The sequence below is a fragment of the Aeromonas rivuli genome, assembly GCF_000820045.1.
In the GTDB taxonomy this organism is placed as follows: Bacteria; Pseudomonadota; Gammaproteobacteria; order Enterobacterales; family Aeromonadaceae; genus Aeromonas; species Aeromonas rivuli.
This window is the reverse complement of the sequence record NZ_CDBJ01000054.1, coordinates 1-54,183: the sequence shown is the minus strand read 5'-3', so window position 1 is coordinate 54,183 and position 54,183 is coordinate 1. Positions and strand designations below refer to the sequence as shown.

Sequence of the window (54,183 nt, the reverse complement as noted above, 5' to 3'; positions counted from 1 at the left end):
GCTGACCCGTCTCGCTCCCACCCTGGCAGAAATGAAGGGACTGCTGGCCGACAGCCAGACCCTCACCGATGCCCATCCCCTGCCAGTTGCCTGCTCCGAGACCCTGCTGGCCGGCTACCTGGCCCCCTTCATGGCCGACTACCTGCGCCAGGATCCCTACTTGCAGATCTCCACCCACCACACCCCGGTGATCCTGGCACGGGTGCGGGCCGGGGAGGCCCTGCTCGGGATCTGCGCCGGACGCCTGCCTCCCGGACACGGTTTGCACGCCGAGCTGCTGAGGGATGAACCCTTCTATCTGGTGGGGAATGAGGAGGAGAGAGGCCCGGCTGCCAGCCTGTTCACCATGGACCTGGACAACCCGGTCAACCGCTATCTGGTGGCCCCCCTGGCCGAGCTGGGGCTGACGCCGCGCATGCAGCTCGACTCCTATCTGGCGCTGATCGAACTGGCCAAGGCGGGCATGGGGCCGGTGATGTTGCCAGAAGGGCTGCTCGCGCTGGTCGGCGAGCAGGGCAAGCAAGCCCGCCCCCTGCCCGGTATCAGTCGCCCCATCCACCTCATTTACCGGCCCAGCAGCCTGAAACGAGACAGAGCCAGCCGCCTGATCCAGGCCCTGACGCGCCACTTCGCCCGACTAAGGCCCCTGAGCGGCTGATGAGGCCCTCTATCTCAATGCCCCATGTGGTTGTCTGACAACAGTGCAAAGATGAGAAGCCGCGCCCGTGCAGGCGCGGCCTCCTGATGGCGCTGTGCCAGTGAAACGAGGGTCGAGGGACGCAGACCTGCACCTGACCTCAGTGCAGCCAGCTAAACAGTGCGGGATACTGGCTCCAGATAAGCTTGGCCGACATTAGCAGGGAGATGGTGACCAGCAAGGGTTTGATAAGCTTTACCCCTTTGATCAGCACCAGCTTTGAGCCAAAGCGGGCGCCGATAAACTGCCCAAGCGCCATGGAGAAACCGACGCTCCACACCACCTTGCCTCCGAGGGCAAAGAAGATCAGCGAGGCGATGTTGGAGGTGAAATTGAGCAACTTGGTGTGGGCGGTGGCCCGCGCCATACCAAACCCCGCCAGGGCGACGAAGCCGATGGCAAAGAAGGAGCCGGTGCCGGGGCCGAAGAAGCCATCATAGAAACCGACCCCGCCGCCAACCAGCAAGGCAAACAGCATGGGGGTAAGACGACGGGTGCTTTCCGCATCGCTCACCCTGGGGGAGAAGTAGAAGTAACAGGCAAAGGCCACCAGCAGGAAGGGCAACAGCCGCTCCAGAATAGCGGCGTCTATGGTCTGCACCGCCAGGGAGCCCAGCGCCGCCCCGATAAAGGTGAAGATGACCGCTGGCCAGATGATATGCCACTCAATCAAGCCCCGGCGGGCATAGAACCAGGTGGCGGAGAAGGAGCCGAAGCTGCTCTGTAACTTGTTGGTGCCCAGTACCAGGGCGGGCGGCATGCCGGTGGCCAGCAGGGCGGGCACCGTCAGCAGACCGCCGCCCCCGGCGATGGCATCGATGAAACCGGCAGCCAGGGCGACGCCGAACAGCAGGATCAGGGTAGTAAGCTCAAACTCCATTTGCACCTCAGTCAGACAAGACAGGGCTCCTATCCTGCCAAGAGGAGGCGTGCAGGAGCCGGTTGCGCCTATCCTAAGCGCGGCTCACTCATTCACATAACGAAACAATGGCAGCCAATCAATTCCTTATTTTCATCTTTTATTTGGCGGGCATTGGCCGCCTCTCGGGTCGAATCATCCCAGTGCTCATGACTCAAGCGGGGGTTGATTCCCGATTTTCATCATTTTCCTCCATCGGACTCAAGAAAGGGTGCAGCGCCTGCTGCAGGGCGGCATCCTCCTCCCCCGGCCAGCGATTGACCCGCCCGGCCATGTAGCGGCTGCTGAACAGGTTGAACCAGAGTTGCAGGCCAAGCCCGGCCCGCACCTCCCCCGCGACTTCCAGCACGCAGGCCGCCACCTCGGCGGTGCAGAGCTGATGCTCCTTGGGGGCCACCCTCATGCCATAGGTGGAGAGGCTCTCTGGACGCACGCTCAGCACAGGCAGCGCATCGAGATAGGGGCTCTTGTTGAACATCTTGCGTGCCTCTGGCCAGGTGCCATCGAGCAAGATAAACAGCGGCCGCTTGCCGGGCGTGGGCAGTACCTGCTCGGTCAGGCGCGCTGGCGCCTTTTCGCTCGCCGGAAACACCACATACGGCTGCCACTCGGGATCCCCGAGCAGCGCCAGCAACGCGGGATGGGGCTCGGTGCGCGACCAGAGGAAGGCCCAGGTGGTGTCAGGCAAGACATCGGCGATAAGACGACCCGTGTTGGAGGGTTTCATCGGCTCGCTGTCATACATCAACAGGCAGAAACCCGCCTCGGCCTTGAGCTCGGGACGCCAGTCACAGGCGCACCAGTCCCGGCGCAATTGACAGGCCTCGCAGCGTGGCACGCTCCCGCCCCGGGCCAGGAAAGGACGGGTAGAGACACTCTTGCGCCAGGTTCGCAGGCGATTGACGGCATGATCGGGGACTGGCTTCATGAAGGAGACTCGGCACAAAAGAGGACAAAAAGGGGCGGAATTGTAGCGAGGGTGTCCCTGGGCGGCAAGGCCTCTCCCATAAAGCCAGCAGACAGGGGGACCCTTTCTATACTCAACACCGCACGGTCACGCCACTCGGGAGTGACCTCTAAAGGAGAGAGCGATATGACGGAGCAAAGCAATGACCAGGCCCGGGAGCACGCCCTGGCCGAAGGCAGTACCTTTACCTGGCACGAACTCTATGTGCCCGATAGCGAGGCGGGGATCCGCTTCTATACCGAGGTGCTCGGCTGGCAGGTGCAGCAGACGGCGATGGAGGGGTTTGATTACCCCATGCTGGTCGCCAACGGTCGGCCCATCGCCGGGGTACAGGCCACTCGCGGCAATCCGCAGATGGAAGGGGTGCCACCTCATTGGGCGACCTACATCGCAGTCGATGATGTGGATGCCCGAGTCGCCAGGGTGACCCAGCATGGCGGCAGCCTGGTGGTCCCTGCCATGGATATTCCCAGCGTCGGGCGCATGGCCCTGATAGCCGACCCCCAAGGGGCGCATATCTGGCTGTTTACCCCGGCAGCCGGGGAGTGTTCACAGACATAAACCGCCATCAACAAGCGAGGGGCCCTGGGGCCCCTCGCTTGTTGTGTCTCCGCACCCTGCCCTTATGCGGGTTTGCGCACTATGCCTTCGAGGAACTGCGCAAAGCTGTGGCCATGATGCTCCAGCAATTTCGGGAACATGGAGATGGGAGTCATGCCCGGGAAGGTGTTGATCTCGTTGAGCAGGATCTCGCCATCGATGGTCAGGAAGAAGTCGATACGCGACAGATGGGTCAGTTTCAGTTGACGGAACGCCTTGAGGGCATAGGCCTGGATGGCATCAGACTGGGCCTGGGTCAGCCCTTCTGCATGCAGGGCGGTTTCGGTGTGGCTGGCGCTGCTGTACTTCTCTTCGTAGGTATAGAACTTGTCGGTCGGCACGCAGATCTCGCCCGGATAGGTCGCCACCAGCTCATCGCCGTACTGATAGACGGCCACTTCCAGCTCCCGGGGCTTGACCGCTTTTTCGATCAGGACCTGCTCGGAGTAACCGAAGGCGTCCTTGATGCCCTGCACCAGTTCGGCTTCATTGCTGGCTGAGTAGCAACCCACCGAGGAGCCTTGGCAAGCGGCCTTGATAAAGACCCTGCCCCAGTTGGCCAAAGCGGCTTTGGCCTCATTCAGGCTGGTCTCATCCTGCTCGGTCAGGAACAGATAAGGGGTGTTGGGAATATCCAGGGCGGAGAGCCACAGCTTGGTGCTGATCTTGTTGAAGCAGAGCTTGCTCGCCTCGGCATCGCAGCCCAGGTAGGGCAGACCGGCCAGCTCGAGGAAAGATTGCAGATCGCCGGTCTCGCCCGGGTAGCCGTGGATACAGGGCACCACGAAATCCACCGGTCGCGCCACGCTGTCAAAAGAGAGCAGCCTGTCGAGCCCCAGCTTGCACTCGCGGCCGTCGGCGCTGAGCCAGCGATCGGCAAACATCTCGACCCGGGTCACGTCGACGCCGGGCAGGAGGCCGAGTTGTTGCTCGATGAAATTGGCACTGCGCAGAGAGACTTCGTGCTCGGAGCCACCGCCGCCGCACAGCAGCAAGACATGCATCTTCTTCATTGATTGGGATCCCTTGGGAGAAGCGGCCGCGTCATCCTCGGCGGCGAACAGGAAACCAGCCACCGGACGTAAGCCAAGTGCGGCCAGTGTAGCAAGCAAGAATACGCCTTGTCAGCTGATGGCAGCGCCCGGACGCTAAGACCGGGCACAAAGCCGCGCTACTGGCCAACAAAGCGCCAATTTCTGTCAACCTCAGGCCCGCGGCCACACGGCCCTGCAAGGCGGAGATCAACGGGGCGGGTCGACTCGGCCAGGGGCGGTACCATTGACCCTGAACCATCCCGCGATGCTGTAACGCTCCTGACGGGCGGCCAGCACCTCGTGGGGAAACTCCTCGGACAGAAACAACACCAGTCGCCCCCCCTTGGGAGAGATATCCATCAGATGCTGTTCACTGTCGTCATAGACTCGCAGCACGCCGCCATCGTCCGGCTGCCAACCATTATTGAGATAGAAGACGGAGGTGAGGCGGCGGTTGGAGCGCCCGGCGAAGGCATCCCTGTGGGTCGCGTAGAAATCACCGGGTCGATAACGGGCAAAATGGGCCTCGTAATCAAAGAGTCCCAGCATCAGCATGCGGTTGACTGCGATGCGCAAGGATTCCATGCGCGCCAGATAGGCCGCCACCGGGGCCCCCAGCTCCCCATCCAACCAGTGGATCTGATCCCGGCGGATCTCGGGATTGCCCTGATGCTGCCCTTCACGACCAATGCCGGCCTGTTGCCACTCATCGGGCAGGCAGGCACGCAGCAGATCCACCTCGGCGGCGGAGAGAAAATCGTCCACTATCACCCAACCCTGGGTGTAAATGGCATCCATGACGGCGTTGTAATCCAAGGGATAGGCTCAAAAAGTAGCAGTGGCGCTTTTTATCGGCTTTTGGGGCGGCTCACAAACCGGATTGCAACTCGATACGAGCCTCAGCATCAATATGAAGGCCCTTTCCGCCGCCCCCCTTGCTCTGCACCACCGGCTCAGCTAGCGTTGCCTCAGGATCCTGGGCGATTAACCACAGACGACGAGCATCAATATGACCCTGAGCAAGCTAACACTCACCCGCCTCGATGGCAGCGAATACCCCCAGCGCGAGTTGCAAAATAGGGTGATCCTGGTGGTCAACGTCGCCAGCCACTGCGGTTTTACGCCCCAATACACAGGCCTGGAAGCCCTCTATCGTCAGTTCTCCCCCCTGGGGTTGACCATACTCGGCTTTCCCTGCAACCAGTTTGGCGGCCAGGAACCCGGTGAGGCCGACGAGATAGCCCGCTTCTGCGCGCTGGATTACCCGGTCAGCTTCCCCATCATGAGCAAGTGCGAGGTCAATGGTCCCCGCACTCACCCCCTCTATCGCTGGCTCAAGGCCGAGCAACCGGGCCTGCTGGGTTCGGAGGCGGTCAAATGGAACTTCACCAAGTTTCTCATCAACCGTGATGGCCAGGTGGTGGCTCGCTATGCCCCCCAGACAACCCCGGAATCCCTGGCCACCGACATCGCAGCCCAGCTCTGAGCCCGTTCAGCCCGAGTCATTAACCGCCCGTTATCACGCTGCGCGTTGCCTCAGATAGGCTTTGAGTCGCAACGCCCCACCCGTACACTCCTGGGTCAGGAGTCTTGTCACCGATGGCGGCTGCCCTTGGCCGCGATCTCTGCTATATTATGCGCCCATGCTGATCGGCTGGTGCGCCCCAAGGTGCCACCGCAATGTGTGTTTCCGGTGGTTCCTCTCACGACGCCACCGCTATCGCAGTTTCTTCGGGGTTGGTGGCGCCAATGGCGCGCGTCGATCCCAGCTGAGCCAATGCTCAATGTCAGGAGTCTCTCTCTAAGATGTCATTTAACGAACTGGGCCTGTCGCCGCACATATTGCGTGCCGTCAAGGAGTTGGGTTACGCACAGCCAACCCCTATCCAGCAACAGGCTATTCCGGCCATTCTGGCAGGCCAGGATGTGCTGGGCGGCGCCCAGACCGGGACCGGCAAGACAGCCGGTTTCACCCTGCCCATGCTGCACCGTCTGCTGGCCAATCATGGCCGTGGCGGACGGCGTCAGGTCCGCGCCCTGATCCTGACTCCGACTCGCGAGCTGGCCGCCCAGGTCGGTGAGAGCATCATCAAGTACGCCAATCATCTGCCGTTCCGGACCTTGATAGCCTACGGTGGCGTCAGCATCAAACCCAATCTCGAGGCCATCAAGCTCGGGGTCGACATTCTGGTCGCCACCCCCGGTCGCCTGCTGGATCTGCTGACCCAGCGCGCCCTCACCCTGACCGAGCTGGAAGTGCTGGTGCTGGATGAAGCGGATCGCATGCTCGACATGGGCTTTATCACCGACATTCGCCGCATCATGAAGGCATTGCCGGAAGAGCGGCAGACCCTGCTGTTCTCCGCCACCTTCTCGGACGAAATCAAGGCGCTGGCCGATGACTTGCTCAAGAGCCCGACCCTCATCGAGGTGAGCCCGAGCAACAGCACCGCCGAACAAGTCAACCAGCGTGTCATCAAGGTGGATCGTGAGCGCAAGCGCGAGCTGCTCTCCCACATGATTGGCCGGGGCAACTGGCAAAGAGTGCTGGTATTCGTGCGCACCAAGCTTATCGCCGACCGCCTCGCCCAGCAGATGGTCAAAGACGGCCTCAATACCGTCGCCATCCATGGTGACAAGACCCAGGGCGCCCGCAACCGGGCCCTTGCCGATTTTCGCGAGGGCAAGGTGCGGGTACTGGTTGCCACCGATATCGCCGCCCGCGGTCTCGACATCGATCTGCTGCCGCACGTGATCAACTTCGAGCTGCCGCAAGTGGCCGAGGATTACATTCACCGGATCGGTCGTACCGGCCGGGCCGGTCGGGGTGGCGAAGCCATCTCCCTGGTCAGTCTGGATGAGCTGGATCAGCTCAAGGCCATAGAGTCCTTGATAGGCCAAAGCATCCCGAGCGAAATTCAGGAAGGGTACGAGCCTAGCGGCAAAGTGACGCGCCAGAGCCTGCCCAGTAACAAGCCGATACAAAACCGCGACCGTGGTGGCCACGTCAATGCCAAGCACAACGTCAAGGCCAGAGAAAAAGCCGCCAAGGAGCAGCCTGCTGCCAGGGGAAAACCCGCCACCAAGCCGAAACCCAAAGCAGTTGGCAGTAAAGCGGCGGCGCCGGCACGTCAGAAAGAGCGTGGCGGTGAAGACACCGGCTTCGCCCCGATGCGCCGCCTGCCCAAGACCCAGCGCGATGGCTATCAGGACAACTCCAACGAGGAGTAAGAGAGCCTCTGTGCGGCGACTCTGTACCGCCAGGCCTGAAATATAAAAAAACCGCACTCGTGCGGTTTTTTTATTGATGCCATTTATCCTGCGAAAAGACCGTGTCGCAGCGCTCCAGCATCCGCTCCGACTGTTCGCCAAAGCCCACGCCCGACCCTGCCCCATCGCGGTTGGCAAAATCGAGATTGGGCTGCGTGCCCTCCCCTTTGGTCGCGGCACATTCAGAGCGCCTTCACTCCTGGGCGGTCAGCACCATGTGCAACAACGGATAGGGCTTGCCCTGGCCATCCAGGGGAGAGCGCCCCACCACGGCAAAGCCCATGCGCCTATAAAAGCCGAGGGCCTGGGCATTCTGCTCGTTGACGTCCACCCGGGTCGCCCCCAGACAATGGATAGCGTGGTCCACCAGCTGGCGGCCGACCCCGCTCCCTCTCGCCTCGGGGGCCACGAACAGCATCTCGATATTGCCGTCGTGCACCCCACAAAAACCATCGATCTCGCCATCATCCTGTTTGCCGCAGACCAGCGCCACCGCGGCGAAATAGTGCTCAAGAATGAGGGGTCTGAGCGCGGCGATCTCCTCTTCTGGCAAGAAGTGATGGGTGGCGCGCACCGAGGCCTCCCAGATGGCGATAAGCGTCATGTGATCGCCGCTTTCTGCCGGTTCAATCTTCATATGCTAGTTCTCCTGTTGATCTCTATGGCTGGCCCATCAGGCCCCTATCGAGCTGCCATGGCGTCGGTGCGCTTGATGACAAAGCCCTTCTCGATACCCCCCTTGAAGCCCAGCTTCTCATAGAGTCGGTGGGCCCCCTCACGCCCCTCCCCCGACAGCAGCATCACCTTGTAACACTCCATCTCCCAGGCGATGGCGAGCGCCCGGGCTATCACCTGCTGGCTCAGGCCCTGGCGGCGAAAGGCCGCTGCGGTGATCACATGCTCTATGATGGCAAAGGGTTTGCCGCCATTGGTGAGGGTGGGGATCACCCCCAACTGACAGCTGGCGGCCAGCTGGCCCTCCACCTCGGCCACCAGGAGTCGCACCCCGGGCTCGGCCAGCAGTCGCCTCAGCGCCTCCCTCGCCACCGACGGCGTCAACACGGGATCATTGGGCCTGAGTTCGGCGTAAAGAGTGAGCAGGCCCGCCAGATCCTGCTCCCTGCACTCTCTGATCACCACAATGGCAACCCTCCTGATCTTCTATGTTCCCCAGCGCCCTATGCGGATCTGGGGGCAAACATGATGATGGCCATGCCCGTCAGGGCGACCCCGGCACCGACCAGATCCCACAGCGTCGGCCTGATGCCATCCACCGCCCAGAGCCAGAGGATGGCCACGAAGATATAGACGCCCCCATAGGCGGCATAGACTCGTCCGGCGGCGGTCGGATGCAGTGACAACAACCAGGCAAACAGGGCCAGACTCAGGGCCGCGGGCAGCAGCAACCAGATGCTCTTGCCCTGGGTCAGCCACAGATAGGGCAGGTAGCAGCCGAGGATCTCGGCGACCGCCGTCACCAGAAACAGGGCCATGGTTTTGAGTTCAATCATGTGCGGTTCAATCATCCTTGCCGATAAGCGCGCTTCTCTTGGCAAATCATACTGTTATATCGGCGCGCTTCAATCGGCTTCTGATTTCGGCCCACTAAAGAGCCAACAAGATGGCGGCAAGGCCCTGAGGGATAGCCAGGTGGTTGAGTGCGGGGCAGCCATATCGGGCCCTCTCCCGGGAAGGGAGAGGGCCGAGGGGATCAGTGGGTCTTGACCGCCTGCAGCAGCGCCGACACATCAGGGCCGAACTGGCGGCTGCGGATCGCGGTGCGGATGTCACTTTCGCTGTAGCGGCTGGCCGGGTAGACCAGCACGCAGGAGGTGTCGCCGGGTTGGAGGAAATGGGTCTCGCCGAACGGGGTGTAGCGGGTGGCGCCTATGCTGATGAGGGCGTGGGCCGGGCGCCCCGCCTGGGCCAGCAGCCCCTGGATATGCTCGGCCGGGCCTTCATCCTGCTGATGGTTGAACTTGTCGATGGCCCAGTCGAGCAGTTGCTGATGGAAGTAGCTGTAATCCACAGCCGCGCTGTCAACCCCATAGGGATGCAGCTCGCCATCGCGCTCCAGATAGCAGGCGATGCGATAGTCGTCGAGCTCGCAACCCGGGGCAAAATGGTTAAGGGGCAACAAATGGGCGGCCAGCCCCTTGCTCTCCGGGCCCCAGTTCTTCTTCTCGCTGATTTTTTTGGCATTGGGACGGCGGATGGAACAGTCGTTATAGGCGCCAAACGCCTTGGGATGGATGGCAACCACCTGCTCCCCCGCATATTCCAGCTCGCACCAGAGCGCCACTTCCGGCTCTATCTGCACCTTCTCATCGCCGCTCACCGCCGCCTCTGGCAGGAAGATGGCCGCTTCACTTAACGGGAAGACGCCGAGCTGGCCCGGATGGGACGGCACATAGAAGGGGAACAGCGCCTTGGGGGCCACCTTGTCCACCACCTGCACGGCAACAAAGTCCGCCGCCTCGCCCGCCTGCTCCAGATGACCGGCGAAGTTGCCCGCCACCCCGAGTCCGATAAAATTGCGCTGTGCTGTGACTCGCATCTCTCTACATCCTCTTTTGTCGCACCCGGGAAATTCGCGCCTATGGCGCCGGGTAACTACCGCTAAAGTGGCAGGAATTAAAACACAGCAGCCGAGTCCCGCCCAGCCCCGGCGCGCCATCCTGTGCGCCAGGGCGAACTTTTGGGCGCCATCTGACGGCGTCTCGCGGCAAAGCATCCTCCATGCCCGGAAACACTCAGTTTCCAACCCGGTCCGGCATGCCCCTTGGGCGAGTGCGCCAACTTTGTTAGGCTGCCCGCCATCCCCTGCCACCGCGAAGGCATCCTAGCCCGGCGGGCAGAAGACCCGCGCAGGCGCGCCCTGTCCGGACATCATGACTCAAGAGGAGAAGACCATGACTCAGATAGACAAGCTGGCCTGGCTAACGATTCAAGAACGCCGCTTGCTGTGCGTACGCTCTCATGGCAAGCGCCTCTTCTATATTCCGGGCGGTAAACGCGATCCCGGCGAGAGTGACGAAGCCGCCCTGCTGCGTGAAATCACCGAAGAGCTGAGCGTTGGGCTCGCCCCCACGACCCTGCGCCTGGCGGGTGATTTTCAGGCCCAGGCCGATGGCAAGGCTGATGGCGTCATGGTGCGGCTGCGCTGCTTCTTTGGCGAGGGCCAGGGCATTCCCACCCCGGCCGCTGAAATCGCCGAGCTGGCCTGGTTGGGGAGCCAGGACAAGGAACGTCTCTCCGCCCCCGCCCTGTTGGTGGTGAACTGGCTGCACGAGCAGGATCTGATCGACTGAGCCCGACCTTCACAGTGCATGCATCAGGGCTGAGCGATGCTCGACAGCATCGACATCAACTTGTTATAAGGAGTCTTGGGCCGTCCATCCCAATGACGGCGACATACCGCCCCTGGCTGAAGCGGCGGCGCTGCGTTGACCGCGTCACCGCCAACGTCATTTCACGATGAATGATTGCACCCATGGGGTGCACTCATGGAGGATTGCACGGATGCCCTCACTGTCTGACCCTACCCCCTGTCTGACCAGCACCACGCCCATCCTTGACAAGGAAACTGGCGCTGTTGAGTCCATGGATGCTGCCCATGCCCCTGCCACCCCCTGGCAATTGCTGCATCTGACTCGTCTAAGCGAGTATGAACTGCCCCTCGCCCGACTGCTGCAGGAGGTCGTTCAGGATGGTGCCTCCATCGGCTTCTTGCCGCCCATCAGCCTCGCCGAGGCCAGGGCCTACTGGCAAGGGGTCGAGCAGGGGCTGCAAAGGGGGGATCGTCGACTCTGGTTGGCGCTGGCTCCGGCTCAGCAAGGGGGCGCGCTGCTTGGCAGCGTGCAACTCTCGCTCTGTGGCAAGGCCAATGGCAGCCACAGAGCCGAGGTAGAGAAGCTGATGGTGGCCCCTGGCGCCCGGGGACATGGCCTGGCGCGCGCCTTGATGGGCGTCATGGAGCAGGGCGCCATCCAGGCACAGCGCCGCCTGCTGGTGCTCGACACCCGGGTCGGTGATGTCGCTTCCCATCTTTATCAGCGACTCGGATATCAGGCCGCGGGGCAGATCCCCGATTTCGCCATCAATGGCGATGGCAGCCTGGCCGCGACACAATTTTTCTACAAACGGCTGTCACTGGACTGAGCCTGGCACGCCCCCCTTGCGCCAGCCCGCGAAGGCTGGCGCAAGCGCCCCCATTGAAGGAGTCAAGATGATACTGGAAGTCGCCCCACTCACCATCATCCCGGGCCGGGAGGCCGAGTTCGAGGCCGCCTTCGCCGAGGCCAGCGCCCTCATCAGCGCCATGCCGGGCTATCTGGGTCACCAGTTGCAAGTCTGCATGGAGCAGGGCAACCACTACCTGCTGCTGGTGCAATGGCAGAGACTTGAAGATCACACCGAGGGCTTTCGCACCTCGCCGCAATACCAGCAGTGGAAGACCCTGCTGCATCGCTTCTATCACCCCTTCCCGAGCGTGCTCCATTACCAGGGGGTCATGGCCCAGGCCCCGGGCCAGCCCCTGCTCTATCCGGGGCGCGAGCAGGCATCCTGAATCGGGGAGGTGTGTCTGAGCACAAAGCCAGATGAGAGAGGGCTCCCATGGGAGCCCTCTTGTCACTTCTCAGTACCCCGTTCAAGGACGCAGACTCACCCCAGCGATCCGGCCCGCACCCTTATCTCGGGATCGGCGAAGGCGGCCTGCGCCGCAATGAGCTGCAACTCATAGGCCCCCTGCTGCCAGGTGTGCAGCAGGACGGCATCGACGGCGGCATTGGTGCGCTCGAAGGCGCTGACGGCATCAAAGCCGGCCAGCAGGTTGGCCAGCATCAAGGCGCTGATCAGATCGCCGACGCCGACCGGCTGGCGGGGGAAATCATAGAGGGGGCGATGGATCAGGTGATCCCCCGCCGGGGTACAGAGCAGCATCTCGAAGCGTCCCGGCTCGCTGGCCGCCCGGCCCAGGTGTTTAACCAGCACCAGACGAACCCCTTTGTCCAGCAGACTGTGGGCGGCGGCACGCGCCCCCACCAGAGAGTCGATATGCAGACTGCACAGAGTCTCCAGCTCCAGCAAGTTGGGCGCCAGCATGTCCGCCATCGCCAGTGCCTTGTGAGTGAGAAAATCGGTGACACCGGGGGCGACGATGCACCCCTTCTCAGGGTGACCCATCACGGGATCGCAGAAATAGAGTGCTTGCGGGTTGGCCTCCTTGACCGCCGCCACCACCGCGAGGATCTCGTCCCCCTGCTCGGCCGAGCCCAGGTAGCCGCTCAGCACGGCGTCGCACTGAGCCAGTACCTCGATATTGGCCAATCCTTCCCCGAGGGCTCGGATATGGCCCGCTGGCAACGCCATGCCCTGCCAGCCTGCCTGGTATTGGGTATGATTGGAAAATTGCACCGTATTGACCGGCCACACTTCCATGCCGAGGCGGCGCATCGGGAAGACGGCGGCGCTGTTACCGGCGCAGCCAAACACCACATGGGACTGGATGGAGAGAATTCGTTTCATGGCAAGGCTCGAAAGCAGAAAATAGAGGAGCGCGCAATATAACGGATGAAGGCCGGTGACGGCCAGCCCTCGTCCCCTTCGCCACATCTGGCGACAAGATCGGGCAGCAAGGGGCAACAGCCGACGGGCAAGGCATATCGCGGGCTGACTATTTATGAGGGGTCGACTCTGTGGTTTAATGGCGCCCGCGGCCTGGCCGCCCCTTATCAGCCATCAACCGGAACTCATATGTCCACACCCTTGCAGCACAGCGTCGAAACCCTGCTCAATACCGCCCTCGAACTCTTTATGGAGCTCGCCTCAGACAACCTGCCCGAGCACGAGATAGCCCTGTTCAATCAGGCCTACAACGATCGTGGCCTGCTGGCCGAAGCCGAGCCGGGTGATGACTGGGATGCGGATGTGGGTTTTGAGGTGACGGACGCCGACTACGCCGAGATCTGGGTCGGCCTGGAAAATAGCGAGCAAGAGGTCGAGCACCTGTTCGCCCGCATGCTGATTGCCCGTGCCGTGGACGAGAAATTCTGCCACATCGAATGGTTGCCCGACTAACCATGCCGGTCGCCCCTCTCCGTTGCCGGTGCCATGCCGAGCTGACACCATGCTGAGCTGGCTGTGGCGCATTCTGGTCGGCGCGCTGCTGCTGTCGGTGGTGATGGTCGCGCTGCTGCGCTTCATCGATCCCCCCATCTGGAGCTGGCGCATCGAACGGGCCATCTCCCCCCCGGCCCCCATCAAGCAGGTGGAACATGACTGGGTGGCGCTCGATGCCATCTCGCCCCAGTTGCAACTGGCGGTGGTGGCGGCCGAGGATCAGCACTTCCCGGATCACAACGGTTTCGACATGGCGGCCATCAGCTCGGCCTGGCAACACAACGAACAGGGAGGGCGGGTGCGCGGCGCCAGCACCCTCAGCCAGCAGACCGCCAAAAATCTCTTCATGTGGAGCGATCGCAGCTTTGTGCGCAAGGGGGGGGAGGCCTGGTTCACCCTCTTGATGGAGCTGGGCTGGAACAAGTCCCGGATCCTCGAGGTCTATCTCAACATCGTCGAGTTCGGCCCCGGCATCTATGGCGCCGAGGCGGCGGCCCGTCACTACTTCCATAAACCTGCGGCAAGACTGACCCGCTATGAGGCATCCCTGCTGGCGGCGGCCCTGCCCAATCCCTGGCGCTATCGCGTCTCGCCCCCCTCCCCTTATGTGGCCAAGCGGGCGGCCTGGATCCGGCGCCAGATGGGCCAGTTGGGCCAAGTAACGCTCAATCGGATACACGGAGTAGAGTAGAACCGATGGTCAGCTGCCCGGCCTGATGCCGGGCGGCATCAGCTCTTCGCTTCTTGCCCAGGCGTCCCCAAGGCAGGGGGGCCCAGATGACCACCCACTGTATCCTGATGCAGAGGCAGATAGTGCCACCACCAGGTCTCCCGCCTGCGCCGAATTTGCAACCGCTGCCCTCGTCGCTTCATCATGACTCTCCTGAAGGTCTGGACGCTCGACCCACTCTCGCCCATCCCGGTCATCAGCATAGTGCCCTGCACAGAGGTGGGCCAGCACAGGGCCCGCTGGCTGCCGACGCCAATCCTTGTTACAGTATCGCGTCTCAAGCATCTGGAGTGATTTCATGGAACAACGTACCCCGGATCAGCTGGTCGAATGGGCCTATGATCAGTTTCTCGAACAGGCCGCCGACATGCTGGCGCCCGAACAGATCGTCGACATTACCCTGGAGTTCGAACAGCGCGGCGCCGTGGAGGCGACCCTGCCCAACGCCGACTGGTCACGGGAACTGGGAGTGCCCGTGGATCTGGAACGCTGGGCCGAGGTATGGATAGGCCTGCTCGATCATCAAGAGGAGTTCGAGGTGATCTACGCCAGCTACCTGCTGCCCCGCCAGCAGGGTGACGATGAGGTTCATGTCCGCTGGTTTCGCCACGAACAGGCCTGATGCCTGACCTTGACGATTCGCCAGCATAGCCCCGCACCGCCAGACTGGCACGGGGCTCTGCGAAGATGACGATCGAAGAAGGGCGCCTTGCGGCGCCCTTCTTTCGTTGGCAACTGACTCACCCGGGATGGCTCAGGCCAACAGCTCGGCATGGAGCGCCTTGCCCAGGCAAGCCTGGCACCAGCAGGCAGGCGCATCGCTCATGGGCAGAGCCGGTAACTGGCTGCACCAGCACTCACCGATCTCCTTGCCCGCCGAGACGGCGCAGTAGGCAGGCTCGCCACAGCCGGGGCAGACATGGGTCGAAGCCGGATCAACAGACTCAGGTTGTTCGAGCCCCGGTATCACGGCCACCACTGGGCTCGGCGAGGCAAGCGTCCTGGCCGTCAGGGTCGCCATGATGGCGAGCTGCTCGACCTCCGTCATGGAGGACCAGCGCCCGATCTCGCTCAAGGTGCGGCCACAGCCCAGACAGCGATCGTCCCTGGCTTCACAGCGCTGGACACAGGGGCTCGCCATCTCAGTCCTGCTCGCCCTGAGCCGTCTCATCCTGCGCCGCGGGGGCGGCAACCAGACGAATGCAGTGTGGCTCAATCACGATCAGGCCCTGTTTGTAGAGGCCGCCGATGGCTTTCTTGAAGGTACCCTTGCTCATGGCCAGCTGCTTGGAGATGAGTTCCGGTTCGCTCTTGTCCCCCAGCGCCAGCTCGCCGCCCTGCTTGCGCAGGCGCGTCATGATGATGCCGCCCGCATCGTCCATCCGCTCACCGATATCCGGTTTTTGCAGGGTCAGATCCAGCTTGCCATCGGCCCGTACCTGCTTGACCCAGGCCGTCTGGGGACGACCTGTCATCACGCGGCCAAACACCTCGTTCTTGAACAGCATGCCGGGGTAGCGATCGTTGACCACCACCTTGATGCCAAGGGGAGTGTGCTCACCGGGCAGGGCCGTCACCTGATCCCCCACCCTGAAGGGCGGCTGCTCCTGGGCAAGGAAACGCTCGATGCGGCTGGTGCCCACCATGCGCCCTTCGTTGTCGAGCATCAGATAGACCAGATAGACGTGGCCGACCTGCATCGGCTTGTTCTGCTCCCGGGTCGGCACGAACAAGTCTTTCTTCATGCCCCACTCCAGGAAGGCACCGATCTTGTTGGCGTTGACCACCTTGAGACCGGCCAGCTGGCCCACCATGGCGAACGGCTTGTCGGTGGTGATCACCGGCTCGCAATCGGCATCCAGATAGAGGAAGACGGCAACCTCATCACCCTCGGCAACCCCGTCAGGCAATTGACGCTTGGGCAGCAGCAGCTCACCGTACTCTTCACCGGCGGCAAGCCAGGCGCCCCTGTCTTCGAGTTCGATCACTGTGAGGTTGTTCATCTTGCCAATCTGTATCATGGTGCTCTCTTGTCTCTTTAGTTCACGGACAGTCTGTCCCCGGACTGCGCCCGGATGGGCGCGCATATTACCGCAAAGGGCCGGCCTGGGCCTAGTCTCTTGCAGAGATATGGGGCGACATTTGCCACTCTCAAGCACTGTTTTTGGTCGAGGCAGCTTCGGATTTCGTCCCGAAGGCACTCGCTGGATTGCTGATAATAACAGCTGTTCGCCGCCGTTTACTGCATTCTTCTCCATTTTTGGCTAGACTACGCCGCCATTTATGCCGTGTCACCGTGCCTGGTACAGATGCCATCCATCGAGAGAGGAGCCCTGATGACCCCCGCCAATCGAACCCGCCTGCTCAATAGCTGGTTGCAGCAGCAAAGTGGTGACGACATGAGCTATCCCGCGCTGCACGGCTTTCTCTGTGCCCGCCTCACAGGCCCCCAGCAGCCAGACTGGCAGACGCCGCTCCAGGGGTTGCTGGCCCAGGGTCGCACGGCAACCCTCGATGACAAGAGCGAGTTTGCCCTTGCTCACCTCATCGAGGAGCTCCAGGCCCAGGCCGATGCGAGAACGCTCTCCTTGCCCAGCCAATGTCGTCTGTCAAATGATCGGCCCGAACAGGTATTCGAGACCAGCCACCCCCTGGGTCAATGGAGCTACGGCTTCAGCCAGGGGCTGGCCTGCTGGCCCACCCCCACCAATCTCAATGATCCCGTCACCCAGCGCCGCCTGCGCCTGGCCGCCGAGCTCAGCCTGTTTCGGGACCTCTCCTTGGCGCGCATGTTGCACCAGGCGGCGGCGAGCGAGCTGCCCTTCCTCGATTTCTGCAAGCGCCAGCGCCAGCAGATGAAGGGTGCGCTCAATGGCTTGCTGGAGGCCCACCAGTGGCCCCTGTCTCAAGAAGAACCACACACCCCGGCCAGCGAACAGGCCAAACAGTGGCAGAGCTGGTTCGAGCAAGCCAACGCCTGCCGCTCGCCTCAGGCGCGGCTGGTCTGGTTCGAGCGCATCATTCAGGATGCCGAGCCGCGCTTTGATGACCCATTCTGGCAAGGGCTGGAGGGGCACGGCTGGGTGGCCCAGGAGGCGCGCCCTCTGCTCGCAGCCTGGGCGGGACGAGCCGATTGCCTGTTCGAGCTGGGGTTGCTGCCCCAGGCCCGCCGCGAGTATGAAGCCTTGCTGGCGCGCTGCCGTCTGGATGAACCCGGTTGCCGCTATCCCCTGGCGAGCCTCTATGCCATGACGGCAGAGTGGCACGCCCTCGAGGCGTTGCTGACCCGCTTCGATGAGGCCTCCTGCGCCCTGCTCTACAGTCAGGCCCTGATGTGGTTTGCTCGCAAAGAGCCAGACCAGGCGAAGAAGAGCCTGGCCCGGGCGCTGGCCAGCAATGCCCATGTGCCAGCCTACCTGCTCGGCCAGCGCAAACTGCCCAAGCAGGCGCCCCACTATTGGCAGAGCGGGAGCCGGGACGAGGCCGCCAGCTATGCCCTGCAGGGGCGCACCGCCTGGCTGGCTGAGGGAGCACTGCTCTGGCTACGGGCGCAGGCAAAATAAGACAAAGTGCCAGGCGAAGCTGGGAGATAGGACTAATCTGACAGGGCGTGGATGGTCATTTGGAACGCATTTATGCACCTTTTGCCTGCTGCGCCGTGCGCCAGTGCACAATTCTCGGGCCCTTTTTCAGACAAAGGCTCCTGAGTTACGTATCATCAAAGTATCAAGAGAAACTGCATCCGATGCAGTGATAACAGCAGGAGTTCACATGCAAAAACTCATCGGTCTGCTTGCGCACTATCCCCCTTACCAGCTGGTGCACGCCGCCGAAATGGTGCGGGAGACCTTCGAGCAGTTCTATCAGGCCCGCTACCAGCTGACCGTGCCCCAGTGGCGCCTGATGATGGTGCTTGGCCCCAACTACCCCATCAGCCAGAAAGAGTTGGTGGAAGCCAGCGGCATGGACAAGGTGCGCATCTCCCGGGAGATCCATCGCCTCAGTGAGAAGGGCATACTCCAAGCCCAGAGCAGCGAACAGGACAAGCGGGTCAGCCTGGTCTCCCTCACCGAGCAGGGCGAGACCCTGTTCTCCCAGCTCAAGAGCGAAGCGAGCAGTTGGCAGCATACCCTGACCGACTATCTGCCAAGCGAAGCACGCCAAAGCATACGCCAGCATCTGCAGAGCGTGAACGAGGCCATGGAGCAGCTGCACAAGCTCGACGAGGAGCAGCAACCATGAATCTGCAACGCTTCAATACCATGGACGTCAACATGCTGCTGAGTCTGGTCAATATGCAGCTGCGGGATCACTACGCTGATCTGGACGATCTGTGCCGGGCCCAGGATATCGACAGAGCTGCCCTCGAGGCCCGTCTCGCCAGTGGCGATTTTCACTATCAGGCCCAACAGCAGCAGTTTCGCTAAGGCAACGGAGCAGAGCCCGGGCAAACGGTGCCGATGAAGGCCTCAGATAGCCGCAAGATACCGGCGCCAGGCGCCCCATCCCGTCGCTTGCGGCCTGCAACCATCCCTGAATCCCGTCCATCGCAGAGCAGGCCGCCATCCGCAGCCCCCTCGGCAAAGGGGGGATAGCCCCATCATCGGCGGATCTCATCTCATCTCATCTCATCTCAACCGAGATCGGGATCGGGATCACAGCGCGACGCCCCCGTCGATCCCGGCCCAAAAAAGCTGCTAGGATAAGATTCCCTCCCCATAGAGAAGTGCCTGATCAGCACCTCGATATGAGGGCGGGACGCCACACAGCCTGGTGCACGGATGCATCAAACTGTCATCTGCGGCGATTACTCTCTCGCACAACCCACAAGGAGGTACCCATGATCCCAACCCGACAGACCAGCTTGATCACCCTCTGCGCCCTGCTGATGATCAGCCTGTTCACCCCGACCCTGCCCGGCAATGCCGAACAGTGGTTAAGCCTGGTGCTCATTGGCTCGCTGGTTGTGGTCCTGCTGCTGGTTCTGGGCGGCTGTCGCCGCTTCATCCTGGAGTAGTCCAAGCCTGATGCCCGGATCATCGAAACAAAAAACGCAGCCGAGGCTGCGTTTTTTGTTGGGAGCAGGTTGCGCCGTTTAGCTCAACCCTCAGTAGGCCAACGCCTCAAACTGGGTCTTGGCGGTTTCAATGCCCTTGGCTTGTGCTTCCGGGCCCATGCCCATGCCTTCGGCGTAGATGAAGTCCACCTCGTTGATGCCGATGAAGCCGAGCACGGTACGCATGTAGGGGGTGACCAGATCGGTGGGGTTACCCAGGTGCAAACCGCCACGGGGGCTGACTACCAGGGCGCGGGTGCTGTCGACCAGGCCGACCGGACCGGTTTCTGTGTAACGGAAGGTGACGCCGGCACGGGCAATCAAATCAATCCAGTTTTTCAGCTGGGTCGGGATGTTGAAGTTGTACATGGGGGCCGCGATGATCACCAGGTCACTCGCTTTGAGCTCGGCAATCAGTTCATCGGACTGCGCCAGCACGGCCAGTTGACGCTCATTGAGGTTTTCGCCGCCGCGCAGACCCATGGCCAGCTCGCCATCCAACACCGGCAGATCCAGGGCCGCCAGATCACGCACCTGCACCTTGTCTCCCTGACGCTCGGCCAGATAGCCGTCGATAAGGGCATTGGATTGTGAGTATTGACCCAGGATGCTGGATTTGAGTACGAGGATATTCGCCATGGTAATGCTCCATTTGATTGTCAGTTGGACAGCAGGACTGTCGATGGGGTTACTATAAACACTGCGTTTCCGGCCTGATAGCGAAAATAGATGCTCAACTCATTCAAAAAATTTGATGACAGCTCGTTCTATCAGCCCTAAGGAGTACGGCCAATGGCCCTGCCCTTGGCAGGACAAACGATTGCCGTTATGATCCGCCGCACTTTTTTCAGCGACCCGGATCCCATGGAACCCTCCCGCAACCACGCCCCCTTTGCCGGTGCCATCTGGATGGTGGTGGCAGGCCTCTGCTTCGCCGCCGTCAACAGCCTCAGTCAATATGTCAGCTTCAAACTGGGCCTCCCCTCGACCCAGGTTGCCTTCCATCAATATCTGATAGCCCTGGTCTGCCTGCTGCCCTGGCTCATCCGCCACGGCCTGCGCCAATCCCTGCTGACCAACCAGTTCCGCCTGCACCTGCTGCGGGTCGCCCTGGCAGTCATCGGCATCCAGTTCTGGCTCTGGGCGCTGGCGGTGCCCGTGCCCATCTGGCAGGGCATAGCGCTGTTGATGACCTCCCCCCTGTTTGCCACTCTGGGCTCGGCCCTGCTGCTCAAGGAGCAGGTGAGCCGGGCGCGCATCCTGGCCACCCTGGCGGGCTTCGTCGGCGCCATGCTGATATTGGCGCCCTGGACCGATGATTTCAGCTGGGCCTCCCTGCTGCCGGTGGCGGCGGCGCTGTTCTGGGCCGGTTACTCCCTGCTGGTGCGTTATCAGGCGGCGAGCGAATCCCCCCACACTATCGTGGTCTACCTGCTTATCTTCAGCACCCCCTTCAACGCCATGCTGGCCCTGCCCCAGTGGCAATGGCCGAACGAAACCCAGTGGCTGCTGGTCGCCGTCTCTGGCGTGTTATCGGCCCTGGCCCAGATGGCCATCGCCCGCGCCTACAGCGTGGCCGAGGCCTCCTTCGTGCAGCCCTTTGACTTTGCCAAGCTGCCGATGAACGTGCTGGCCGGTTGGCTGATATTTGGCTGGGCACCACCGGGTCGATTGTGGCTAGGTGCCGCCATCATCATTGGCGCCATCACGCTGCTGACTCATCTGGAGCAGCGCGCCCACAGATCCGTTTCCTGAGGTACGCCATGGGTGCCTCTTTTTTGTCCCTTCATTGGCCACCCAGGTGACCATCGATATCAGGAGAGATCGAATGTTTGGAACCGCCACCCGCCCCGGCGCCACCCGTGCCCTGCTGCTTGGCTCCGGTGAACTCGGCAAGGAAGTCGCCATCGAGCTGCAACGGCTCGGGATCGAGGTGATCGCCGCCGATCGCTACCCCAACGCCCCCGCCATGCAGGTTGCCCACGCCGCCCATGTGCTGGACATGCTCGATGGCGACGCCCTGCGTGCCCTGGTGGCCGAGGTCAAGCCCGACCTCATCATCCCCGAGATAGAGGCCATCGCCACTCATACCCTGGTGCAACTTGAGCAAGAGGGGATCAGAGTGGTGCCCAACGCCCGCGCCACCGCGCTCACCATGAACCGGGAGGGGATCCGCCGCCTAGCCGCCGAAACCCTGGGCCTGCCGACCTCCTCCTATCAGTTTGCCCAGAGCAAGGAGGAGTTCGTCGCCGCGGTGCACGCCATCGGTCTGCCTTGCGTGGTCAAGCCCGTAATGAGCTCGTCCGGCAAGGGCCAGAGCCTGCTGCGCGACCTCGCCAAGCTCGAGGAGAGCTGGACCTATGCCCAGGAGGGGGGCCGCGCCGGCCGTGGCAAGGTGATCGTCGAAGGCTTCGTGCCCTTCGACTACGAGATAACCCTGCTCACGGTACGCGCCGTGGACGGCATCCACTTCTGCGATCCCATCGGCCATCGCCAGGAAGAGGGCGACTACCGCGAATCCTGGCAGCCACAGCAGATGAGTGCCCTGGCACTGGCCCGCGCCAAAGAGGTCGCCGCCAAGGTGGTCGAGGCGCTCGGTGGCTATGGCCTGTTCGGGGTCGAGCTGTTTGTGAGCAGGGAAGATGTGTGGTTCAGCGAGGTCTCCCCCCGCCCCCACGACACCGGCATGGTGACCCTGATCTCTCAGGATCTCTCCGAGTTCGCCCTGCATATGCGCGCCATCCTCGGGCTGCCCATCGGGGCCATCACCCACTACGGGCCGAGCGCGTCGGCCGTGGTATTGCGCGATGGCCACAGCCAGGACATCCGCTACCAGGGCATTGGCGAGGCGTTGGCCCTGGTACCGGGCGCCCAGTTGCGGCTGTTTGGCAAGCCCGAGATCGCCGGTCGTCGACGTCTCGGCGTGGCCCTGGCCCGTGGGCAAGGGTGCGAAGAGGCGGTCGAGCGCGCCAAGGCTGTCGCCGCCCGGGTCGAGGTGCTCTTCTAGAGCGCACTTTTTGCCGCGTAAACACAAACGTTTATCTGCGTGATCCGGCGCAAGGGGCGGGCTTCTGCCCCTTTTCCATTGAGTCGTCGGGCTTATAATCTCCCCTTCACCTATGTCAGGAGTACAAGATGTTAACTGCCGTGATCTTCGATATGGATGGTGTTCTGATCGATTCCGAACCCTTTTGGCAACGGGCCCAGATGGCCGTCTTCTCCGAGCTGGGCCACTTCCACACCGAGGAAGACTGCAACTCCACCATAGGGGTGCGCATCGATCAGCTGGTGGCCCACTGGTATCGCCTGCGTCCCTGGAGCGGCCCGACCCAGGAAGAGGTGGTGCAGCGCATCCTGGATCAGGTGATAGCACTCATCCTGCAGGAAGGTCAGGCCAAGGAGGGCGTGCTGGAGGCCCTCTCCCTCATCGAGGCCCGTGGCCTCAAGATTGGCCTAGCCACCTCCTCCCCCTTCACCATGGTGGAGGCTGTGCTCGGCAAGCTCGGCATTCGCGATCGCTTCCTGGCGGTGCACTCCGCCGAGGTGGAACGCTTCGGCAAGCCCCATCCAGATGTCTATATTCATGCCGCCGAGAAGCTCGGGGTTGAGCCGGTGCACTGCCTCGCCATCGAAGACAGCTTCACCGGGCTGCTGGCAGCCAAGGCGGCCTCCATGCGGGCGCTGATTGTGCCCGATCCTGCGTTGATCAATGACCCTCGTCTCGCCATCGCCGATCACAGACTCGACTGCCTGAGCGAGCTCGATGCCGGGCAGCTGGCCTGCTGGGTCGCTGGCAAATAGAGGTCATACGCCGTGCAGGCACTGGCTGCACGGCGCTATTCATTGCACTCCTCATTGCACTCCCACTGCAATCCGCTCCATCTTCTCCCTGCATCCCACGCCACGCCCCCACCACAAGCTCCCTTTATGCGCGGGATCCCAGTCTGCGGGCGGCCCACTGACTAGACTCTAGGCGTTGGCCATTCACTCTTGGCCTTAGGGAGATCACCATGATCGACTACATCAACAAACGGATCGTCTGCCCCCATTGCGGCCACCACACCCAAGTGGCACTGGATGCCAGCCAGGGGGATCAGGAGTTCTATGAAGACTGCATGGCTTGCTGCAATCCCATCCACCTCCGTCTGCACCGGGACGAGGCGCGGGATAGATTGCAGCTGTTTGTGGATGCGGATGACGAACAGCTGTTCTGAGCCTCGACGACTCATCCTGCCAGCCATGACGGCCCTCCTGAACCTGGCCGCAGATAAACAGAGCCCGCATCATGCGGGCTCTGTTTATCTGGCCTTGGCGACCTCGGGCAACCCATCCAGGATCAGGACGGGCGCTGTGCCAGCACCCGCTCCACCGTATCGACGATGGCCTGGGTCTGGGGATCGATCTCGATGTTGGTCTGCCAGCCCGCCTTGACCCAGCCAAGGTTGGTGCGGGCCAGGGTCTCGGGGATCAGGTTGACGCAGAACTCAGCCCCCCGCACCTCGCCCACGGTCAGGCTGATGCCGTCGATGCCGATATAGCCCTTGGTCAGCACGTATTTCATGAGCGCGGGGGCGAGGCGATACCAGACCTGGCGATTGTTCGGGCTGTCGATGACGGCGCTCACCTCTGCCGTGCCCATGATGTGGCCGGACATGGCGTGACCGCCAATCTCGTCGCCAAAGCGGGCGGCCCGCTCAACATTGACCCTGTCCCCTGCCGCAAGTGCGCCGAGGTTGGTGAGGCGCAGGGTCTCCTGCATCAGATCGAAGCTGACCAGCTCCCCCTCGATGCGGGTCACGGTCAGACAACAACCGTTGTGAGCCACCGAGGCGCCGAGCGCCAGCCCCTCGCCCCAGGCCGGGCTCGGCATGCGGATCACGTGGGTGCGAAAGTTGGGCAACTCTTCGATGGCCACCAGTTCGGCGGTCCCCTGCACTATGCCGGTGAACATGTCTCGTCTCCTGCTACGACAAAGGAGGCAGGTTAACCTCGCTCCGCCCTGCAAACAAGGGCGCTGGCTGACAAGCCAGCCCCTGCTCGCTATAGTGGCGAGGTGCTCACTCAGGCTACCAAGGAGTAAATAATGCAGGTGTATCAATGTTGTGAAGCTATTCGTATCGCCTATAACCAGATTGGATCCGGGGATCAGGGCTATGTCCCTCAGGCGATCGCCGCCAGCATCCGTGCCCTGGATGCGGTGGCCCGGGATGAGCGGGTACCCGCCGAATTGCGCCAGCAGGCCGCCTACGCCGCCGCCAATCTGTTGATCAGCGATCACGAAGACGCCTGATCCCGCCAGCGCCCCCCTGTGATGGCGCAGGGGAAGCTCTCATCCGCCGGGCCCGCCCCTCCTCTCTCTTCGCGAGCAGCCGAGCAGCCGAGCAGCCGAGCAGCCGAGCAGCCGAGCAGCCGAGCAGCCGAGCAGATTACCCCATAGGGGGCAGAACCCACTCAATCGTTTCGCTTGACGGTCAGTTGCCGTTAGAATGACTCACTCGGTGCCCCGTTCTGGTGCACCGATCTTCTCGTTTGTTCCATCATGTCATGCCCAAGCTGTTCCCACCGGAGGTGTCAGTGCAACGTTATTGGTCCGAGGCGAGGCAACTCATTCGTCTTGCCAGTCCTATTCTGGTGGCGCAAGTTGCGCAAATTGCCATGAACTTCGTCGATACCGTGATGGCCGGTCAGGTCAGTGCGGTCGATCTTGCCGCCGTGTCGGTCGCCTCCAGCTTCTGGCTGCCGGTGATCCTGCTGGTGCAGGGCATCATCATGGCGCTCACCCCCATCGTCTCCCAGCTCAATGGCGCCCGTAAGCGGAATGAAGTTCGCCCGGCCGTGCACCAGGCGTTCTGGCTCGCCCTGATGGTGACCCCGATAGCGATGCTGGCACTCTATGTCAGCCCGCTGGCACTGGAGTACATGAAGGTAGATCCCGTCATGGCGGCCAAGACCGCCGGTTATCTGCATGCCATTCTCTGGGGTCTGCCTGCTTTCGTTATGTTCCAGGTGCTGCGCAACTTCAGTGAGGGGCTCTCCCATACGGTGCCCACCATGGTGATCGGCTTCGTGGGGCTGGCAGTCAACATCCCGGCCAACTACATCTTCATCCACGGTCACTTCGGTATGCCCAAGCTCGGCGGTGTCGGCTGCGGGGTGGCCACCGCCATCGTGCTCTGGGCCATGCTGCTGGCCATGATCCTCTATGTGAAGTTCTCCAGCCATTTTCGAAGCATTGCGCTGTTTGCCAATCTCTGCCGCCCCAATGGCAGCCGGATCTGGCGCCTGTTCCGTTTAGGCTTCCCCATAGCCATGGCCATCTTCTGCGAGGTGACCCTGTTTACCGTGGTGGCCCTGATGTTGGCGCCTTTTGGCGCCGAAATAGTGGCCAGCCACCAGATTGCCCTCAACTTCTCCAGCCTGGTGTTTATGTTGCCGCTCTCCATCGGCGTGGGGGTCACCATCAGGGTCGGCCACAGCATCGGAGAAGGGCTGCCGGATCACGCCCGGGTTGCGGCCCGCACCGGCCTGATGCTGGGCATCACTGTCGCCGCGGGCACCGCCGCCCTGACGGTGCTGTTGCGCGAGCAGATTGCCGCCATCTACACCGAGGATCCCAAGGTGATCACCCTGGCGGCCCTGCTGCTGTTCTTCGCCGCCATCTATCAGATCTCGGACTCGGTACAGGTGATTGCCGCCGCCGCCCTGCGCGGTTACAAGGATACCCAAGCCATTTTCTACATCACCATAGTGGCCTATTGGGGTCTGGGACTGCCCAGCGGCATGATACTGGGGCTCACCGACTGGGTGGTGCCGCGCATGGGGCCACAGGGCTTCTGGGTCGGCTTTATCGTCGGCCTGACCGGTGCGGCCCTGATGCTGGGTGCCAGGCTCAGGGTGATTTATGGCCGCTTTGCCACTCCCCGCGCCTCCTGAGCCTCCTGGTGGCGGCTTGCTACTTTCGCTGTCTGATGGCAGGTTTTTTGGACGGCTCGCCTGCAAAATCAACAGGCTGCACAAGAACTGGGCAAACAGTCCCCTTTGTGCATAGCGGCTGTTGACAGCCTTGGGGGCCATGGGTAGTATGCCGTCCACGTCAGCACAGCTGGCGTGATGAAGTGGGTTCGTTGCTCAGTTGGTCAGAGCAATGCCATGACGTGATGCAGATCGTGTCCCTGGTTCGAATTCATCTCTTCGAGTGGGTTTATAGCTCAGTTGGTTAGAGCACTACCTTGACATGGTAGGGGTCGTTGGTTCGAATCCAATTAAACCCACCACTTTCTGATATGCGATGCGTCCTTAGCTCAGCTGGTTAGAGCACCACCTTGACATGGTGGGGGTCGGTGGTTCGAATCCACTAGGACGCACCATCAGCACAGAATTTTTGCGTCCTTAGCTCAGCTGGTTAGAGCACCACCTTGACATGGTGGGGGTCGGTGGTTCGAATCCACTAGGACGCACCATATTACTGCGATAGCAGTCGTGGGTTTATAGCTCAGTTGGTTAGAGCACTACCTTGACATGGTAGGGGTCGTTGGTTCGAATCCAATTAAACCCACCACATTTTGATATTCATGCGTCCTTAGCTCAGCTGGTTAGAGCACCACCTTGACATGGTGGGGGTCGGTGGTTCGAATCCACTAGGACGCACCATGATTTATCGCAAATATCCCGCCTTGTGCGGGATTTTTGCGTTCTGCTCCCCTCCTCCGCCATCACGGCAGCGCCCTTGACGCCTCGGGGAGCGCACCTTATTGTCCCTTGTCATCAGGCTGACATCTGAATGTCATCCAATGAGACCGCCAGGGGGACACGACCCCTTCGGCTCTTCCGCTTTTGTCTTCCTTGCCTCCATCACAGGATCAGCCATGCAAAGCCCGGCTCTTCATTATCAGATCATCAGTCAATCCATCGAGCAAGAGATCCTGGCCGGTCGCATCCAGGCCCAGGGCAAGCTGCCCGCAGAGCGTCAACTGGCACAGACCTTCGCCACGACTCGAGTCACCCTGCGCGAGGCGCTGGCACTGCTCGAGGGCAAGGGGCTCATCTATCGGGAGAATCGCCGCGGCTGGTATGTGTCCCCCCCCAGATTGCGCTACAACCCGACCGAGCGGGCCAGCTTCAACGAGCTGGTCACGGCCCAGGGGCGCCTGGGTCATACCACGCTGCTCAGCTGCCAGCTCGCCTACCCGGCTCCCGAGGCGGCCCAGACCATGGGGTTGCCCGCCTTTACCAAGAGTTGGAACCTGCAGCGGTTGCGCAGCCTGGATGGGCGCATCGTGCTGCTCGAGGAGAACCATATCTGCGTCAGCTGCTGCCCGGATCTTGCTCGCCACGATCTGAGCCGCTCCCTGACCCGCTTGTTCGAGGAGCACTACCAGCTCTACCTGGCACGTACCCAGATCCAGTTCTACCCCATTATCCTGGAGGGGGAGCGCGCCAGCTTGCTCGGCCTCACCCCTGGCTCCTCCGCCCTCTTCATCCGTCGTCTCAACTTCGATGAGGCTGGCCGTCTCTATGAACTCGATCACGAATACTGGCGCCATGACGCCCTGGCCATCGAGCTGGAACGAGTCAACTCGCCCCTCGTCCAAAACCCCTGAGCACAAGCATCGCCTTATTCCTGCTCTGCCCTCTACTCCTCTGCCATCAGGCTGTCACTGTGCCGTCATGGCAACGTCATCGGCGGCCCCCATACTGGCGCCTTTTGGTATAGACCAACAGGCAGACCATGACCCAAGAAACACTTCCCTTCTGGTTGGCCGAGGCCCTGGCCCTGGAACAACCAGCCGACCCCATCCCCCTCGGGCAACACATCGAGGCCGACATCGCCATCGTCGGCGGCGGCTACACCGGCCTGTGGAGCGCCATCAAATTGAAGCAGCAGGATCCGGCCCTGCGAGTGGTTATCATAGAGCGGGCGCTGTGCGGCAGTGGCGCCTCAGGGCGCAATGGCGGCTGCCTGCTCACCTGGTCCACCAAGTACCCCTCCCTGCGCCGCCTGTTTGGCGAACAGGAGGCCGTGCGGCTGGTACAGGCATCGGAGCAGGCGGTTTTTGCCATCCGCGACTTTTGCCAGCATCACGACATCGAGGCGCAGCTGCGTCTCGATGGCACCCTCTACACCGCCACCAGCCCGGCCCAGCTGGGAGGATTAGCCCCTGCCCTCGCCGCCCTCGAGCAAGCAGATATCAGCCGCTGGCAATCCTTGTCCCAGGAGGAGGTGCAAGCCCGCGCCGGCTCCAGGGCGCACCTGGCGGGCCACTTCAGCCCGGCGGCGGGCAGCGTGCAACCCGCCCTGCTGGTACGCGGGTTGCGCCGGGTGGCCCTGGCCCTTGGCATTGTCATCCATGAGCAGACCCCCATGACCCGGCTGGTGCACGGCGCCAGGCCTCTGCTCGAAACGCCCTTGGGCAGCGTCAGGGCCGACAAGGTGATCCTCGCCATCAACGCCTGGTTGCCGGGCCAGTTTCGCCAGTTCTCCCGCAACCTGATCCTGGTCTCCTCCGACATGGTGATCACGGAGCCCGCCCCCGAGCGTCTGGATGCACTGGGGCTGAGGGACGGGATCAGCGTGGTGGATGGCCGCACCTTTGTGCACTACTACCGGCGCACCCCGGCCGGGCGCCTGATGCTGGGCAAAGGGGGCAACCGCTTCGCGTTCGCCAACCGCCTCCACCCCTGGTTCGATCGCCCCAGCGCCTTCGCCGCCGATCTGCGCCGCCGCCTCAATGGCTTCTTTCCCTCCCTAGCGAGTCTGCCCATCGCCGCCAGCTGGACCGGCCCTTCTGATCGCAGCGCCACCGGCCTGCCCTTCTTCGGCCATCTCGAGGATCACCCCAATGTCCTCTATGGCGCAGGTTATTCGGGCAACGGCGTGGTGCAGAGCTGGATGGGGGGAGAGATCCTCGCCGCCCTGGCGCTGGATCTCGACAACGAATGGCGCCACTGCCCCCTGGCCATGGGCCCCCGGGGCCAGTTCCCCCCTGAGCCGGTGCGCTGGCTCGGCGCCAACCTGGTGCGGCGCGCCATCCTTCGCAAGGAGCGGGCCGAGGATGAGGGGCGACCCGTGCCCGGCTGGGCTCGCCATCTTGCCCGTCTCGCCGAGGCGGCCGGCAAGGCGGACAAGGGCTGATCCGCGCCACTCATCCCCTTGGCACCACCCCGTTTCGCCGGGGTGGTGCCTGGCCCATGCCAGACACAGGCAACGGCAACGGCAACGGCACTATGAGGCCGAGAAGCGGTGCTCACGTTTCCATAGAGCGCCTATTTTCATCAGCCCGGATAAGTGGTTGCCTCGTCCATACAGTCACACCAGCTCGCCTGCCACTGACAGCTCACCTGCTTGTCTCGCCTCTCCATACCGTCACACCTAGTCACACTGGCTCGCCTGCCACTGACGCCTCACCTGCTTGTCTCGCCTCTCCATACAGTCACGTCTAGTCACACCGGTTCGCCTGCCACTGACGCCTCACCTGCTTGTCTCGCCTCTCCAACCCAGCACTGCGGCTGCCGCTGCTGGTTCTGCTCCGCGAGTGCCTCGCTTGACCTGCTATAAACCCAGCGACTCCTCCTCCCTCGCCCCGCCCTGTAGACGGCCTGCTCCCCCGAGGTGGCAGGGTGTGGATCCTTTCCTGACGATCCTGGTTTGATGGCATATGTGATGATTTTTCACTCCAGCAGCCGCGTATCCCGACGCTGATACCCCTGATATGGGACCAGGGCACTGCGCCCAAGGCCTATGGTGCGTGCGAAGAGAGAATGAGTGAGGGAGGAGAAGACCGGAAAAGGAGCCTGACATCGGATAGAGCAGATACAGAGCACTAAGCCCATGAGGGAGTGTGCGTCGCAGGCGGGGCGCCCAAGTCATGGGACGCAGCTGCCTGTTTGCATGCGCAGCATCCGCAGCATCCGCAGCATCCGCAGACCACCATTGTTCCCTCAGGCAGTGAGGCCCGCATCGCGGGCCTCTTGTCGCATCTGACACGCTGCCGTGACGGCTGCTCAGGGTTTCTCCCCCACCCCCAATCGGCGATTGATCTCTTCCACCACGGCGGGCAAGTCGGCCAAGGTATCAATAAGAAAATGGGCCCCCGCCTGCTGTAGTCTGGGGGCCGCCTTGGCGCGGCACACGGCCAGGGTCTCCGGGCTGGCGGCCTGATATTCGGCCAGGGTGAGACCCGCCTCGTTGCCGGAGAGAGTCAGGCCGACAGTCCACATGCCGGCGTTGATCCCCTCCTCTATGCCGGGGGCCGCATCGTCCACCTTGATGCAGGCCTGCACCGAGCCCGCCGCCAGGGCATTGACGTTGGCAAGCGCCATCCAGGGGCCGGGCCTGCCCCCTGCGGGCAGATCATCGGTGGCCACCACATGGTCCGGGCGGTAACCCGCGTCCGCGGCGGCGGGCAGCAGGGCCTCCATCACGGTTCTCGGGTAGCCGGAGCAGGAGCCTATCTTGATGCCCCGCTCCCTCAGCCAGGCGATGGTGGCCAGGGCTCCCGGGATGGGCTCGGCGAACTCGGCCACCTTGGCCCGCTGCAACGGCATGAAGGTGTGATAGAGGGTATCTACCTCGGCCTCGCTCATGGAATGGCCAAAGCGGGCGCGCCAGCGCGCATCCACCCCAGGCAGGCGGCCCAGGGCCTGGATGTGATCCCACTTGCCAAGACCCATGGGCACCCTGGCCTCGGCCAGGGTCACCTCGAATTCATAGGCGCGGGCGAAGGCCTCGACGAAGATGCTGGTCGGGGCAAAGGAGCCAAAATCGACCACGGTGCCGGCCCAATCGAGGATCACGGCTTCCACTTGCTTGTTCACTGACTGCTTGTTCATTGTGCTCTCCTGGCAAGGGTGGCCTTGCCGTCATGGGTGGTGCATGGCATGGGATGCCTGACATCAGGGGGCGCCCCGGTGGCCTGATCAGGCCTGCCAGTCACAGTTGGCGGCCACGGCGACCAGCAGGCGATCTATGTCAGCGGGATAGACTTCCCCTATGTTGCCGATGCGAAAACAGTCGGCCTGGGAGACCTTGCCCGGATAGATGACAAACCCAGCCCCCTTGAGCCGCTCATAGAAGCGTTTGAAGTCGTAGCCCGGCGCCGTCGGGGCCAGGAAAGCGGTGATGATGGGGGACATCTTCGCCGCAGCGAGCAGGGGTTGGAACCCCAGGGCCGCCATACCGGCCACCAGGCGGCGCTGGTTCTCGCAATAGCGGGCATGACGAGCGGTTACCCCCCCCTCCTGCTCCAGCTCCAGCAGTGCCTGATAAAAGGCGCGCACCACATGAGTCGGGCTGGTGAAGCGCCACTTGCCACCCCCCTGCTCCATCACCCGCCACTGGTCGAACAGATCCAGGGAGAGGGAGCGGGCAAGCCCCTCGCAGGCCAACAACCGGCTGCGTCTGGCCAGCACCAGCCCAAAACCGGGCACTCCCTGGATGCACTTGTTGGCCGAGCTGATCAGAAAGTCGATACCGGCGCGCTGAAAATCGATGGGAATGCCGCCAAAGCTCGACATGGCATCGACGATGAAGCAGCGCCTCGCCTGCTGCACCACCCGGCCAACAGCCTCCAGGGGGTTGAGCAGGCCAGTGGTGGTCTCGCAGTGCACCATGGCCACATGGCTGATGGTGTCATCCTCGGCCAGCAGGCGGGCCAGCTCCTGAGGGTCGGCTGGCTGACATTCGTCCAGATGGTAGACCCGATGGAGTAGGTTTAGTCTGCGTGCTATCTCGACCATGCGGGCCCCATAGGCGCCGTTGTCGACGATCAACAACTTGTGGTTCTGGCCGATCACGCTGCCCAGGCAGGCCTCGACGCTGGCGGTGCCCGATCCCTGCATCAAGACGCTGCTGTAAAGATCCGGGTAGCCGGTCAGGGCCTCCAGCCGGGCACGGATGGCCTGCACCACCCCCAGGTTGTAGTCGTCGTCCCAGGTACACCAATCCTTGAGCATGGCTTCACGCACGGAGCGGGAGGTAGAGAGCGGACCCGGGGTCAGCAGCAGGTAGGGATTGTCCTTGTTCATATGGCCTCATCGTCGGCAGCTAGTGGGCAATTCATTCTGGTCTATACCATTGAGCGCCATGGTATGAGGGCCACTTGCGGGGGTAAAGCGCCCAGCTGCAATCTTCATCAAAGCTTCATATAGCCCAGTCATGGCCAGCTATTACTGGCCAGCAAGAGTCACAGGATTGCCATCGCATCGTCATCCAGCCGTCATTTTTCCTTCCTAGCATGCCAATCCAACCATCTGGTATGAACCAGATTGGTGGCGCGGGTCTCCCGCTCCAGTCTCCCCACTCCACCGCAATAGGGAAAGTTCGATGAAGATGACCAAGCTCGCCGCCCTGCTGGGCATGATGACCCTCGCCACGACCGCCCACGCCAAGGAGGTGTTGACCGTCTACACGGCATTTGAGACCGACATCATGGGTCCCTATCAGCAGGCCTTCGAACAGGCCCACCCCGACATCGAGATCAAATGGGTGCGCGACTCCACCGGGGTCATCACCGCCAAGCTGCTGGCCGAGAAGGCGCGGCCCCAGGCCGATGTGGTGTGGGGACTGGCGGGCTCCTCCCTCGCCCTGCTCAAACAGGAGGGGGTGATCAAGCCCTACCATCCCGTCGGGGCCGAGGCCCTGGATCCGGGTCTGACGGATCCCGAGGCGAACCCGGCCTGGTATGGCAACGACGCCTTCTTCAACGCCGTCTGCTTCAACGAGGCCATGGGCAAATCCCTCGGCATCCCGGCCCCCACCAGCTGGGACGATCTGCTCAAGCCCGAGTTCAAAGGGAAAATTGCCATGCCCAATCCCGCCTCCTCCGGCACCGGCTTCATGATGGTCGCCGCCTGGTTGCAGAGCCTGGGGGATGACAAGGGCTGGGCCTACATGGAGAAATTGCACGGCAACATAGCCCAGTACACCCACTCGGGCTCCAAGCCCTGCGTGCAGGCGGCCCAAGGCGAGGTGCTGGCGGGCATCTCCATGAGCCTGCGGGGAGCCAAACTCAAGACTCAGGGCGCCCCCATCAGCGTGATCCTGCCCAAGGGCGGCATCGGCTGGGATACCGAATCCGTGGCCCTGGTCAATGATCAATCCGCCGCCGCCAAGGCGCTGGTTGACTGGTCCATCGGCGAGAGCGCCAACCGCCTCTATAGCCAGAACTACCCCGTGGTCGGCATCGCAGCCCTGAGCAAACCTGTGCCCAACTACCCGGACGTGAAGCAGGCGATGATCCCCCTCGACTTCGCCAAGATGGCCAGGGAACGTGGCCAGATCCTCGCCGACTGGAGCAGCCGCTTCGATGGCAAGTCCGAGGCCCAGTGATCCGCATCGGGTCAACTGGCTCTGTCACTCCGCGACAAGTCCGAGTTCGGTGACCCTTGATCAGGGTTGCCCCACGACCGTGATCCCCACCGGCTGGTGGCAGAACGACCGGATCGAAGATAAAGCAACAGCGGCGCCCAAGGGCGCCGCTGACGTTGCCGGGACTCGCCCCTTTTTCTCCCTCGCCGCCATTGTCATCAAGCTGCAATCTGACGACGGGATAATCTGGTCTACACCAAGAAGGAGTCCTCTGATGAGCGCCTATCTGCAACTCGAACACCTCTCCAAGCACTTCGATGGCTTCACCGCCGTCAACCCCCTCTCCCTGGCCATCGAGGCGGGGGAGTTCGTCTGCTTCCTCGGCCCCTCCGGCTGCGGCAAGACCACCATGCTGCGGATGATCGCCGGGCTGGAGACCCCGAGCAGCGGCAGCATTCGCCAGGGGGGCCAGGATGTCACCCTGCTCCCCCCCGAGGCCCGCGATTTTGGCATCGTCTTCCAGTCCTATGCCCTGTTTCCCAACTTGACGGTGACCGAAAACATCGCCATCGGCCTGCGCCAGCAGAAGCTGCCGAGCCAGACCATCGCCACCCGGGTCGCCGAGTGGCTGGCCCTGGTCCATCTGGAGGCGGCCAAAGACAAGTACCCGGCCCAGCTCTCCGGCGGCCAGCAGCAGCGGGTCGCCCTGGCCCGGGCGCTGATCCTCTCCCCCGGCCTCTTGCTGCTCGACGAGCCGCTCTCGGCCCTGGATGCCAAAGTGCGCGTGCATCTGCGCGACGAGATCAAGCGCCTGCAACGGCGCCTTGGCATCACCACCATCATGGTGACCCATGATCAGGAGGAGGCACTGACCATGGCCGATCGCATCCTGGTGATGAACGCCGGGCGCATCGAACAGTTCGGCACCCCGGAGGAGATCTACCGGGCTCCGGCCAGCCGCTTCGTCGCCAACTTCGTCGGCCAGATGAACTTCCTGCCAGGCCTGCTCGCCTGTCCGGGGGAAGGGATAGGCGGCGAACTCGGCATTCGTCCCGAGGCGCTGCGCCTCTCATCTCTGGGGGGACAACTGCCGGTCGAGATTTCGGACTGCGCCTTCCAGGGCAATCACATGCGGGTCGCCTGCCATCACCCCGCCCTGACCGAACCGCTGCAGGTCAATGTGCCATTGCGGGAGCTCGCGGCGCTGGATCTCGCCCCTGGCCGCCGCCTGCACCTGGAGATCCCCCGGGATCAACTGCATCACTTCCGCCCGGAGCCCACATGCCACGCCTGAATTCCCCCCACCCCCAGTCTGAGCCTCTGTGCCTGTTCGGAGTCCCCATGCCGACCCTCTCCCTGCTTGCCCGGTCCCAGTGGCGTGCGGATCGCCTGCTGACTCTGGCCCTGCTGCTCGCCGTCAGCCTCTTCCTGCTGCTGGGGCTGGCCGCCCCCCTGCTGGCCATGCTGCAAAAGAGCGTGCAGGACGGCAACGGCCAGTTCGTCGGCCTGGCCAACTTTCAGCACTATCTCGCCTCTCCCCAACTGCGCGCCTCCGCCGGTCACACCCTCTTGATCGGGCTGACGGTGAGCGCCGGGGTGGTGTTGCTCGCCTTCGGCTACGCCTTCGCCCTGATCCGCAGCTGCATGCCGGGACGGCGATGGTTTCGCCTGCTGGCCAACCTGCCGATCCTCGCCCCTTCCCTGTTGCCCGCCATCAGCCTCATCTATCTGTTTGGCAACCAGGGCATGCTTAAATCCTGGCTGATGGGGGAGTCCATCTATGGCCCCATCGGCATACTGCTTGGCCTGGGCTTCTGGTGTTTTCCCCATGCCCTGATGCTGCTCTGCACCACCCTGGGCACAGCGGATGCGCGCCTCTACGAGGCCGCCCGGGTGCTCAAGCTGCCAAGCTGGCGCCGTTTCTTGCTCATCACCCTGGCCAATGCCCGCTACGGCATCCTCAGTGCCCTGGTGCTGGTGTTCACCCTGGCGGTATGCGACTTTGCCGTTGCCAAGGTGATCGGGGGTCAATACTCCCTGCTCGCCACCGATATCTTCAAGCAGGTGGTAGGCCAGCAGAACTTCACCATGGGCGCGGTCACCAGCGTCTTCCTGCTGCTGCCCGCCCTGCTCGCCTTCGGCCTGGATCGCTGGCTCGCCCGTCGCCAGCGGGGACAGCTTGCCAGCAACGCCGTCATTTACCGCCCCGCCCCCCACAAGCTGCGTGACGGCTGCTGCCTGATCTTCTGCTCTCTCATCGCCCTCTTCATCGTCACTCTGATAGGGGTCGCCATCTATGGCTCCCTGATCAGCTTCTGGCCCTGGGATCTGACCCTCAGCCTGCGTCACTATGATTTTGCCAGCACCACCCCCTATGGCTGGCAGCCCTGGTTCAACTCCCTCACCCTGGCGGCCGGGGTCGCCCTGTTTGGCAGTGCCCTGGTGATGCTGGGCAGCTATCTGGTGGAGAAGGGGGATGGCTTTGGCTGGCTGCGCCGCCTCATCAGTCTGCTGGGGCTGCTGCCCATGGCGGTACCCGGCATGGTGCTGGGACTGGGTTACATCTTCTTCTTCAACCAGCCAGGCAACCCCCTCGCTCTGCTCTACGGCACCATGACCCTGCTCGTCATCAACTCCCTGTGTCACTACTACACGGTCGGCCAGATGACGATGCAGGCCGCCCTCAAGCAGATGCCGAGCGAGATAGAGACGGTGGCCAGCTCCCTCAAGCTGCCTCGCTACCTCACCTTCTGGCGCATCACGCTGCCGGTGTGCAGCCCGGCCCTGCTCGATGTCGCCATCTATCTGTTCGTCAATGCCCTGACCACCACCTCGGCCCTGGTCTTCCTCTACTCCCCCGATACCCTGCCCGCCGCCATCGCCATCCTCAATCTGGACGATGCGGGCCAGACCGGCAGCGCAGCCGCCATGGCCGTGCTCCTGATGTTCACCGCCATGGTGGCCAAGGGAGTCTATTTCCTGCTGTCACACTGCCTTGGGCTGCGTACCCAGCGCTGGCGTCAGCGCTGAATCAAGGGCAAGCAAGAGACAGGGCCAGTTGGCCCTGTCCGTCTCACTGAGTACATTGGAGTCCTATGTCCCCCCTCGTCTTTAGCCTGGTTCTCGGCTCAGCACTGCTGCATGTAAGCTGGAATGCCCTGATCAAGGGCGCCCGCGACAAGGGCGCCATGACGCTGCTGGTCAGCCAGGGTTGCGCCATCATCGCCCTGCCCCTGTTGCCATGGCTGCCTCTGCCCGCCCCGGCCGCCTGGCCTTTTCTGCTAGTCTCGGCCCTGCTCCACGTCGGTTATTACCAGCTGCTGGCCCGCGCCTATGGGGCTGGCTCCCTGGCCCAGAGCTATACCCTGATGCGCGGCGGCGCCATCCTGCTGCTGTTCATCCCCTCGCTGCTGCTCGAAGGCATGCCAGAGGGACCTGCCCTGGCGGGCAGCGCCCTCATCGCCGCCGCACTGATCCTGCTTGGACTCAAGGGAATTAACAGGGGGGATCCCAGCCCCTGGCAGTGCGCCTGCCTCATCGCCTGCTACACCCTGGTCGATGGCATGGGGGCCCGGGCCAGCGGCGGTCAGCCGGTGGCCTATGTGCTCTGGTTGGTGACTCTGGAGGGGGGGCTGATGCTGGCGCTAGCGCGCCGGGCCCTCGGGGGGGCGATCTGGCCGATATTGAGGCGGGGCTGGTGGCTCGCCCTGCTGGGGGGCGCCTGCTCGACCCTGGCTTACGCCATCGTGGTGTGGGCCATGACCCAGGCGCCTCTGGCGCAGGTCAGCGCCCTGCGCGAGAGCGGCATCCTCATCTCCTTCCTGATTGGCGCCCTTTGCTTTCAGGAGCGCCTCGGCCGTGGCAAATGGCTGGCCGCCCTCACCCTGCTTGGCGGTGTCTTGCTGCTGCGGCTAGGTTGAAGGCGAGAGCGAACCTTGCACAGCGCGTTGTGCGATCTGATAGCTGAGTGCATTGATCTGCGCCTGAGAGAAGAGCAAGGAACCAAGCCTCGGCAAGGTTGTCACCAACTGTTTGTGGTTGATGACCGGAAAGGGCGGTCGAGATTGCAGCTTGATATACCAGCCAGGGAATACCAGTACCGGGGTCACTGGAATGGCAACACCGACCGCCTTACTCAACCATTGATGTACCCAGCAAGCCTGACGTTCGGCCTGACTCAGTGGTTCAGTCTCATACCAGGATGGAAACTGCAATCGCCCATCCCGAAACACTATTTCGTGATTCTTGCCACGCTGCCTGGCATCCCTCAGCCACTTGTGACGCCCTTTGGTTTCGATGGCGAATACACCGTTGGTGCCAACCACCAGATGATCAATATTGAAGCCCTCGGCCTGAATGTCATGAAAAACCTGATAACCCAGCCCTTGCAATCGCATCAACTCGGCTGCCGTTGCCAGTTCGGCGGCATAACCGAGCCGATAGCGATTTAACTGCTGCAAATTTTTCCAGGCTCTCAGGCAACAGCTGACAAGGCAAAGCAAGATCGCCAGCAAAATGAGATATGGGGGCGTCTCTCTGGCCAACAGCTCCTTAGCTCCCACTCCGGCAAACGGCGCCGTGGTGATCAGAACAGCTAACAGCAGATACCCGATGATATCCATCTGTCGATCTGATATCTGCTGCTGCAAGCCATAGCCCGGCAGCCGTAGCAAGGCATCTCTATCGATGGGGAGCTTGACCGTCTGATCTCGTCGCTTTAGCCAAAGCCAGAGGGTGGCGACGATCCCTCCCATCCCCAATAACGGCAAAATCAGGATCCAGACCCCATCTATCAATACCTCTTTAACCCCTTCGAGCAATCCCTGTATCAATGTCATGACGCTATCCTGCAGACCGTTTGAGTCTATCCAGCTTAGCCAGAAATCCTCCGCCACGATCCAGGTGTGGTCTGAGCACGCCCGATCAGGGAACGAAATGGTAGATCCACCCCTCGTCCAGGGGAAAATCGGCAGGGGGGCCTTGCAAGGGAGGCAATGCTTTCACTTTATCCCCGGCAGCATATTGCAGCGCCATCAGGGCACAGAGGGCGGCGTCATATTGATCCGTGCCCGGTTGCAGCGTCTTGGGCAGGAGGAGATGGATCTCGGGACGGGCGCAGGATGCCCTGCCCCCTTGCTTGGCCAGGGCGGGATAGACCTCGAGCAGCGCCCGAGGTGCCGCAGGGACCTGCTGTGGCACCCGCTGTAACGGGGTCAGGGCCGGAGCCATGGCCAACGCCAGAGTGGCATTGTTGCCAAGCCTGTCGAAACTCGCCGAGAGTGGCTTCTTGCCATAGCGTTCATGGAGCCAGCGCTCGCAGTCACGATAGGCATAGGGGTTGTCTATCTCCCGCGCCGGAATGGCGATCTGCTGCACTTCCCCCCGAAGCAAAGCAGTAAACCCTCGGGGAAAGGCGAGTGGCGCATCCATTCCCAAGGCGAAACGGGGGTGACTCAGCAACTCATCGCAACGTGCCTTGCTTTTGAGCAACGGCATCAGTAACGAAAAGATATCAGCTGCCCCCCGTGAACTGAGCCGAAACAGCGGCGAGACCCCGAGCCAGTGCAGGCTGTCATCCTCCCGGCGCCATCCCGCCAGTGCCACCGCCTGGGCCTTGCCCTGCCAGCCACGAACATCCCAGCCAATGCCGATGGCATCCCAGTGATGCCAAGGAAGCATGTCTGGTGCCAGATGAGAGTGATGCTCATCTCCGTGCGAGGCCACGGACTCCCCCTCGTTATCCATTATGTTTCGCTCTGTATTCGGGCTCATCGGCCAGGCTCCCTCATGGGTGATCTGAAGGGGCACAGGGTAAACAGGACGCCGCCATTCATAAAGGGATGACGGCGTGCTATCAGAAGGATTTCTTGAAATTGATCAGGGGCAAGATGGGGAAGATGCCATTCTCGGCGTAGTTGGCCAGGCCGATCTGCAGGCCATCCAGATGCTTGGTGGCATTGATGAAGCCTATCTGGAAGGTGGTGCGTTCGGCATAGTTGACGAAACCGACGTTGGCCAGGGCATTGCCACGGGCGATGTTGACCGCTCCCCAGTTGAGGCCTTGCACATTATTGGTCAGGTTGACAAAACCCAGGTTCACGCCCTTGTCCTGACCGTCATGCCAGTTGAGGGCGTTGATGGCAACACCGTTGAACTGATTGCGCACCCGGCCTGCGCCAAAGAAAACACCCAGCTGCAAACCGGTAAAGTTGTTGACATCCGACAAGGCAAACACCGGCAGGTCAAGGCCCTTCACAGAGGCGGTGCGACCATATAGCAAGGAGGCGCGCGCGCCTTCTACCTGCTGGGAGGCGGGCAGGTTGATGCCGGGCAGGGAGATCTGAATGGGAGTGGCCGCCTCCGCTACCCCGGCGAGGGTCAGGGTGGAGCAGGCAATCAGTGTGGTCAGCTTGTTCATGGGCACTCCTTGGCGCAGGATCTGGGTTGCTAGCCTAGCAAGCTGGCATCCGGGACACGAGCCCACCCCGACTGCGCTGCGACCAGTCTGGTCGAACCCCGCACCACCAACCCTGCGACGCGCGACACTCGCCGCTATGGTGAACCGGGCCCCTCAGTTCCTCCCAATCATGGCATCGATGCGGCTAACCCTTTCCATGTGGAGGTTAACTGCCTAAAATGGCCGCCCTGCGCTTATGCATCATAAATAGAGGAAGTTCCCATGGAGACGTTTCTGCTGGAAGGCCACCCCTTCGTTGCCCTGTGCGATCTGATCAAACACCAGGGGTGGGCCGATTGCGGCGGCGCCGCCAAGGCACTGGTTGCCGAAGGCCTGGTCGAGGTGGATGGACAAGTAGAGACGCGCAAGCGCTGCAAGATAGTGGCCGAGCAGGTGGTGAACTTCAATGGCAGCAAAGTGGTGGTCAAGGCTGGCCTGAGCCCGGTGATAGCGTAATCCCCCAGCCTGCCGTCAGCGCCCGCTGGCGGCATCTGTCCGAGCTTTTCTTGATCTCCCTGGTGACGCCATCGGCCGAGTATCTGCCATTGCCTCGACACCCGATGGGCCCTCTTCGCGGCAACCCTGCTCGCTAACTGGCCTTGATTGACAAGGTCAGCACGAAGCGCGCCACTGGCTCATCACCGCTGAGTGAAGGACAGCTGGCCACGACTTCGATAGGCCGGTTGATACGCTGGCCGCTGGCCAGGGAGGCGTCAATCATGGCGTCAATCGCTTCGCCGGCTGCGCAGTCGAACTGCACATCCCCCTCGGGACGCTTGAGGAAGTCTCCCTGCACATCCTTGAAGGCAAAATGTACCTTCTTGCCCCTGGCCCGCCCCTTCTCCATCACCAGCAGCCCACCCACCAGATCGGCGCCGGTTGCCAAGGCGCCAAAATACATGCTGCCCAGATGATTGCGGGTACGCCAGCCAAGGGGCATGCGAATGCGCAGGGCGCGTTCATCCATCTGTTCGATGACGGGGCCACAGAAGCCGATGAGAGGGATATAGCGCCAGGCGAAGAGGCGCAGGCCAAGGTTGGCCTTGAGGCGTTGCAGGTCCATTGCTAACTGATCCGATGAGTGGGTGTGAACGAGATGTTGCCTGTATGACAATTCAGATTCAAGGGCAGATATCCCCCTCATTGAGGTTATTTTCCCCTCAACCGGCTTCTTACCCCTCGACATCGACCTGCTAACGCCCTGAAACCGCCCTCTTTTAACCTCATCCAGCCCCACTAGTTCAGCCCGACAGGGCCACAACTGACATATATAACAGTAACGTTCTGCTCTTTCCGCCACTAGGCTCTTCAGGCCCTGAGCTGGGCAGGTCAGCCAGGGTCAATCACAGGGTCCATTTTCTTTAAAAGGATATAGAGATGAGTAACGATAAACAGTTGTTCAATGGCGGTGAGAGCGCAGGTACCTTCTCTTTGGATTTCAATAACAATCGTGCCTACGAGCTCTTTGGCAAGGAGTACCTCAAGTGTTATGCAAACCTGTCTGTCAAGGGCCGGATGAGCAAGCCATTGCCCTCCGGCCCCCTGAGCTACTCGGTGGATTTCGCCATGGACTGCGGCTGCAACTCGGTGCTGATCGACTTCAATCATGCCTATAAGAAGACCTTCGGCAATCAGATCCAATTTACCCTGCGCGAGTCGGACTACAGTGCCGAGTTGGTGCTCTGCCGCCTGCTGCCCGAAGCCAGTGCCAACCGTCTCAATACCCGCGATCAGTTCGCCGAGGCCAATGCCTTCTTCGGTGATGCGCGTCTGGCCCAGAGCAAGTCGGTCGGCAACGATCCCTATGCCGACAAGGATGGCCTGGTCGAGTTTATCGTGGCCAACGAGCTGCTGACCGACCCCGCCGTCATGGCCAAACTGGCCGAGCAGAAGGCGTATCTCATCGCCATCACCTCGGTGGTCACCTCTTACATCAACCGCTACGCCGAAGCCTATGGCGAGCAATACAAGACAGATGCCGACCTCTGGGCCCTGGCGCTCTCCAAGATACCTTTGATGGGGCCAAGCAAGATCGACCAGCAGAGCTACAGCCGCCATATCAAGGGGCTCAGCATCGCCACCGACTTCATCAACTTCATCATGGATGTGGTGGTGAGTCAGGGCACCAGCGCCCTGTCCAGCTTCAACAAGTTCCTGGAAAAACAGGGGGATGCCATCCGCTTCGGGGTGGAGAACAACAAGGACTTCTACAAGACCATCACAGTCGGGATCACGGTGGAAGTCTTCAAGGTAGGCACCGAGCTGGTCTATGTGCCGAAGATCAAGCAGTACCGCATCAACTTCGACAGGCAGAACAGCAAGTTCACCTCGGCCTGTGCCAGCGCCGAATTTGTCGATATCTACTTCAACTATCTCTACGCCGCCAACGTGTTCGACTACGAAGCGCTCAAGGATCCCGAGATCAAGAAGGATTTCGACGCCTTCATTCAGAAGCAGCGCAAGGCACAAATTGAAGAGGCCGACACCTTCTTCAACGATGACTTCCCGCCTCTGCAACCCAAGCAGATCGCACGGAGCAAAGCCACGGTCTGATCCTCCCCCAATAACAAAACAGCCGGCATCTGCCGGCTGTTTTTTATGCAGGGCTTCAGGCCCGCTTCTCTTCGAGCCAGGCCCCCTGGCTCTGCATCTCGAACAGCTGGGCATAGTGGCCTTGCTGGGCCATCAGCCTCTGGTGGCTGCCACGTTCACTCACCTGGCCGCGCGTGAGCAGCAGGATCTCGTCGGCATCCACTATGGTGGAGAGTCGGTGGGCAATCGCTATGGTGGTGCGCCCCCGACGCGCCGCCGCCAGCGCCTTGGAGAGGGCCAGCTCGGTCTGGGAGTCCACACTCGCCGTCGCCTCATCCAGGATGAGAATACGGGGATCCCCCACCAGAGCCCGGGCAAAGGAGAGCAGCTGACGCTGACCGGCGGAGAGGTTCTTGCCCCCCTCTTCCAGCTGGGTCTCTATTCCATCGGGCAATTGGGCCACGAACTCGGCCAGCTGTACCTCACCCAGGGCCTGCCAGAGCCTCGCCTCATCAATGCCATCGCGGCCCAGACGCAGGTTCTCGGCCAGGGTGCCGACGAAGATGAAGGGATCTTGCTGCACCAGACCTATGCTGCGCCGCACCGCCGCCAGTGACAGCCTGGCCAGGGGGCAGTCATCAAAGCGGATCTCGCCGCGCCCTATGGGGTAAAACCCCATCAGCAGGCTGATGATGGTGGATTTGCCGCTGCCGGTGTGGCCCACCAGCGCCAGCATCTGGCCAGGGGAGACGGTGAAACCCACCCCCTGCAGCACGGGCTGCTGGCCATCGTAGGAGAAATCCACCTCCTGGAAGCTCACTCGGCCAGCCAGGGGAACAACAGCGCCCTCGGTACTCTCTCGTCCCTCATCGAGCAGGGCGAACACCCGCTCCCCCGCGACCATGGCTTGCTGCAACTGGTTGAGCTGGTTGGTCATCTCGATGAGCGGCTCTATCATGCGCCCCAGATAGCTGATGAAGGCATAGAGCACCCCCACCTGAATGGCCTCCCCCACACTGGCCCCTTCATGGGCAAAGAGCGCCAGCAGACCGATGAGCACCATCATGTAGAAGAGATCGATGAGAGGGCGTAGCAGTATGCCGTTGATCTTGAGGCTCTTGAGCCGCGCCGCCCAGTGGCGCTGGTTTACTTCGGCAAACTGGTTGGCAAAGCGCACCTCCTGCACCATGGCCTGGATGACGGGCATCCCCTGCAGGGATTCGTTGAGTCGGCTGTTGATGTCCGACAGCAGGCTGCGGGTCTCGCGCACCACGGGCACACTTAACCGCTGGTAGAGCCACATCACCGCCCCCACGGCCGGCAGCAACGCCGCACACACCAGCATCAGCCGCACGTCCAGCAGCGCCATCGAGATGAGGATGCCGCACAGCAGCACCAGCTTCTGCACCAGCAGGCCTATCACCTGGACATAGAGGTTCATGATGGCCTCGGTGTCGTTGGTGATACGCGAGATGAGCGACCCCGAGCGATGCGTATCAAAATAGCTGGCGGGCAGGCGGATGGCGGTGGCAAATACCTGTTCGCGCAGGCGCTGTACCACCCCTTGGGCGATGCGATTGAAGCGCAAGGATTGCAGATAGAAACCGGCGGCCGAGAGCAGTTGCAGCCCCAGATAGCTGGCCCCCAGGGTGGCAATCATCGGCCAATCAAGATTGCGCGGCGCCAGGTAATCATCGATAAACAGCTTGATGATGAGCGGGCCTGCCACTTCGGCCCCGGTGGCGAGCAGCAGGCAGATGCCCGCCTGGGTCAGCCAGGCCGGATATTGCGCACAATAACCCAGCAGTCGCTTAATGGTCGGATTCACAGGCTCTCCTCCACATCCTGCCCCAGAGGCTGGTAGCGCACCCTGTTGAGGTGGCAATCCTGCGCATGGACAGCGTAGATGGCGAGGCACTCTTTCATCATCGCGTTCACAGACTCTCCTCCACATCCTGTCCCAGAGGCTGGTAGCGCACCCTGTTGAGATGGCAATCCTGCGCATGGACAGCGTACATGGTGAGGCACTCTTTCATCATCGCGTTCACAGGCTCTCCTCCAAGTCATGCTCCAGACGCTGGTAGCGCACCATGTCCGCATACCAGCCATCATGGGCCATCAAGGCCGCATGGCTGCCTCGCTCGCTGATGTGCCCCTTGTCGAGCACCAATATCTCGTTGGCCTGCTCGACCGCCGTCATCCGGTGGCTGACCAGGATCAGGGTACGTCGGTGCGCTTTCAGGGCCATCAATATCTGCTGCTCGGTATGGGCATCCACCGCGGAGAGCGCGTCGTCGAGCACCAAGATCGGCGCCGCCAGCAGCAGTGCGCGGGCGATGGCGAGCCGCTGTTTCTGGCCGCCAGAGAGGGTAACCCCCTTCTCGCCCACCTCGGTCTGATATCCCTTGGCAAAGCGCACTATGTCATCGTGCACGCAGGCGATGCGCGCCACCCGCTCAATCTCCTGCTGGCTCGCCTCGGGACAGCCCAGGGCGATGTTGGCGGCGATGGTGGTTGAAAAAAGGAAGGGCTCTTGCGGCACATAGGCATACTGGCTGCGCAGCACCTCCAGCGATAAGCCATCGATGGGACTTCCCCCCATGCTGATGGTGCCTGAGCTCGGATTGGCAAGGCGCATCAACAACTTGAGCAGGCTGCTCTTGCCGGCGCCGGTACGGCCAACGATACCCAGCATGCCGCCCTCGGTCAGGGTGAACTGGATATCGGCGAGCAAGGTGCGCTCCTTCAAGGCAAACCCCAGAGCCTGCGCCTGCAATGGAAAGGCACCGGTAAAGGGCACGGGAGCCTCGGGGTCGTTGATCTCGCCCCGCTCCCCAAGCAGATGCTCGATACGCGAGTAGGCGGCGCTGCCCCGCTCTATGATGTTGAACAGCCAGGCAATGGCAAACATGGGCCAAATGAGCTGACCGAGATACATGGTAAAGCTGGTCAATTCCCCCAGGGTCATGTCGCCTTTGAGCACCAGGGCACTGCCCCCAGCCACCGCCAGGAAATAGGAGCAACCGATGCAGAGATAGATGACGGGATCGAACTTGGCATCGATGCGCGCTACCGCCATGTTGCGCTCCCCCGCCTCCCGGGTCAGGGCGGCAAACCCCTCATCTTCGAGGGACTCCACCGCATAGGACTTGAGTACCCGCACTCCAGAGAGTGCCTCCTGGGTCTTGTTGTTGAGCCGGGAGAAGGCCCCCTGCGCCGACTTGAACGCCTTGTAGATCTGCTTGCCAAAGCGGTTCATGAAGTAAGCCATCACCGGCAGGGGCAATAACGAAAGCAGTGTCAGCTGCCAGGAGTACTGGCTGCACATGATGGTAAGCACCAGGGCCCCCACCATGATGGAGTCGACCAGGGTGAGCACCCCCTCGCCCGCCGTCATCTCCACCGCCTGGATGTCATTGGTGGCGTGGGCCATCAGATCCCCGGTGCGATGGCGCTGGTAGAAATCCGGGCTCATGCGGGTGAAATGGACGAAGAGCCGGTTTCGTAGCACGTAAGCGAGGCGGTAAGAGGCGCCAAACAGCATGACCCGCCAGACGTAACGCAGCAGATAGATGATGACGCCAAGGCCAAGCAGCCCCAGCAGATACTGGTTCAGTTTGGTCTGATCGAGTTGACCACTGCCGATGCCATCGACGACCCAGCCCACTATCTTGGGCGGGATCGCCGTCAGCAGTGCCACCACGGCCAGCAGCGAGATGGCGATCAGATAACGTCGCCACTGCTCCTTGAAAAACCAACCCAGACGAAGAAATACGCTCACACAGGATCCTTGATGATGAAGGCGGTGCCACAGGCAAGGGCCCGCATGGCGGGCGAAGATGATGCCCAAACGGGCATGGTCACAGCGCCAACATGATAGCGCGAAGTGGCGGCCGTGAGAATAATTGCCATTTGATGAGCCCCGCCTGCTCAACGCTGGCGCGGGGAGCAGTCAGCAACGAGGGGCCATCAGGCCCCTCGTTGCATGGCTGTCCAGCCGGGTTAAAAGCGTGGTAACCGCCCCTCGCCATGGGCGAGCATCTCCTTGCCATCCCCCGTCATCAAGTAGTGAGATACCCTATCCCGGGTCTGGCTGAAGATATGTTGCAAGCGATCCAGGTCCTGTGAGGGGAAGTAGTTATAATGATCCAAAGGACTGAACTTGTGATCTAGAGCTCCAAGCCTTGCTGGATAAGGGCTTGAGCCAAAAAGTTTCACAAATCCGATCCCACCCCTTCCATCAGCCCTAGCCAACTCGCGAGCCGCTATAACGATCCATAATACGCTGTGGCTTTTTCTGGTAGCGCCACCACGACACAAATATCCATATCGGTACGCATTGCGTTATCTCTTACGCAATCAGTTCCAGGCTAGGGCTATAGGTTTTTCCCCGCACAGGCCCTCTCCGTTCTTCTGGCTGAGGCACTGACGTAGCCATCACCCGTACCACCTCTCCGATGATACTGAGCCGCTCATCCAACTCATCTGCAGGTATGAACTCTTCTGGGTACAGCTCGTTGTCGCTCGTTATGCGATAGCCAGCAGGGAATAAGGTTGCGGTCAGTCTCTTTACTCGCAGGAACCCATCTAGGTTGATGACGTAGACGCCGCTTAGGGCGGCGTCTCGATCGATATTGGTCTTCACCAGCAGGCGATTACCGTGATTGATGTGTGGGGTCATGCTGTCGCCGGTCGCATTGATGATGCAGAGTGTTGCGTGCTCCAAGCGTTCTTGGCGCAACCAGCTTAGTGGAACCTCCCAGTAGTCGGCTATGTTTTCTTCCAAAGTAACCGCGCCAGCTCCGGCAGCCACTTCAATTTCATACATGGGAATTCGGCTTCTCGGTTTTTCAGTGTCCTCGTTGCTGCTTCGATGCTGTAAGGCCCCCTCATTTACGTTCATCGGTGTTTTTCCCGAGGCCAGCCACACAAAGGAAACCCCTGATGCTTGGGCTATATCCTCCAAGACTGTAAGTGTTGGGGTGGTTTTGTCCGCGAGGTAGCTTCTAATTGTGGATTCGTTGACACCACACAACTTTGCAAACGCGGAGTTTGACATCCCGTTCATGGCTATCTTAAGACGTTCACTAAATCGGTTTTTTCTGTCGCCTAGAAAAAACCGATCTTCATTTTTCTTGAAATCAGACATAAAGAAACCAACCTCTTGATTTTATTCACATTTAACAAAATGGCCGGAATCAGAGAAAAAACCGATACCGGGTTGACTCAGAAAAATAACCGATCAATAATTCTACCCATGGAGATAAGCCGCAGCGGTTATCTAGATTGTTAAAAGTGGGAGTATCACAAAATGATCCCAGCGGGACAAGATTGGCCAAAGAAGTTCATTGAGGGCGTCCTGGAAATGAAGGGGGTGACCGTAGTGGAACTATCTGAAAAGGCAGGGCTTAAGCCCTACACCTTGAGGAATGTTTTTTACCGTCACTGGCCAAAAGGGGAGCGAATAATTTCTGAAGCGTGCGGGGTTTCGCCCGATGTGATTTGGCCCAGCCGTTTTAAAGTGTGAGGTGTGTATGTGGGTAACACCTGATATTTGCGCTGGACTGCCTGGTTTTCCGTCTATGACTCATAACGCCAGAAACAAACTGAACAAGCTTTCAGGGGAAAAAACCGAATTGCGCCGAAAGTGCGCTGTGGGCAAAGGCTTCGAGTACCACATCGACTGCCTGCCACCCGAAACCCGCGTGCACCTACTCCAGCAGCAGGTGAAAGAACAGGTAGAGGCTGCACAAGCCAAAGCCTCCGCCGAAAGCGCCGAACGATGGTTGGCCTTCCAAGAAGCCACTGAATCGAAGCGCCAAGAGGCAGCCCGCAACCTGCAGATCTGCCTGATGGTTGCAGACCTGGTCGAGAAGAACGACATGAAGATGTACAAGGCGTTCGCTCACATTGCTGACACCACTGGCACACCCCTGGGCACTATCAAGCGCTGGTTCTACATCGAACCGGGTTTGAAGGGCATTCAAAAGGGCGACTGGTTGCCGGCCCTGCTCAGTCGACAGGGTTGTCACTCCAAGCATAAAGAGGTGATCTGCCCCGAGGCATGGTCCTTCTTCCAAGGAGATTACCTGCGCACCGACGCCCCCACGCTCCGGTCCTGCTATGAGCGCCTGCTGGAGGCCGCCAAGGTCACCGGCTGGTCAATACCACACGTGAGCTTCTTTCGTCGGCGCATCAAAACCCACATTCCGTTGGAGTTGAGAGTGAGCCTGCGAGAGGGCGCATTTCGTGCCAAGCAAGACTTGGTACCGGCGCAGCGCCGCTCTCGCGCCGGGTTGCACGCCATGCAAATAGTCAACGGCGATGGCTATACCCACAACCTCTGGATCCGCCTACCCAATGGCCAGGTGGTGCGCCCCACCACCTGGTTCTTCCAGGATGTGTACAGCTCCATGCTGCTCTCGTACTGCGTGGATGTGAGCGAGAACACCGACATGCTGGGCTTGGCCCTGCATCAGATGGTGAGTCGCTACGGCGTACCAGCTGCCTGCGTGCTCGACCGAGGCAGTGCCGCGCTGAGTCAAGCCATGAGTGGCCGCATGCACCGCCCCAGTGGGCGTGACAAGAAGCACAAGAAATTCGACTCAGCCGAGGTTGAGGGCGCCATGACCGCCATGGGCATCGATGTGACCTGGACCCGCGTGGAGGCCGATACCGCCGGTAATAAAGGTAACGCTCGAGCCAAGCCCATTGAGCGAGCCTTCAACGGCAAGAGTGGCCTGGGGAGTGTGGTGGACAAGCACCCAGCCTTTGCCTCGGCAACCGTAGGTGACTCGGTGGATAAAAAGCCGGCCCACTACGTGGATGCCCAAAAGAACGCAGTGTCACTAGAGACCTTCTTGCAGGTGCTGGCCGCCCAGATAGAAGCCTGGAACTCCCGCGAAGGACGTCGCACCGAGATGGCCAAGGCCAGGGGGCTGAGCTATCGCCAGGTGTTCGAGGAGAGTTACAGCCAGGTGACCATCCGCAAGCCCAGCGACTACCAGCTGATGATGTGCCTGATGCGCACGGAAGAGTGCCCTGTGCATGGGGGCGGTGTGATTGAGCTCAAGGCAAGTCAAAACCCGCTGGGTGAGTGCAACCGCTATCACAGCCCGATGCTGTATGCCCATATCGGCACCAAGGTATCGCTGCGGTTCAACCCATCAAACCTCAGCGAGGCTGTGTACGCCTACGACGCCACCGGCGTGTTGATTGGGCAAATCCCCATCCTCAAGGATGTGGCATTCAATGATCGCGGCGGTGCGCGTCAGCAACGCCTGGCACAAGAGGACGTAATGGGGCGCATTGAGTTGATGCAGCGCACCACGGATATCACCCCGATCAAGGATGTGGCGGCACTGCTGACCACCGTGCCGGCAGGCAACAATCCGGTGCCGGCAGCCGTGGGTCCCACGTTGGCCCGCATGATGCCCAAGGCCACCAACGAGCCGGAGCATGAACCGGAATATGAGGAACTGCCCATGGCCTCAGGCTGCGACAGCGCAGCAGCAGCAGAACGCAGGCAGAAGGCTGCGCAAGCCATGGCAAAACTGTTTGGACATGATGAAGGAGAAGATGATGAGTGACGTGATCAGCCAGGTAAAAGCGATGTTGACTGACGCCAAAGGGGAGCTCACCCAAGCGGCCATCGCGCGCGAGTCAGGCCTCTCCGAGGCGGTACTGAGTGCACTGCTGGCCGGCATCTACGGCAACACAGTGTCCAAGGACACGGTGGCCAGACACGAGAGCAAGTTGAGAAGGTGGCTGTCTACGCGAGCACGTGCTGCTGAAGCCCAACGCCGGGTCGGTCATAAAAAGCCGGTGTGGCAGCCTCTGCCCACCGCCAACAACATCATGGAAGTATTGCAGATGGCTCAAACGCTTTGTCGCTGGGGCATGGTCTACGAGGGGGCTGGCGTTGGCAAGACCGTCACCGCCGAGCACTACAAAGCAGAGGGTACCAACGTGTGGATCTTGACGGCCTGCCCGTTTCGCAACAGCGAAACCGCCGTCCTGCAATCCCTGATGAAGGTGCTGGGTCAGGAGTTTGCACATCGCACTCGCGCCGAGATGAGTGAAGTTATCGAGGCTAAGTTCAAAGGCTCCAAGGGGCTGCTGATCATCGACGAGGCGCAATACTACTCTGACCGCGTTCTGAACGGGATCCGCATTCTGGCCGAAGGGCGCGTGGGCGTAGTGCTGCTAGGCAATGACGTGGTCAGAACTCGCATGAGCGCCATCAGGACATTGTCGGACATGAACCCGGTGTGGTCCCGCGTCATCAGCCCGCTGCGCATCTTCACCGCCGGCCCCGCCGATATCGTGCAGTACCTCAACGCATGGGGCATCACCGATAAAGACATCATCCGCGAAGCCAAGAGAGTCATTCCCACCTCCACAGGGGCGCTGCGTTCCCTGGAGTCCGCGGTGATGCGAGGGCTATCCCTGGCTGATGTCGATAATGAGCCCCTGTCCCTGGCCCACTTCAAAGAGGCTTGGAGAATGTTGGAGCTGATGAAAGCGGAGGCCCCGCAATGAGTCTGCAAAACACATTGAGCAGTGATCGCGTTCGGATGGCGCTCGACGTTCAGGAATATCTCGAGGCAATGGGCTCCAAGGTGCTGCACTCCCGGTTTGGCGTTGCTACCCCGCTGCTCATCGTGGATGAAGCGCCTCGCCTATTGCGTGGTGCCGCACAGGAATTCATCGAGCGCATCAACGGCCACCAGCGCAAGGGGTGGGTCGTCTACCACAACGGCTGCCGCGTGATATGGCGCGAGTACCAGGAGGGGGTATGCGAGGCCATCAGTTGAGGGATATCAGAAAGTTGTTCCAGGCGCATGTTGCAGGCATGCGCACCCGAGGAGTAGAGCTCCTGAGTTACCAAACCCCGTGCTGCGGCGGTGTGATGCAAACGCCCGCGGCGCGCGAAGGTGAAGTGCGCAGCATCTGCGTCACCTGCATCTACTGTGGCTCGCTCTTTCATCGAGCCACCACAACGACAACAGTGAACACTAATGAAGGAATTGACCATGAATGAACAAGCAAACACCCAAGAAACTCAAGCACCTGCCATCCCTGCCGGCTACCTGAAAGACCGAAAGGGCCGTTTGGTGCCCGAGAGCATCATCGACCCATACGATCTCGAGCTGGACGCCTTCGTGAAGCGCCATGTGGCCCGTGCCGAAGCACTGCGCGATGCAATGAGTGAGTTCAAGGCGGATACCCTGGCCGACTGCCAGGCATGGATGGACTTGATTGGCGAGAAGTACGGCCGCAAGGGTGCCAGCCCACAAGGCAATGTCACGTTCTCGACCTTTGATGGGGAGTGTCAGCTGTCGATCTCCACCGACGACCTCATCCGCCTTGGCCCGGAGATCCACATTGCCAAGGCATTCTTTGGTGAGTGCCTGGATGAGTGGAGCGCCAACTCCAACGAAAATCTGATCGCCATGGTGCGCCACGATTCATTTGACCTGGACAAGGAGGGCAACGTGAGCGTCAGCCGCGTGCTGTCCCTGCTGAAAATCGGCATTCAGGACGAGCGCTGGGTGCAGATGCAGAAGGCGATTAAGGACGCAATCATCGTGAAGGAGACCAAGTCCTATCTGAATTTCAAGCGCAAGGCCGAAGACGGGAGCATGAAGCAGATCCCGCTGTCTATCGCGGCCCTCTAGCCCTTGCGAAACCGCGCCCCAGTGCTGGGGCCGGTCTGCCCGATGTGGTGATCGGGCACTGATGAGCAGCCATCACCATAGGATTCAAGGATTACGTTATGACCGATAAAGCCGAGTTCGTTCCCAGCATTGACCCCAGCAGCGCCACTGTACAAGCCATGTTCGGCTCGGTGTTGCAACAGAAGATCCAGGGCGGAGCCCTGGAGCAGGCCCTTGGTAAATACGCAGACAAGCTGATTGATAGTTGCGCTGAGGACGTGCTCAGAAGCTACGGCGATGTGGGTAAGGCCATCAAAGATGCCCTGGCCAAGGCCATCACGCCACACCTGGAAGACTTGGCCGACTTCCCCCCCTATCACGATTTCGTGGCCAAGCGCCTGCGCATGGCCGCCACCAACTTCTACGACCAACGCTTAGCGGAAGTGCTGGACAAGGAGCTCGCTGAAATCATGGGCGAGATGCCGCAGGAGATCACCTTGTCCTGGGTTATTGATGCCGTTCGCCAGTCCATCACCCGCTATAGCAAAGGCGAGCACATGGATGAAAAGATGACCCTGATTATCGGGCCAATCAGCTATGGGTCCAGGCACATCTACATCGGTAAAGAGTCGGGTATGGAGCAGTACAGATGCGAATACAGTATCGCCATCGACAAGGAAGGCCACATCTACGCCATGAGGATTGATGAGGATGACCTCAAAACCAAGAAGTGTGTCGGCCCCTTCTACTCCACGGAGCGCAAACTGATGGCCGCCTACGCCATGAAAGCCAAGCTCACTCTGGACGAGGGCGAAGACCCGTACAACTACAACCTGGTGATCGAGAGCTACGACGATTGACATGCGAAACCACCCCGCCACACCTGGCGGGATGGTCTGCCCGATGTGGTTGTCGGGCACAGATGAGCAGCCAATAGGAGGCGTTATGGGCATTCAAGATATTCAGTTCAACAGAGAAGGTCTGAACAGCTATCACAAGCTTGCCAGCCGAGCGGTAACACTCGAACAGCAGGGGGTATGGAGTCTGGCCGCCGAGACGTGGGGAGCGGCCAAGAAGGCTGCGCACAAAGAGATGAATCAGGCATGGGCCCAGGCCCGGATCGAGTTTTGCCTCAACGCCGCTACTCGCAACTGGAAGGCCGCAGCATGAGCAAGCAGCGCATCCTTGGCAAGATCAAGAAACTGCTGGCCATGGTAGAGCGTGGCAATGAGCACGAGTCTGCCAACGCCATGCGCAAAGCCCAGGCGCTGATGAATGAGCACGGGCTCACTGATGCGGATGTGCAGTTGAGTGACGTTGGTCATGCGTTTGTGACCTCGGCCAACGCCGCCAAGACCCAGCCCCGTTGGTCGCATGACCTGGCAGTGGCGGTGATGAATGCCATTGGGGTTGAGGCTGTCTTCTCCCGCTCTCAGCAAAAGATGTTGGTGCGATTCATCGGCGTTGGTGAGCGGCCCGAGGTGGCCGCCTATTGCTACCAGGTGTTGTCCCGCCAGTTGCGGGCGGCCAGGAAGGCATTCATGGCCACGCAGAGCAAGCGTCTGCTGCCGGCCACCAAGACCAACCGCGCGAACCTGTATTGCGAAGGGTGGATCGACGCGGTGCAGCGTCAGCTTCACAACGTCGCGCCAACGGAGCATGAGCAGGCCCTGGTGGCTCAGTACAAGGAGCAACTGTTTGGGCGTGCAGACCTGCCCAAGGCGGATATGCGAGCCCCCAAAGACAAGTCGCGTGATGCCTCGGCGTTTGGAGTGGGGTTTCGTGATGGCAAAAAGGTGCAGCTCAATGCCGGAGTGAATGGTCAGGAGCAAGC

The 54,183-nt window shown here is 61.3% G+C and carries 59 protein-coding genes, 5 tRNA genes and 2 other RNA genes (1 of these 66 only partly in view); 44 read left to right on the top strand and 22 right to left on the bottom strand.

The genetic code is table 11. The features are described 5' to 3' along the window. Nucleotides 1–658, top strand: the 3' portion of a protein-coding gene (locus BN1130_RS12470) for a LysR family transcriptional regulator (RefSeq protein ID WP_042042367.1). 191 nt of this gene lie to the left of the window's left edge; the window shows 658 of its 849 coding nt (coding positions 192–849); the start codon falls outside the window, past its left edge; its stop codon occupies nt 656–658. A gap of 139 nt (nt 659–797) precedes the next feature. Here BN1130_RS12470 and BN1130_RS12465 read toward each other — a convergent pair whose 3' ends face one another. Further along, nucleotides 798–1,577, bottom strand: coding sequence for a TSUP family transporter (locus BN1130_RS12465; RefSeq protein WP_042042366.1), 780 nt, complete (start codon nt 1,575–1,577; stop codon nt 798–800). A 193-nt stretch (nt 1,578–1,770) separates the two neighbouring features. After that, nucleotides 1,771–2,544, bottom strand: a complete 774-nt coding sequence (locus BN1130_RS12460) for a tRNA-uridine aminocarboxypropyltransferase (protein ID WP_042042364.1) — start codon at nt 2,542–2,544, stop codon at nt 1,771–1,773. Nucleotides 2,545–2,709: 165 nt separating this feature from the next. On the opposite strand from BN1130_RS12460, the gene BN1130_RS12455 reads away from it, so the two are divergent. Next, a complete protein-coding gene (locus BN1130_RS12455) occupies nt 2,710–3,144 on the top strand; it encodes a VOC family protein (protein ID WP_042042363.1) in 435 nt (144 codons plus the stop codon). Nucleotides 3,145–3,206: 62 nt separating this feature from the next. On the opposite strand, the gene BN1130_RS12450 is transcribed toward BN1130_RS12455, so the two are convergent. Together BN1130_RS12450 and BN1130_RS12445 are read right to left on the bottom strand one after the other, a co-directional pair. Next, nucleotides 3,207–4,196: a D-alanine--D-alanine ligase gene (locus tag BN1130_RS12450; RefSeq protein WP_042042362.1), complete on the bottom strand. Its 990-nt coding sequence runs from the start codon at nt 4,194–4,196 to the stop codon at nt 3,207–3,209. 228 nt (nt 4,197–4,424) lie between these two features. Beyond that, nucleotides 4,425–5,033, bottom strand: a complete 609-nt coding sequence (locus BN1130_RS12445; RefSeq protein ID WP_042042361.1) for a 2OG-Fe(II) oxygenase — start codon at nt 5,031–5,033, stop codon at nt 4,425–4,427. 193 nt (nt 5,034–5,226) lie between these two features. Between BN1130_RS12445 and BN1130_RS12440 the strand changes: the two genes are divergently transcribed. Continuing rightward, entirely contained in the window at nt 5,227–5,703 is a 477-nt protein-coding gene (locus BN1130_RS12440) for a glutathione peroxidase (RefSeq protein ID WP_042042360.1), read from the top strand. A gap of 320 nt (nt 5,704–6,023) precedes the next feature. Further along, nucleotides 6,024–7,448 (top strand): DEAD/DEAH box helicase, encoded by a 1,425-nt coding sequence (locus BN1130_RS12435; RefSeq protein ID WP_042042359.1) that lies wholly within the window; start codon nt 6,024–6,026, stop codon nt 7,446–7,448. 232 nt (nt 7,449–7,680) lie between these two features. Here BN1130_RS12435 and BN1130_RS12430 read toward each other — a convergent pair whose 3' ends face one another. The 4 genes from BN1130_RS12430 to BN1130_RS12415 form a co-directional block, all read right to left on the bottom strand. After that, entirely contained in the window at nt 7,681–8,124 is a 444-nt protein-coding gene (locus tag BN1130_RS12430; RefSeq protein ID WP_042042358.1) for an acetyltransferase, read from the bottom strand. 44 nt (nt 8,125–8,168) lie between these two features. Next, a complete protein-coding gene (locus BN1130_RS12425; RefSeq protein WP_042042356.1) occupies nt 8,169–8,630 on the bottom strand; it encodes a GNAT family N-acetyltransferase in 462 nt (153 codons plus the stop codon). Between the two features lie 35 nt (nt 8,631–8,665). Further along, nucleotides 8,666–8,998, bottom strand: a complete 333-nt coding sequence (locus BN1130_RS12420) for a YnfA family protein (protein WP_042042355.1) — start codon at nt 8,996–8,998, stop codon at nt 8,666–8,668. Nucleotides 8,999–9,198: 200 nt separating this feature from the next. Further along, complete coding sequence (locus BN1130_RS12415; RefSeq protein ID WP_042042354.1) at nt 9,199–10,044, bottom strand: DUF5718 family protein; 846 nt, start codon at nt 10,042–10,044, stop codon at nt 9,199–9,201. A 355-nt stretch (nt 10,045–10,399) separates the two neighbouring features. Here BN1130_RS12415 and BN1130_RS12410 point away from each other — a divergent pair, with 355 nt between their 5' ends. From BN1130_RS12410 to BN1130_RS12400, 3 genes are all read left to right on the top strand, one after another. Further along, nucleotides 10,400–10,798, top strand: coding sequence for an NUDIX hydrolase (locus tag BN1130_RS12410; RefSeq protein ID WP_157013998.1), 399 nt, complete (start codon nt 10,400–10,402; stop codon nt 10,796–10,798). Between the two features lie 211 nt (nt 10,799–11,009). Continuing rightward, nucleotides 11,010–11,648 (top strand): GNAT family N-acetyltransferase, encoded by a 639-nt coding sequence (locus tag BN1130_RS12405; protein WP_232301980.1) that lies wholly within the window; start codon nt 11,010–11,012, stop codon nt 11,646–11,648. 67 nt (nt 11,649–11,715) lie between these two features. Beyond that, a complete protein-coding gene (locus tag BN1130_RS12400) occupies nt 11,716–12,057 on the top strand; it encodes an antibiotic biosynthesis monooxygenase family protein (protein WP_042042352.1) in 342 nt (113 codons plus the stop codon). Nucleotides 12,058–12,152: 95 nt separating this feature from the next. Here BN1130_RS12400 and pdxY read toward each other — a convergent pair whose 3' ends face one another. Continuing rightward, a complete protein-coding gene (pdxY, locus tag BN1130_RS12395) occupies nt 12,153–13,016 on the bottom strand; it encodes a pyridoxal kinase PdxY (RefSeq protein ID WP_042042351.1) in 864 nt (287 codons plus the stop codon). A gap of 228 nt (nt 13,017–13,244) precedes the next feature. Between pdxY and BN1130_RS12390 the strand changes: the two genes are divergently transcribed. From BN1130_RS12390 to BN1130_RS12380, 3 genes are all read left to right on the top strand, one after another. Beyond that, a complete protein-coding gene (locus tag BN1130_RS12390; protein WP_042042350.1) occupies nt 13,245–13,568 on the top strand; it encodes an HI1450 family dsDNA-mimic protein in 324 nt (107 codons plus the stop codon). Between the two features lie 49 nt (nt 13,569–13,617). Further along, on the top strand, nt 13,618–14,301 hold the full coding sequence (gene mtgA / locus BN1130_RS12385) for a monofunctional biosynthetic peptidoglycan transglycosylase (protein WP_042042349.1): 684 nt from the start codon (nt 13,618–13,620) through the stop codon (nt 14,299–14,301). Between the two features lie 337 nt (nt 14,302–14,638). Beyond that, on the top strand, nt 14,639–14,962 hold the full coding sequence (locus BN1130_RS12380; RefSeq protein ID WP_042042348.1) for an HI1450 family dsDNA-mimic protein: 324 nt from the start codon (nt 14,639–14,641) through the stop codon (nt 14,960–14,962). A 132-nt stretch (nt 14,963–15,094) separates the two neighbouring features. On the opposite strand, the gene BN1130_RS12375 is transcribed toward BN1130_RS12380, so the two are convergent. Then, complete coding sequence (locus BN1130_RS12375; protein WP_042042346.1) at nt 15,095–15,481, bottom strand: DUF1289 domain-containing protein; 387 nt, start codon at nt 15,479–15,481, stop codon at nt 15,095–15,097. A gap of 1 nt (nt 15,482) precedes the next feature. Continuing rightward, nucleotides 15,483–16,427: a CvfB family protein gene (locus tag BN1130_RS12370; protein ID WP_084218207.1), complete on the bottom strand. Its 945-nt coding sequence runs from the start codon at nt 16,425–16,427 to the stop codon at nt 15,483–15,485. A gap of 249 nt (nt 16,428–16,676) precedes the next feature. On the opposite strand from BN1130_RS12370, the gene BN1130_RS12365 reads away from it, so the two are divergent. The 4 genes from BN1130_RS12365 (at nt 16,677) to BN1130_RS22650 (ending at nt 19,357) form a co-directional block, all read left to right on the top strand. Next, on the top strand, nt 16,677–17,903 hold the full coding sequence (locus tag BN1130_RS12365; protein ID WP_042042344.1) for a UPF0149 family protein: 1,227 nt from the start codon (nt 16,677–16,679) through the stop codon (nt 17,901–17,903). Between the two features lie 208 nt (nt 17,904–18,111). Continuing rightward, nucleotides 18,112–18,582, top strand: coding sequence for a MarR family winged helix-turn-helix transcriptional regulator (locus BN1130_RS12360; protein WP_042042342.1), 471 nt, complete (start codon nt 18,112–18,114; stop codon nt 18,580–18,582). After that, nucleotides 18,579–18,767, top strand: coding sequence for a DUF4250 domain-containing protein (locus BN1130_RS12355; RefSeq protein WP_042042341.1), 189 nt, complete (start codon nt 18,579–18,581; stop codon nt 18,765–18,767). Before BN1130_RS12360 ends, BN1130_RS12355 begins: the two co-directional genes overlap by 4 nt. A gap of 413 nt (nt 18,768–19,180) precedes the next feature. Beyond that, nucleotides 19,181–19,357, top strand: a complete 177-nt coding sequence (locus tag BN1130_RS22650) for a hypothetical protein (RefSeq protein WP_198135277.1) — start codon at nt 19,181–19,183, stop codon at nt 19,355–19,357. 90 nt (nt 19,358–19,447) lie between these two features. Here the strand turns inward: BN1130_RS22650 and BN1130_RS12350 are convergent, their stop codons facing one another. Continuing rightward, a complete protein-coding gene (locus BN1130_RS12350; protein WP_042042340.1) occupies nt 19,448–20,035 on the bottom strand; it encodes an FMN-dependent NADH-azoreductase in 588 nt (195 codons plus the stop codon). A 225-nt stretch (nt 20,036–20,260) separates the two neighbouring features. Here BN1130_RS12350 and BN1130_RS12345 point away from each other — a divergent pair, with 225 nt between their 5' ends. The 4 genes from BN1130_RS12345 (at nt 20,261) to BN1130_RS12330 (ending at nt 23,610) form a co-directional block, all read left to right on the top strand. Next, nucleotides 20,261–21,151: a DMT family transporter gene (locus BN1130_RS12345; protein ID WP_042042505.1), complete on the top strand. Its 891-nt coding sequence runs from the start codon at nt 20,261–20,263 to the stop codon at nt 21,149–21,151. A 73-nt stretch (nt 21,152–21,224) separates the two neighbouring features. Beyond that, on the top strand, nt 21,225–22,403 hold the full coding sequence (gene purT / locus BN1130_RS12340) for a formate-dependent phosphoribosylglycinamide formyltransferase (RefSeq protein WP_042042339.1): 1,179 nt from the start codon (nt 21,225–21,227) through the stop codon (nt 22,401–22,403). 128 nt (nt 22,404–22,531) lie between these two features. Then, complete coding sequence (gene hxpB / locus BN1130_RS12335) at nt 22,532–23,197, top strand: hexitol phosphatase HxpB (RefSeq protein ID WP_042042338.1); 666 nt, start codon at nt 22,532–22,534, stop codon at nt 23,195–23,197. Between the two features lie 209 nt (nt 23,198–23,406). Then, nucleotides 23,407–23,610, top strand: a complete 204-nt coding sequence (locus tag BN1130_RS12330; RefSeq protein ID WP_042042337.1) for a CPXCG motif-containing cysteine-rich protein — start codon at nt 23,407–23,409, stop codon at nt 23,608–23,610. 122 nt (nt 23,611–23,732) lie between these two features. Here the strand turns inward: BN1130_RS12330 and BN1130_RS12325 are convergent, their stop codons facing one another. Continuing rightward, on the bottom strand, nt 23,733–24,347 hold the full coding sequence (locus BN1130_RS12325; RefSeq protein ID WP_042042336.1) for a riboflavin synthase: 615 nt from the start codon (nt 24,345–24,347) through the stop codon (nt 23,733–23,735). 132 nt (nt 24,348–24,479) lie between these two features. Here BN1130_RS12325 and BN1130_RS12320 point away from each other — a divergent pair, with 132 nt between their 5' ends. The 9 genes from BN1130_RS12320 (at nt 24,480) to BN1130_RS12280 (ending at nt 29,528) form a co-directional block, all read left to right on the top strand. Then, nucleotides 24,480–24,686 carry a YaeP family protein gene (locus BN1130_RS12320; protein ID WP_005908580.1) on the top strand — a complete coding sequence of 69 codons (207 nt, stop codon included), beginning with the start codon at nt 24,480–24,482 and terminating at the stop codon, nt 24,684–24,686. 284 nt (nt 24,687–24,970) lie between these two features. Then, nucleotides 24,971–26,329, top strand: a complete 1,359-nt coding sequence (locus tag BN1130_RS12315) for an MATE family efflux transporter (protein WP_042042504.1) — start codon at nt 24,971–24,973, stop codon at nt 26,327–26,329. Nucleotides 26,330–26,593: 264 nt separating this feature from the next. Continuing rightward, a tRNA-Val gene (locus BN1130_RS12310) sits at nt 26,594–26,670 on the top strand. Between the two features lie 16 nt (nt 26,671–26,686). Next, a tRNA-Val gene (locus BN1130_RS12305) sits at nt 26,687–26,763 on the top strand. Between the two features lie 16 nt (nt 26,764–26,779). Continuing rightward, nucleotides 26,780–26,856: transfer RNA gene (locus tag BN1130_RS12300), tRNA-Val, on the top strand. Nucleotides 26,857–26,877: 21 nt separating this feature from the next. After that, nucleotides 26,878–26,954: transfer RNA gene (locus tag BN1130_RS12295), tRNA-Val, on the top strand. A gap of 15 nt (nt 26,955–26,969) precedes the next feature. Continuing rightward, nucleotides 26,970–27,046 (top strand) — tRNA-Val (locus BN1130_RS12290). A gap of 215 nt (nt 27,047–27,261) precedes the next feature. Further along, entirely contained in the window at nt 27,262–27,996 is a 735-nt protein-coding gene (locus tag BN1130_RS12285) for a UTRA domain-containing protein (protein ID WP_042042335.1), read from the top strand. 128 nt (nt 27,997–28,124) lie between these two features. Continuing rightward, nucleotides 28,125–29,528, top strand: coding sequence for an FAD-dependent oxidoreductase (locus BN1130_RS12280; RefSeq protein ID WP_042042334.1), 1,404 nt, complete (start codon nt 28,125–28,127; stop codon nt 29,526–29,528). A gap of 869 nt (nt 29,529–30,397) precedes the next feature. Here the strand turns inward: BN1130_RS12280 and phnX are convergent. Continuing rightward, complete coding sequence (gene phnX, locus BN1130_RS12275) at nt 30,398–31,225, bottom strand: phosphonoacetaldehyde hydrolase (protein ID WP_042042333.1); 828 nt, start codon at nt 31,223–31,225, stop codon at nt 30,398–30,400. Nucleotides 31,226–31,312: 87 nt separating this feature from the next. Then, nucleotides 31,313–32,419 (bottom strand): 2-aminoethylphosphonate--pyruvate transaminase, encoded by a 1,107-nt coding sequence (gene phnW, locus BN1130_RS12270; RefSeq protein WP_042042331.1) that lies wholly within the window; start codon nt 32,417–32,419, stop codon nt 31,313–31,315. A 298-nt stretch (nt 32,420–32,717) separates the two neighbouring features. Here phnW and BN1130_RS12265 point away from each other — a divergent pair, with 298 nt between their 5' ends. From BN1130_RS12265 to BN1130_RS22895, 4 genes are all read left to right on the top strand, one after another. Further along, the gene (locus tag BN1130_RS12265; protein ID WP_042042330.1) at nt 32,718–33,722 is read left to right on the top strand and encodes a putative 2-aminoethylphosphonate ABC transporter substrate-binding protein; all 1,005 of its coding nucleotides are present in this window, start codon (nt 32,718–32,720) and stop codon (nt 33,720–33,722) included. Nucleotides 33,723–33,975: 253 nt separating this feature from the next. Continuing rightward, a complete protein-coding gene (locus tag BN1130_RS12260; protein ID WP_042042329.1) occupies nt 33,976–34,995 on the top strand; it encodes an ABC transporter ATP-binding protein in 1,020 nt (339 codons plus the stop codon). Further along, entirely contained in the window at nt 34,983–36,731 is a 1,749-nt protein-coding gene (locus tag BN1130_RS12255) for a putative 2-aminoethylphosphonate ABC transporter permease subunit (RefSeq protein ID WP_198135276.1), read from the top strand. Before BN1130_RS12260 ends, BN1130_RS12255 begins: the two co-directional genes overlap by 13 nt. 65 nt (nt 36,732–36,796) lie before the next feature. Next, a complete protein-coding gene (locus BN1130_RS22895) occupies nt 36,797–37,621 on the top strand; it encodes a DMT family transporter (protein ID WP_042042328.1) in 825 nt (274 codons plus the stop codon). Here the strand turns inward: BN1130_RS22895 and BN1130_RS12245 are convergent. The 3 genes from BN1130_RS12245 to BN1130_RS12235 form a co-directional block, all read right to left on the bottom strand. After that, nucleotides 37,613–38,539: a nuclease-related domain-containing protein gene (locus tag BN1130_RS12245; protein WP_042042327.1), complete on the bottom strand. Its 927-nt coding sequence runs from the start codon at nt 38,537–38,539 to the stop codon at nt 37,613–37,615. The two genes, BN1130_RS22895 and BN1130_RS12245, sit on opposite strands and share 9 nt — an antisense overlap. 85 nt (nt 38,540–38,624) lie before the next feature. Then, a complete protein-coding gene (locus BN1130_RS12240) occupies nt 38,625–39,380 on the bottom strand; it encodes a DUF429 domain-containing protein (protein ID WP_042042502.1) in 756 nt (251 codons plus the stop codon). A 175-nt stretch (nt 39,381–39,555) separates the two neighbouring features. Next, on the bottom strand, nt 39,556–40,119 hold the full coding sequence (locus BN1130_RS12235; protein ID WP_042042326.1) for a VC2662 family protein: 564 nt from the start codon (nt 40,117–40,119) through the stop codon (nt 39,556–39,558). Nucleotides 40,120–40,380: 261 nt separating this feature from the next. On the opposite strand from BN1130_RS12235, the gene ybcJ reads away from it, so the two are divergent. After that, entirely contained in the window at nt 40,381–40,614 is a 234-nt protein-coding gene (gene ybcJ / locus BN1130_RS12230; protein ID WP_042042325.1) for a ribosome-associated protein YbcJ, read from the top strand. A gap of 133 nt (nt 40,615–40,747) precedes the next feature. Here ybcJ and BN1130_RS12225 read toward each other — a convergent pair whose 3' ends face one another. Beyond that, a complete protein-coding gene (locus BN1130_RS12225; protein ID WP_042042323.1) occupies nt 40,748–41,221 on the bottom strand; it encodes a PaaI family thioesterase in 474 nt (157 codons plus the stop codon). A gap of 314 nt (nt 41,222–41,535) precedes the next feature. Between BN1130_RS12225 and BN1130_RS12220 the strand changes: the two genes are divergently transcribed. Further along, entirely contained in the window at nt 41,536–42,711 is a 1,176-nt protein-coding gene (locus BN1130_RS12220) for an Evf family palmitoylated virulence factor (protein WP_042042322.1), read from the top strand. 55 nt (nt 42,712–42,766) lie between these two features. Here the strand turns inward: BN1130_RS12220 and BN1130_RS12215 are convergent, their stop codons facing one another. From BN1130_RS12215 to BN1130_RS12205, 3 genes are all read right to left on the bottom strand, one after another. Then, nucleotides 42,767–44,518 carry an ABC transporter transmembrane domain-containing protein gene (locus BN1130_RS12215; protein WP_042042321.1) on the bottom strand — a complete coding sequence of 584 codons (1,752 nt, stop codon included), beginning with the start codon at nt 44,516–44,518 and terminating at the stop codon, nt 42,767–42,769. A 216-nt stretch (nt 44,519–44,734) separates the two neighbouring features. Continuing rightward, a complete protein-coding gene (locus tag BN1130_RS12210; protein WP_042042320.1) occupies nt 44,735–46,471 on the bottom strand; it encodes an ABC transporter transmembrane domain-containing protein in 1,737 nt (578 codons plus the stop codon). Between the two features lie 570 nt (nt 46,472–47,041). Beyond that, nucleotides 47,042–47,839: a LexA family transcriptional regulator gene (locus BN1130_RS12205; protein ID WP_042042319.1), complete on the bottom strand. Its 798-nt coding sequence runs from the start codon at nt 47,837–47,839 to the stop codon at nt 47,042–47,044. A gap of 162 nt (nt 47,840–48,001) precedes the next feature. On the opposite strand from BN1130_RS12205, the gene BN1130_RS23185 reads away from it, so the two are divergent. From BN1130_RS23185 to BN1130_RS12170, 11 genes are all read left to right on the top strand, one after another. Then, the gene (locus BN1130_RS23185) at nt 48,002–48,217 is read left to right on the top strand and encodes a helix-turn-helix domain-containing protein (protein WP_084218205.1); all 216 of its coding nucleotides are present in this window, start codon (nt 48,002–48,004) and stop codon (nt 48,215–48,217) included. Between the two features lie 7 nt (nt 48,218–48,224). Next, nucleotides 48,225–50,279 carry a transposase domain-containing protein gene (locus BN1130_RS12200; protein WP_084218204.1) on the top strand — a complete coding sequence of 685 codons (2,055 nt, stop codon included), beginning with the start codon at nt 48,225–48,227 and terminating at the stop codon, nt 50,277–50,279. Then, on the top strand, nt 50,272–51,231 hold the full coding sequence (locus BN1130_RS12195) for an AAA family ATPase (protein ID WP_042042317.1): 960 nt from the start codon (nt 50,272–50,274) through the stop codon (nt 51,229–51,231). Before BN1130_RS12200 ends, BN1130_RS12195 begins: the two co-directional genes overlap by 8 nt. Continuing rightward, a complete protein-coding gene (locus BN1130_RS12190; RefSeq protein ID WP_042042316.1) occupies nt 51,228–51,506 on the top strand; it encodes a Kil protein family in 279 nt (92 codons plus the stop codon). The genes BN1130_RS12195 and BN1130_RS12190 overlap by 4 nt, the downstream gene beginning before the upstream one ends. Then, entirely contained in the window at nt 51,464–51,733 is a 270-nt protein-coding gene (locus BN1130_RS23300; RefSeq protein ID WP_503089935.1) for a hypothetical protein, read from the top strand. Before BN1130_RS12190 ends, BN1130_RS23300 begins: the two co-directional genes overlap by 43 nt. Then, the gene (locus BN1130_RS12185; protein WP_042042315.1) at nt 51,726–52,370 is read left to right on the top strand and encodes a DUF3164 family protein; all 645 of its coding nucleotides are present in this window, start codon (nt 51,726–51,728) and stop codon (nt 52,368–52,370) included. Before BN1130_RS23300 ends, BN1130_RS12185 begins: the two co-directional genes overlap by 8 nt. A 3-nt stretch (nt 52,371–52,373) precedes the next feature. Continuing rightward, nucleotides 52,374–52,445: hammerhead ribozyme type II (locus tag BN1130_RS21710), an RNA gene on the top strand. A 23-nt stretch (nt 52,446–52,468) separates the two neighbouring features. Continuing rightward, on the top strand, nt 52,469–53,209 hold the full coding sequence (locus tag BN1130_RS12180; RefSeq protein ID WP_042042314.1) for a hypothetical protein: 741 nt from the start codon (nt 52,469–52,471) through the stop codon (nt 53,207–53,209). A 1-nt stretch (nt 53,210) separates the two neighbouring features. Next, nucleotides 53,211–53,285, top strand: an RNA gene (locus tag BN1130_RS21705) — hammerhead ribozyme type II. Nucleotides 53,286–53,294: 9 nt separating this feature from the next. Continuing rightward, nucleotides 53,295–53,519 (top strand): ANR family transcriptional regulator, encoded by a 225-nt coding sequence (locus BN1130_RS12175; RefSeq protein WP_042042313.1) that lies wholly within the window; start codon nt 53,295–53,297, stop codon nt 53,517–53,519. Continuing rightward, on the top strand, nt 53,516–54,183 hold a 668-nt coding region (locus BN1130_RS12170), incomplete at its 3' end, for a DUF2786 domain-containing protein (protein ID WP_042042312.1). The genes BN1130_RS12175 and BN1130_RS12170, both read left to right, overlap by 4 nt.

Bases quoted from the DNA above. Each gene is read 5' to 3' on its own strand.
- BN1130_RS12465 (WP_042042366.1), bottom strand. From the start codon at position 1,577: ATGGAGTTTGAGCTTACTACCCTGATCCTGCTGTTCGGCGTCGCCCTG.
- BN1130_RS12460 (WP_042042364.1), bottom strand. From the start codon at position 2,544: ATGAAGCCAGTCCCCGATCATGCCGTCAATCGCCTGCGAACCTGGCGC.
- BN1130_RS12455 (WP_042042363.1), top strand. From the start codon at position 2,710: ATGACGGAGCAAAGCAATGACCAGGCCCGGGAGCACGCCCTGGCCGAA.
- BN1130_RS12450 (WP_042042362.1), bottom strand. From the start codon at position 4,196: ATGAAGAAGATGCATGTCTTGCTGCTGTGCGGCGGCGGTGGCTCCGAG.
- BN1130_RS12440 (WP_042042360.1), top strand. From the start codon at position 5,227: ATGACCCTGAGCAAGCTAACACTCACCCGCCTCGATGGCAGCGAATAC.
- BN1130_RS12435 (WP_042042359.1), top strand. From the start codon at position 6,024: ATGTCATTTAACGAACTGGGCCTGTCGCCGCACATATTGCGTGCCGTC.
- BN1130_RS12430 (WP_042042358.1), bottom strand. From the start codon at position 8,124: ATGAAGATTGAACCGGCAGAAAGCGGCGATCACATGACGCTTATCGCC.
- BN1130_RS12420 (WP_042042355.1), bottom strand. From the start codon at position 8,998: ATGATTGAACTCAAAACCATGGCCCTGTTTCTGGTGACGGCGGTCGCC.
- BN1130_RS12415 (WP_042042354.1), bottom strand. From the start codon at position 10,044: ATGCGAGTCACAGCACAGCGCAATTTTATCGGACTCGGGGTGGCGGGC.
- BN1130_RS12410 (WP_157013998.1), top strand. From the start codon at position 10,400: ATGACTCAGATAGACAAGCTGGCCTGGCTAACGATTCAAGAACGCCGC.
- BN1130_RS12405 (WP_232301980.1), top strand. From the start codon at position 11,010: ATGCCCTCACTGTCTGACCCTACCCCCTGTCTGACCAGCACCACGCCC.
- BN1130_RS12400 (WP_042042352.1), top strand. From the start codon at position 11,716: ATGATACTGGAAGTCGCCCCACTCACCATCATCCCGGGCCGGGAGGCC.
- pdxY (WP_042042351.1), bottom strand. From the start codon at position 13,016: ATGAAACGAATTCTCTCCATCCAGTCCCATGTGGTGTTTGGCTGCGCC.
- BN1130_RS12390 (WP_042042350.1), top strand. From the start codon at position 13,245: ATGTCCACACCCTTGCAGCACAGCGTCGAAACCCTGCTCAATACCGCC.
- mtgA (WP_042042349.1), top strand. From the start codon at position 13,618: ATGCTGAGCTGGCTGTGGCGCATTCTGGTCGGCGCGCTGCTGCTGTCG.
- BN1130_RS12380 (WP_042042348.1), top strand. From the start codon at position 14,639: ATGGAACAACGTACCCCGGATCAGCTGGTCGAATGGGCCTATGATCAG.
- BN1130_RS12375 (WP_042042346.1), bottom strand. From the start codon at position 15,481: ATGGCGAGCCCCTGTGTCCAGCGCTGTGAAGCCAGGGACGATCGCTGT.
- BN1130_RS12370 (WP_084218207.1), bottom strand. From the start codon at position 16,427: ATGCGCGCCCATCCGGGCGCAGTCCGGGGACAGACTGTCCGTGAACTA.
- BN1130_RS12365 (WP_042042344.1), top strand. From the start codon at position 16,677: ATGACCCCCGCCAATCGAACCCGCCTGCTCAATAGCTGGTTGCAGCAG.
- BN1130_RS12360 (WP_042042342.1), top strand. From the start codon at position 18,112: ATGCAAAAACTCATCGGTCTGCTTGCGCACTATCCCCCTTACCAGCTG.
- BN1130_RS12355 (WP_042042341.1), top strand. From the start codon at position 18,579: ATGAATCTGCAACGCTTCAATACCATGGACGTCAACATGCTGCTGAGT.
- BN1130_RS22650 (WP_198135277.1), top strand. From the start codon at position 19,181: ATGATCCCAACCCGACAGACCAGCTTGATCACCCTCTGCGCCCTGCTG.
- BN1130_RS12350 (WP_042042340.1), bottom strand. From the start codon at position 20,035: ATGGCGAATATCCTCGTACTCAAATCCAGCATCCTGGGTCAATACTCA.
- BN1130_RS12345 (WP_042042505.1), top strand. From the start codon at position 20,261: ATGGAACCCTCCCGCAACCACGCCCCCTTTGCCGGTGCCATCTGGATG.
- purT (WP_042042339.1), top strand. From the start codon at position 21,225: ATGTTTGGAACCGCCACCCGCCCCGGCGCCACCCGTGCCCTGCTGCTT.
- hxpB (WP_042042338.1), top strand. From the start codon at position 22,532: ATGTTAACTGCCGTGATCTTCGATATGGATGGTGTTCTGATCGATTCC.
- BN1130_RS12330 (WP_042042337.1), top strand. From the start codon at position 23,407: ATGATCGACTACATCAACAAACGGATCGTCTGCCCCCATTGCGGCCAC.
- BN1130_RS12325 (WP_042042336.1), bottom strand. From the start codon at position 24,347: ATGTTCACCGGCATAGTGCAGGGGACCGCCGAACTGGTGGCCATCGAA.
- BN1130_RS12320 (WP_005908580.1), top strand. From the start codon at position 24,480: ATGCAGGTGTATCAATGTTGTGAAGCTATTCGTATCGCCTATAACCAG.
- BN1130_RS12285 (WP_042042335.1), top strand. From the start codon at position 27,262: ATGCAAAGCCCGGCTCTTCATTATCAGATCATCAGTCAATCCATCGAG.
- BN1130_RS12280 (WP_042042334.1), top strand. From the start codon at position 28,125: ATGACCCAAGAAACACTTCCCTTCTGGTTGGCCGAGGCCCTGGCCCTG.
- phnX (WP_042042333.1), bottom strand. From the start codon at position 31,225: ATGAACAAGCAGTCAGTGAACAAGCAAGTGGAAGCCGTGATCCTCGAT.
- phnW (WP_042042331.1), bottom strand. From the start codon at position 32,419: ATGAACAAGGACAATCCCTACCTGCTGCTGACCCCGGGTCCGCTCTCT.
- BN1130_RS12265 (WP_042042330.1), top strand. From the start codon at position 32,718: ATGAAGATGACCAAGCTCGCCGCCCTGCTGGGCATGATGACCCTCGCC.
- BN1130_RS12260 (WP_042042329.1), top strand. From the start codon at position 33,976: ATGAGCGCCTATCTGCAACTCGAACACCTCTCCAAGCACTTCGATGGC.
- BN1130_RS12255 (WP_198135276.1), top strand. From the start codon at position 34,983: ATGCCACGCCTGAATTCCCCCCACCCCCAGTCTGAGCCTCTGTGCCTG.
- BN1130_RS22895 (WP_042042328.1), top strand. From the start codon at position 36,797: ATGTCCCCCCTCGTCTTTAGCCTGGTTCTCGGCTCAGCACTGCTGCAT.
- BN1130_RS12245 (WP_042042327.1), bottom strand. From the start codon at position 38,539: ATGACATTGATACAGGGATTGCTCGAAGGGGTTAAAGAGGTATTGATA.
- BN1130_RS12240 (WP_042042502.1), bottom strand. From the start codon at position 39,380: ATGCTTCCTTGGCATCACTGGGATGCCATCGGCATTGGCTGGGATGTT.
- BN1130_RS12235 (WP_042042326.1), bottom strand. From the start codon at position 40,119: ATGAACAAGCTGACCACACTGATTGCCTGCTCCACCCTGACCCTCGCC.
- ybcJ (WP_042042325.1), top strand. From the start codon at position 40,381: ATGGAGACGTTTCTGCTGGAAGGCCACCCCTTCGTTGCCCTGTGCGAT.
- BN1130_RS12225 (WP_042042323.1), bottom strand. From the start codon at position 41,221: ATGGACCTGCAACGCCTCAAGGCCAACCTTGGCCTGCGCCTCTTCGCC.
- BN1130_RS12220 (WP_042042322.1), top strand. From the start codon at position 41,536: ATGAGTAACGATAAACAGTTGTTCAATGGCGGTGAGAGCGCAGGTACC.
- BN1130_RS12205 (WP_042042319.1), bottom strand. From the start codon at position 47,839: ATGTCTGATTTCAAGAAAAATGAAGATCGGTTTTTTCTAGGCGACAGA.
- BN1130_RS23185 (WP_084218205.1), top strand. From the start codon at position 48,002: ATGATCCCAGCGGGACAAGATTGGCCAAAGAAGTTCATTGAGGGCGTC.
- BN1130_RS12200 (WP_084218204.1), top strand. From the start codon at position 48,225: ATGTGGGTAACACCTGATATTTGCGCTGGACTGCCTGGTTTTCCGTCT.
- BN1130_RS12195 (WP_042042317.1), top strand. From the start codon at position 50,272: ATGAGTGACGTGATCAGCCAGGTAAAAGCGATGTTGACTGACGCCAAA.
- BN1130_RS12190 (WP_042042316.1), top strand. From the start codon at position 51,228: ATGAGTCTGCAAAACACATTGAGCAGTGATCGCGTTCGGATGGCGCTC.
- BN1130_RS23300 (WP_503089935.1), top strand. From the start codon at position 51,464: ATGGCGCGAGTACCAGGAGGGGGTATGCGAGGCCATCAGTTGAGGGAT.
- BN1130_RS12185 (WP_042042315.1), top strand. From the start codon at position 51,726: ATGAATGAACAAGCAAACACCCAAGAAACTCAAGCACCTGCCATCCCT.
- BN1130_RS12180 (WP_042042314.1), top strand. From the start codon at position 52,469: ATGACCGATAAAGCCGAGTTCGTTCCCAGCATTGACCCCAGCAGCGCC.
- BN1130_RS12175 (WP_042042313.1), top strand. From the start codon at position 53,295: ATGGGCATTCAAGATATTCAGTTCAACAGAGAAGGTCTGAACAGCTAT.